Raw genomic sequence first — 57,671 nt, 5'->3', positions numbered from 1 at the left:
GATCGTAACGCGGCGAGCTCCGCCGCGGCCAACGCGGCCTCCGCGACCGGCACGTCCCGCACCGCTTCGACGTCGACGCCGATCGGCACGGCGGGGCAGAGTGCCACCGCCACGCGGCCACCGGAGTGGCTGACGGACGCGTGCAGCGGCCGTCGCGTGCCCAGAATCTGTGGTTTGCCATGTGGCCTGCCACAGTCCGGGCAGCGGCGATCGAGCTGGACCTCCGCCGGAGCCAGGCCCAGCTGCCGCGCCGCCATGGTGCGGAGCAGCCAGCAGGCCGTCACGAACTGCCGCCGTGCCGCCGGGCTGCGATACCTGCTCGCCCGGATGATCTCGGTGGCGCTGAGGTCGGCGCGGAGGGCCTCGGCGGGGAATTCCTGGGCATCGGCCCACCAAATGTGGCATTCGTCGTCGTCGAGCAGTTTCATGGGCATGGTGAGTCCCTGTTATTTATTGGAGCCGGCGCGCAGTGGAAATTTATTTGTTCAGTCCCACGTGGTGCCGTTGGACTTCACCAGCGAAACGAGGCGGAGCAGGAATTTGGCGCCCATTGTTTTCTCCTCTGGATTGTTCCGAAGCTTTTTCGGTTGCTTGCGTAATTTCATGGTGCCGGGGCCGGGCATCGGTATCCAGAGAAGTCGGGTTCACCTAGTTGCCGACGGGTGGCATGAAGCTGCCATCGGTTTTCGACGGGTATTCGGCGGCACGGCCGGAGATGCGCACGCGCCCGCGCCCCGGCGAGCGTCTATGCCATGGAACTGACCGTGGTGCGGGGCCAGGCGACCCCGGAAGAGCTGGAAGCGATCAAGACGGCCGTGGCCCGGTGCCTGGCCAGGAAGGCGGGCGCGCAGGCCGCGCGCTGGGCCGATCCCGCCAGGTCCCTGCGCGGGCCGCTGGCTGCCGGGGGCGAATGGCGGCTGAGCGGCTGGACCGGCTGACCTATCGGATCGTGCTCTTCCTCCGGCTCCCCGGCGGATAGCGCATTTTGCGATGTGTCCGCCTCCGTCTCGCCGCACATCCTGAGGAGGACGCACGGCCGTACTGACGTCAGGGAGGCCAACCTTGAGCGAGACAGCGACGTTATCCAAGCAAGTGACCGGCCCGGCGATCACCGCCCTGCCACGCAGGCGCTGGCTGCTCGTCGCGGTCAGCAGCCTGGCGGGGTTCGCCCTGACGGTGGTCTGGTCGGCCAGCTTCGTCGACAGCACCATCGGGGGCGCGGTGGCGGACGCCTTCCTCGGCGAGAACGCGGGCGAACAGCCCATCGTGGGCTTCGCTGCCGGGATCGTCTTCGCCTTCGTCAGCGGCCTCGCGGGCACGTTCACCGCGTGCAACATCGCCGTCTTCGGCGCGGTCGCCCCCATGGTGTCGACGGGAAACAGACCGGCGCGGACCCTGGCGCCGCTGGGCTGGCTGACGGCCGGCATGGTCGCGGTCTCGGCGGTCTACGGAGCGATCGTCGGCGCGGTGGGCACCGCGATGCCGCAGTTCTCCACCGCGCAGAACGCCGCCGGCACCCTGTCGCCGCGCAGCATCCAGTCGATGGTGGTCTTCGGGATCGTCGGCCTGGCCATGCTGTACCTGGGCCTGGCCGCGATCGGACTGGTGCCCGACCCGTTCGCCCGCGCACCCCGCGCGCGGCTGGTGTTCATGGGCACGCTGATCGGCGGCTTCCTCATCGGGCGGCCCTACCCCATGTTCCGCCACCTGTTCAGGGACGCCGCGGAGAGCGGCAACCCGCTGTACGGCGCGGCCGCGTTCGTCCTGCAGTCCCTCGGCAACATCGTCATCATGGCGGCGCTGTTCCTGATCATGGCCAGGTTCGCCGGGAGCAGGCTGCGGCGGTGGCTGCAGGCCAGGCCCGGCCGCGCCGCCGCGCTGACCGCCGTCACGCTGATCGTCGCGGGCGTGTTCACCGTCCTGTACTGGGACCTGCGGCTGCTGGCCCGCAGGGAGATCATCCCGTGGTACCCCGTCGCGCCGTGGTCCTGAGGAGACGACGATGTCAACCTTGATCGGCTCGCTGCGCAGGCTCGTCCTGGCCCCCTCCCTGGAGGAGGTGACGTTCGCCAGGCGCGGGTTCCCCTGCGCTCCCTCCCCGGCCACGGCACGCCTGGAGTCGATCCCGCAGGCCGTCGTCTGCGGCTTCGAATGGGGCATCGACGCGCACGACCAGTGGGACCTGGAGCGCAGGCTGGCCATGGTGGACACGGAGCTGCGCGGCTTCGCGTACGAGGGCGCGACCATGGCGTTCACCGTGCTGGACGCCATGGGCCGCGGGAAGCGGCGCCGCACCCGTGACCTCCTGCTCGGCCCCGGCCAGCCGCACATCTTCCTGGCCTACATCGGCATCGGCTTCGCCATGGCCCGCCTGCCGAGGCCGCTGTGGAAGAAGGTGCTGCCGGATCTCGGTGGCACGCCGTACCACCCCACCATGAGCTGGCTCGCCGTCGACGGATACGGCTTCGACCTGGCCTACTTCCACACGCGGCGATGGGTCGGCGAGCAACGGGTGCCCGATCCCTACCCGTGGCAGGGCAACGCCGCCTACTTCACCCGCGCGGTGGATCAGGGCATCGGGCGCGCGCTGTGGTTCATTCACGGCGCGAACGTCCCCGAGGTCTCCGCCGCGGTGCGGGGATTCGCCGCCCACCGGCAGCCCGACCTGTGGAGCGGCGTCGGCCTGGCCGCGACCTTCGCGGGCGGATGCGGGACCGGCGCGCTGACCGGGCTGCGCGAGGAGGCCGGCGAGCACCGCGCCGAGCTGGCCCAGGGCTCGGTCTTCGCGCTGAAGGCACGCCACTACGCCGGCCACGTGCCGGCCCACAGCGAGGCCGCGGTGGAGATCCTCACCGGGCTCTCCACGACCGGCGCCACCACGCTCGCGGACGAGGCCGCGGCCGGTGACTACGAAATCTGGCGCGGGCGGATACGCGCGTATTTCGCCGCCGACGCGGAAAACACATATCGCTGATCACCCCCTCGGCAAAACGGCGGGAATATGCACCCGGCCGTCCGTGAGGCTGCCCGGAAACTCCCTTGAGACGAGCAAATCCGGAGTTGTCCGGTTTCCCGGCCGCGTGGGTCAATGAGTGAAAAGTTATCTGACGAAAGCTGGAGGGCGGTTTGACCAGTGTGCTGAGGTCATTGCGACGAAAAATCCTGACACCGGATATCGAGGAGACCAGGCTCGTAAAGCGCGGCTTCTGGGTCAAGGACGCGGCCGCCAAGGAATTACTGGAGACGGTCGGCGAGGCGTTTCTGACCGGCTACGCGTACGCCGTGGAGGCGCGCCGCCCGGCTGAGGCGGAGGAGCGGCTTGAGCAGGTGCCCGCGAGGTTCCGGGGCTTCGCCTACGAGGGCGCGGGCATGGGCTTCGCCATCCTGGACTGCCTGACCTTCGGCGACCTGCGCAGAACGCGCGAGTTCCTGCGCGGGCGCGGGCTCCACCACAACTACATGATCTATGTGGGGATCGGCTGGGCCATGGCACGGCTGCCCCGCTTCCTGTGGCCGGCCGACGCCCGGCTCGATCCGCTGCTGCTGTGGCTCGTCCACGACGGCTACGGCTTCCACCAGGCGTACTTCCACACCCGCAAGTACGTGCACGAGCAGGCCCACGAGACCCGGTTCCGCTGGCCGGCCGGACAGGACCGCTACGCCGCCCGCGCCATCGACCAGGGCATCGGCCGCGCGCTGTGGTTCGTCGGCGGCACGGACGTGGAGCGGGTCACCTCGCTGATCGAGAGCTTCCCCGAGGCGCGCAGAGCCGACCTCTACAGCGGGACCGGCCTGGCCGCCACCTACGCGGGCGGCGCGGACGAAGCCGAGCTGCGCGAACTGCGCGAGCGGGCCGGCCGCCACGCGCCTCAGCTCGCCCAGGGCAGCATTTTCGCGGCCGAGGCCAGGATCCGCGCCGGCCTGCTGTTCCCGCACACCGAGCAGGCCGCCCAGGTGCTCTGCGGCACCAGTGCGCAGCTCGCGGCGGAGATCAGCCACGAGACCCGGCCCGACACACAGCGCGCGGCCGGCCACCAGGCCCGGCCCGGCACGAAGCTCGCGTCGGAGGCCGGCGAGACCGGCGCGGCGGCAGAGGGACGATCGCCCGCTTACGAGGTTTGGCGGCAGCGCATCGCCGACAGATTCCACTCCCTTGGAGGTGTTACCCCATGACGGCCGCATGGCTGCGCAGACAACTGGCCGGAATCGTCGCCCTGGCGCTCATGATCGCCATGTTCGTGACGAGCCGCCCGACCTTCGCGTCCGACTCGGACAAGGAGCGGCTGGCCGGCTCGTACGGCTTCACGCCGATGAGCATCGCGATGCCGGGCGGAGCCCCGCAGCAGACGATCCGCAAGGTGAACAAGGCCTACGAGCACATCAGCGCGTGGATCTCCTCGGTCGGCGCGGCGATCGCGATGAACGACCTCGACGGCAACGGCCGCGACGACGACCTGGTCATCGTCGACACCCGCACCGACCAGGTGGTCGTCACCCCGGTGCCGGGCACGGGCGGCAACCGGTACCAGCCGTTCGCGCTCACGTACGGCTCCCTGCCCATGAACGACGCGATGGCCCCCATGGGCGCCGTCCCTGCCGACTACAACCAGGACGGCCGGACCGACCTGCTGGTGTACTGGTGGGGCCGCACTCCCACCCTGCACCTGCAGCGCTCGACGGCGACCCGGATCGACGCCGCGGCGTTCGAGCCGGCCGAGCTCGTGCCCGGCTCAGCCGGCGCGTACCGGGGCGAGTTGTGGAACAGCAACGTCGCCACGGTCGCCGACTTCGACGGGGACGGCAGGCCGGACATCTTCGTCGGCAACTACTTCCCCGACGGCAGCCCGGTCCTCGACAGCAAGGCCGACGGCGGCGTGGAGATGAACGACTCGCTGTCCAACGCGGTCAACGGCGGCCGGGACTACTTCTTCCGCTGGACCGGAGGCACCTCCGGCGACCGGCCCACCGCGACGTTCACCAAGATCGACAATGCGCTGCCGGCCGACATCTCCACGGGCTGGGAGCTCGGCGCGACCTCGCTCGACCTCGACGGCGACGCGCTGCCCGAGCTGCTGCTGAACAACGACTTCGGCGTCGACAACCTGCTCCACAACACCTCCGCGCCAGGCAAGATCTCGTTCTCGCGGGTCGAGGGGGTGCGCAGCCCCGTCGTTCCCAAGTCCAAGACGCTCGGCAACGACTCCTTCAAGGGCATGGGGTCCGACGCGGGCGACCTCAACCACGACGGCGTCTTCGACTTCTTCGTCAGCAACATCACCACGCCCTTCGGGATCCAGGAGAGCAACTTCCAGTTCGTCTCCACCGTCAAGGACCAGGCCGACCTGCGCGCCCACTTCAAGCGCGGCGAGGCGCCGTGGCAGGACGTCAGCGCGGAGCAGCGCACCGCCTGGTCGGGCTGGGGCTGGGACCCCAAGATCGAGGACTTCGACAACGACGGCGAGGCGGAGATCGTGCAGGCGACCGGGTTCGTCAAGGGCGACGTCAACCGGTGGCCGCCGCTGCAGGAGCTGGCCGCGGCCAACGACGGCGTGACCCGTAACCCCAAGTCCTGGCCCAACGTCACCGAGGGCGGCGACATCGCGGGCAACCAGTGGCTGGCCTTCTTCGCCAAGGGCGGCGACGGGCGTTACGCCAACCTCTCCCAGGAGCTCGGCCTCGCCGTGCCGGTGCCCACGCGCGGCATCGCGACGGGTGACGCCAACGGGGACGGGCTGATCGACTTCGCCGTCGCCCGGCAGTTCGACGCGCCCATCTACTACCAGAACACCAGCAAGTCCACGGGGGCCTTCCTCGGCCTGCGGCTCACGTACGACGAGGCCGCCTCCGAGGGACCGCTGCCCGCGGCAGGCTCGCCCGCGATCGGCGCGGAGGTGCGCGTGACCACTCCCGACGGACGCACCCACCTCGGGCGCGTGGACGGCGGCAGCGGCCACTCCGGCAAGCGCGCGCACGCCGTGCACATCGGCCTGGGCCAGAACGTGACCGGTCCGGTGAAGGTGCACCTGACCTGGCGCGACCGCACCGGCCAGGCACGCCGGCAGGAGCTTCAGCTCAGCCCCGGCTGGCACGCCATCCAGCTCGGCTCGACCGCGAAGGAGAAGTGACGGACATGGCCGACAAGACTAGCAGCACCACGCCCCGCCACGATCCGAAGGTCGTCACGGCGCTGCGCAGGTTCGCCATCTCGATCACGGTCTTCAACCTCCTCGGCTACACCTGGTTCGGGTTCGAGCAGCCCTGGACGTGGCCCTTCGTGGCACTCGCCACCGCCTACACCGCCGAGATCGTGCTCGAGCTCATCGGCGCCCGCGCGGAGGGCCGCGCGCCGCGCTTCCGCGGCAACGGCTTCCGCGGGCTGGTGGAGTTCCTCTTCCCCGCGCACATCACCGCCATGGCGCTCAACATGCTGACCTACGTCAACGACCAGATCCTCGTCATGATGTTCGGCGTCACCGTGGCCGTCGGCGCCAAGTGGGTGCTCAGGGCGCCGGTGCGCGGCCGCCTGCGGCACTTCATGAACCCCTCCAACCTCGGCATCGCGGTGATCCTGCTGTTGTTCCCGTGGGCCAGCATCGCGCCGCCGTACCACTTCACCGAGAACGTGCACAACCCGATCGACTGGATCATCCCCGGCATCATCATCGTCGGCGGCACCATGCTCAACGGCAAGCTCACCAACCGGATGCCCCTGATCCTCGCCTGGGTCGGCGGGTTCGCCCTGCAGGCCGTGGTCCGCGGGATCGTCATCGACGACATCTCGATCCTCGGCGGCCTGTCCATGATGACCGGGGTGGCGTTCATCCTGTTCAGCAACTACATGATCACCGATCCCGGGACGACCCCGTCGAGACCGCTGTCCCAGGTGGCCTTCGGCGGCGGCGTCGCCCTGGTGTACGGCGTGCTCATGGGCATGAACATCCCGTACGGGATCTTCTTCGCCACCGCGATCGTCTGCCTCATCCGCGGCGGCTTCCTCTGGGCGCTGCACATCGTGGACAAGGCCAGGGCGCTCGACGCCGCGCGGGTGAGCGCGGCCGCGGCGGAGGCGGTCGCCCCGTCAGGGAAAGAGGTCGCGAAAGTATGACGAAGATCGCGATCGTCGGCATGGCCTGCCGCTATCCCGACGCCGCCTCGCCACGTGAGCTGTGGGAGAACGCCGTCGCCGGACGCCGGGCCTTCCGCCGGCTGCCCGACGTGCGCATGCGGCTCGCGGACTACTGGCATCCCGATCCCGCCACGCCCGACCGGTTCTACTCGCGGACGGCCGCCGTCATCGAGGGCTACACCTTCGACCGCGTGGCCCACCGGATCGCGGGCAGCACCTACCGGTCGACCGACCTGACCCACTGGCTGGCGCTGGACATGGCGGGCAGGGCCATGGCCGACGCCGGGTTCCCCGGGGCTGAAGGGCTGCCCAGGCAGAGCACGGGCGTCATCGTGGGCAACACCCTCACCGGGGAGTTCACCCGGGCGAAGGCACTGCGGCTGCGCTGGCCGTACGTGCGGCGCACGCTCGCGGCGGCGCTCAAGGAGCAGGGGTGGGACGACGACCGGCTGGCCTCGTTCCTGGCCGACTACGAGACGGCCTTCAAGAGCCCGTTCCCGCCCGTGGACGAGGACACCCTCGCCGGCGGGCTGTCCAACACGATCGCCGGGCGCATCTGCAACCACTACGACCTGCACGGCGGCGGCTACACCGTGGACGGCGCCTGCTCCTCCTCGCTGCTGTCGGTGGTGACGGCGGCCAAGGCGCTGACCGACGGAGACCTCGACGTCGCGATCGCCGGCGGCGTGGACCTGTCCATCGACCCGTTCGAGATGATCGGTTTCGCCAAGACCGGGGCCCTGGCCAAGGGCGATTTCCGGCTGTACGACCGGCACTCCAACGGCTTCTGGCCCGGCGAGGGCTGCGGGATCGTCGTGCTGATGCGGGAGGCCCACGCGCTGGCCGCGGGGCACCGGATCTACGCCACCATCGCCGGGTGGGGCGTCTCCTCCGACGGCGCGGGGAGCATGACACGTCCCGAGGTCAGCGGATACCGGCTGGCCCTGGAGCGCGCCTACCGGCGGGCGGGGTTCGGCGTCGGGACCGTGTCGCTCTTCGAAGGGCACGGCACCGGGACGGCGGTCGGCGACGAGACGGAGCTCACCGCGCTGTCCCAGACCCGGGCGGCCGCCGACCCGGCCGCGCCGCCCGCGGCCGTCGGCTCCGTCAAGGGCATGATCGGCCACGCCAAGGCCGCCGCCGGGGTGGCCGGCCTCATCAAGGCGGCCATGGCGCTGCACGAGCAGGTGCTTCCCCCCACCATCGGCTGTGTCGAGCCGCACCGGGTGCTCACCGAGGAGCACGCGCCGCTGCGCGTGCTGCGCGCCGCGGAGCCGTGGCCCGAGGGACGCCCGCTGCGGGCGGGCGTCACCGCCATGGGCTTCGGCGGCATCAACACGCACGTCGTGCTCGAGTCCGAGGCCACCCGGCGGCGGATGTCCAGCCGCACCAGGGCGCTGGCCGCCTCGCCACAGGACGCGGAGGTCTTTCTCTTCGACGCCGCGTCACAGGACGAGCTGCGGGCGTCGGTGGCGGAGCTGGCCGACTTCGTCCCCCAGGTGTCCTACGCGCAACTGACCGACCTGGCCGCCACCCTGAGCGACCGGCTGCGCGGCCTGCCGTACCGCGCGGCCGTGGTGGTCACCTCGCCGGAGGACGCCGAACGGCAGCTCAGGCGCGTGCTGGGCGCGCTGGAGTCGGAGGACACCAGGCTCGTCACCTCGGACGGCAGGGCATGGGCGGGCCGCGCCACGGCCCGGCCCAAGGTCGGCTACCTCTTCCCCGGGCAGGGCTCGGGGCGCGGGACCGGCGGAGGCATCCTGCGCAGGCGCCTGGCCTGCGTCGAGGAGCTCTACCGCGAGGCCGGGCTCCCGGCTGCCGGAGACATGGTGGCCACCTCGGTGGCCCAGCCACGCATCGTCACCGGATCGCTGGCGGGGCTGCGCGCGCTGTCCCTGCTCGGCCTCGAAGCCGACGTCGCCGTCGGCCACAGCCTCGGCGAGCTCTCCGCGCTGTGCTGGGCGGGCGCGATGGACGAGCAGACCCTCCTGCGGGTGGCCGCCAAACGCGGGCGCGCCATGGAGCGGGAGAGCGCCAGCGGCGCCATGGCGAGCCTGCGCACCGGCCCCGGCACGGCGTCGGAGCTGATCGGCGAGCTGCCCGTGGTGATCGCCGGATACAACTCGCCGACCCAGACCGTCGTCGCCGGGCCGGTGGAGGCGGTCGAGGAGGTCGGCCGCGCCGCCTCCCGCGCCGGGCTCACCTGGGCCCGGCTGAACGTCTCGCACGCCTTCCACTCCCCGCTGGTGGCGCCGGCCGCGCGGGCGCTGGCGGACGAGCTGGACGGCGAGCGGTTCCACCGCCTCGGCCGCCGGGTGGTGTCCACGGTCACCGGGAGCACGCTGGCGCCCGGCACCGACGTCGCCGCGCTGCTGCTCCGCCAGGTCAGCGACCCCGTGCTGTTCACGCAGGCCCTGCAGGAGGCGGCCGCGGGGCTGGACCTGCTCGTCGAGGTGGGCCCTGGCCGGGTGCTCAGCGGCCTCGCGGCCGAGCTGACCGACGTCCCGGCGATCGCGCTGGACACCGACGGCGAGTCGCTGACCGGGCTGCTCGGCGTGGTCGCCGCCGCCCACGTGGCCGGGGTGCCGGTCGCGCACGAGGAGCTCTTCCACGGCCGCCTCATCCGGCCGCTGGAGATCGGCGCGGAGTTCTCGTTCTTCGCCAGCCCCGCCGAGTCGGCCCCGCAGACCACGGTCAAGGAGGTGGCCGCGCCCGCGCGGCCCGAGCCCGACCAGGACCGCCCGCAGGCGGGCCCGTCCGGGGAGTCCACCACGGAACTGCTGCGCCGCCTGGCCGCCGAGCGCGCGGAGCTGCCCCTGGAGATGGTGACCGAGGACAGCAAGCCACTCGACGGCCTGCACCTGAGCTCGGTCACCGCGATGCACATCCTCGACCAGGCCACCCAGCACCTGGGCATACCGGCGGGGCAGGCGCTGCCCAACCTCGCCACCGCCACCCTGCGCGAGCTGGGCGAGGCGCTGGACAGGCTGGCGGCCGAGCCGCACGACCAGCGGGTCACGGGCGTGACGGGCGCGGCGACCTGGGTGCGGCCGTTCGCGGTCGACCTCGTCGAGCGGCCGCGGCCCCGGCGGGCCAGGCCCGAGGAGCCGGGACGGTGGCAGGTGTTCGCCCCGGCGGGTTCGGCGCTCGCGGCGCCGCTGCGGGAGGCCCTCGAACGGGAGAAGGCCGGATCCGGTGTGCTGGTGTGCCTGCCGCCGGAGTGCGCGGCGGAAGACCTGGAGCAGGCGCTGCTCGGCGCCAAGACCGCGATGGCGGCCGGGCCGGGCACCCGGTTCGTCCTGGTCCAGCACGGCCGCGGCGCGGCGGGGCTGGCCAAGACCCTCCACCTGGAGGCCGCCGGGCTCCGCACGACCATCGTGCACGTACCCGAGACCCCCGAGGTGATCGCCTGGGTGGCTGAGGAGGTGGCGGCCACCGCCGAATACGCCGAGGTGCACTACGACGCGGACGGCGTGCGGCGGGTGCCCGTCCTGCGCGCCCTGCCGGTGCGCCAGGCACGCGCGGAGGAGCCGCTCTCGTCCGAGGACGTGCTGCTGGTGACGGGCGGCGGCAAGGGCATCACCGCCGAGTGCGCGATCGCGATGGCCGGGCACGCCAAGCTCGCGCTGCTCGGCCGCTCGGATCCGGCCCAGGACCAGGAGCTCGCCGCCAATCTGCGGCGCATGGCCGAGTCCGGGCTCACCGTGCACTACGCCAGGGCCGACGTCACCGACCCCCAGCAGGTACGGCAGGCCGTCGCCGAGGCCGAGCAGGCGCTCGGACCGGTGACCGCGGTGCTGCACGGCGCCGGGCTCAACCAGCCCGCCGGCATCGGCAGCCTGGACCTACCCGACTTCCTGCGCACGTTCGCCCCCAAGGTCGACGGCCTGCGCAACGTGCTCGACGCGGTGGCGCCCGACCGGCTGCGCCTGCTGGTCACGCTCGGCAGCATCATCGGCCGCGCGGGCCTGCAGGGCGAGGCGCATTACGCGACCGCCAACGAATGGCTGGCCGAGCTCACCGCCGAGGCCGGCCGGCGTCACCCGGACTGGCGGTGCCTCTGCCTGGAGTGGTCGGTGTGGTCGGAGGTCGGCATGGGGGAGCGGTTGTCGGTCGTGGACCGGCTGGCCCAGCAGGGCATCACGCCGATCCCCGTCGAGCAGGGCGTGGAGATCATGCGCCGGCTCGTCACCGACCCGGACGCCCCCGGCACCGTGGTCATCACCGGCCGCGCGGAGGGTGTCCCCACGATCCAGCACGATCTGCCCGAGCTCCCCCTGCTGCGCTTCGTGGACAAGCCGCTGATCCATTACCACGGGGTGGAGCTGGTCAGCGAGGTCGAGCTGAACGCCGGGACCGACCTCTACCTGGCCGACCACCTGCTCGACGGAAACCTGCTGTTCCCCGCCGTGTTCGGCATGGAGGCGATGGCCCAGGTCGCCGGCGCGGCCATCGCCCGCGAGAGCGCGCCGGTCATCGAGCAGGCCGAGTTCCTGCGGCCGATCATCGTGCCGCAGGAGGCGAGCACCACGCTGCGCATCGCCGCGACCGTCATCGACGACGGCACGGTGGCCGTGACGATCCGCAGCGGCGAGACCGGCTTCGACGTGGACCACTTCAGGGCCGTGCTGCGCTTCGCCGCGGAGGGCCCCCAGGAGGGGCCGCCCGTCCAGATCGCCGACGGGCTGCCGCCGGTGGCGCTCGACCCGGACACCGACCTGTACGGCGAGGTGCTGTTCCAGGGCAGACGCTTCCAGCGGCTGCGCCGCTACCACCACGCGGCCGCCCGCCACGTGGACGCCGACCTGGCGGTGGAGGAGCACGGCTCGTGGTTCGCCGGCTTCCTGCCCGACCGGCTCGTGCTCGGCGACCCGGGCATGCGGGACGCGCTGATGCACGGCAACCAGGTCTGCGTGCCGAACGCCACGCTGCTGCCGACCGCCGTCGACAGGGTGCACCCGGGCGGCGCCCGGCTGGCCGGCGTGGGCGAGGTGCGCTACTGCGCCAGTGAGCGCAGCAGGGATGGCGACACCTACGTCTACGACATCGCGGTACGCACCAAGACCGGCGAGCTGGTCGAGCGCTGGGAAGGGCTGCGCCTGCAGGCCGTGCGGAAGAAGGACGGGCGCGGCCCCTGGGCGGCGCCGCTGCTCGGCCCCTACCTCGAACGCACGCTGGGCGACCTGGCCGGCGCACAAGTCGCGGTCGTCGTCGAACCGGGCGACGACGCGGCGGAGCTCGCCGGGGCACGCCTCACCGCAGGCGGCGCGAGGGCTCTCAGCGCGGCGAGCCCGGGGACTCTCAGCGCGGTGGGCGCGGGGACTCTCGCTTCGACCAGTGCGCAGGTGCCGGGCATGACGCTGCGCGTCGCGGCCGAGGGCACCGTCGCCTGCGAGATCGTACAGATCTCCGCCGACCCGCCCGGGCCGCACGCCGCGCTCGCCGAGCGGATCGCCACCGAGGCGGCGGAGGGGCAGGACACCGCCGCCGCCAGGATCCGCGCCGCCGAGGCATGCCTGCGGCGGGCCGGCCGCACGACGGACGCCCCGCCGGCCCTGCGCTCCGCCGCCCGCGACGGGTGGGTGGTGCTGGCCTCGGCGGGCTCGCTGATCGCGACGCTCGTGACCACCGTACGGGAGCTGCCGGAGCCCGTCGTGGTCGCGATCCTCACCGAAGGACGGTCATGACCATGGGAAAGTACTTCGAATATCTCCACACGGTGGGCTTCGAGGAGACCAACATCGTGGGGAACGTCTACTACGTCAACTACCTGCGCTGGCAGGGCAGATGCCGGGAGATGTTCCTGAAGGAGCGCGCGCCCGACGTGCTCGCCGAGTTGCAGGACGACCTCAAGCTGTTCACCCTGAAGGTCGACTGCGAGTTCTTCGCGGAGATCACCGCCTTCGACGAGCTGTCCATCAGGATGCGCCTGGTCGAGCTCGCCCAGACGCAGCTGGAGTTCGGCTTCGACTACATACGGGTCGGCCCGGACTCGAGCGAGACGCTCATCGCCCGCGGCAGGCAGCGGGTGGCCTGCATGCGCGGGCCCAACACCAGGACCACGCCCGCGAGGATCCCCGAGTCCCTGCTCAGGGCGCTTGAACCGTACGCGTCCTAGACGCGGATCCAGGAGGCAAGCGTGCACATCTCCGCATCAACACCGACGCTCGACGACGCCACCGACTCCAAGGCGCTGCGCACCGCGTTCGGCGCGTTCGCCACCGGTGTCACCGTGGTGACCACCGGTGGCGCCGTCCCCCACGCCATGACGGCCAACTCCTTCACCTCGGTATCGCTCAGCCCGCCGCTGCTCCTGGTCTGCGTCGCCAAGTCCGCGATGATGCACCGGCGCCTCGCAGAGAGCTCCTTCTTCGGCGTCTCCGTGCTCGCCGGCCACCAGGAGGCCGCGGCCAGGCACTTCGCCGACCGCTACCGCGCGCTGGGCGCGGCCCAGTTCGCCCAGGTCGACGTGGAGCTGGGGGAGCTCACCAGGGTGCCGCTCATCGCGGACGCCGCGGTGAGCTTCGAATGCGACCTGTGGCGTGCCTACGACGGCGGCGACCACACGATCTTCCTCGGCAAGGTGCTGTCGATGCGGCAGCGGCCCGGCAGCGACGGGCTGCTGGTGTACCGGGGCCGGTTCGCGGAGATCGATGCCGCCTCGTCCGAGGGGGTCACGGCATGAGCGTGGTCCAGGTCCCGCCCGCCACGCGGGCGGGCGGGGCGGCCAGACCGCCCGGACCACCCCTGTGGGCGGGCCCCGCCCTGTTCAGGCAACTGGTGACGGACCGGCTGGCGCTGCTGTCCGGGGCCACGGCGCGGTACGGCGACGCCGTACGGCTGACCATCGGCCCCAAGACCATCTATCTGTTCAACCACCCCGACCACGCCAAACACGTGCTGGCCGACAACCACGCCAACTATCGCAAGGGCATCGGCCTGGCCGAGGCCAGGCGGGTGCTCGGCGACGGGCTGCTGACCGGCCACGGCGAGGTGTGGCGGCGCCAGCGCAAGGCGATCCAGCCGCTGTTCCAGAACAAGCGGCTCGCCCGGCAGGACGCGATCGTCGCCGACGAGGCCGGGCGGCTGGTGGCCAGGCTGCGTGCGCACGCGGGCGCGGGACCGGTGGACGTGGCCGGCGAGATGACCACGCTCACCCTCGGCGTGCTGGGCAGGACACTGCTCGAGGCCGACCTCGGGGCGCACGCGTCGATCGCGCACGCCTTCGAAGGCGTCCAGGACCAGGCGATGTTCGAGATGGTCACGCTGGGGGCGGTCCCGCTGTGGCTGCCGCTGCCGCTGCACCTCCGCTTCCGCCGCGCCCGCAGGGAACTGCACAGGATCGTCGACTCGCTGGTGGCCGAGCGGGCCGCCCGCCCGACCGACGGCACCGACCTGCTGTCCCTGCTGATCACCGGCACCCGGCAGGACGCCGATCCGCGGGCCGCGCGCCAGCGCCTGCGCGCCGAACTGGTCACGATCCTGCTGGCCGGGCACGAGACCACGGCGAGCACCCTGTCATGGGCCTTCCACCTCCTCGACCGGCACCCCGGCGTGCGCGAGCGCCTGCACGCCGAGGCCGTCTCGGTGCTGGGCGAGCGACCGCCGACGTACGAGGACCTGCACCGGCTCACCTACACCACGATGGTGCTCGAGGAGGTCATGCGCCTCTACCCGCCGGTGTGGGCGCTGACCCGGGTGGCGGTGGACGGCGACGAGGTGGGCGGTTACCGGGTGCCCGCGGGGGCGGACGTCCTGATCAGCCCGTACACGCTGCACCGGCATCCGGGTCACTGGCCGGAGGCGGACCGGTTCCGCCCCGAGCGGTTCGCCCCCGACGCGCGGTCCGACCGCGCCAGATACGCCTACATTCCGTTCGGCGCCGGGCCGCGCTTCTGCGTCGGCAGCCACCTGGGGATGATGGAGGCCGTCTTCGTGCTGGCCATGGTCTCCCGCGAGCTGCGGCTGACCGGCCTGCCCGGTGGCCGGGCGATTCCCGAGGCGATGCTGTCGCTGCGCGTACGCGGCGGGCTGCCGATGACCGTCAGCGTGCTGAAGGGACGAGACGATTGAGCATCTTCGAGCTGGACATCACCCCTGAGGCCCTCGAGGAGGCCGTACGGGCACTGCCTCCCTCCATGGCCCGGCTCCGCGAGGACCTGGGCAGGCTGCGCAAGGAGATCGCCGATGGCCGCCCCCAGGGGGTGGAGCGGCAGCACGCGCTGGGCAAGCTCACCGCCAGGGAGCGGCTGGACATCCTCCTCGACGAGGGCTCATTCGTCGAGCTGGACATGCTGCGCCGGCACCGGGCGCAGGGGCTCGGCATGGACCGGCAGCGGCCGCACACCGACGGGGTCGTCACCGGGTCCGGCACGATCGAGGGCCGCCGCGTCTTCGTCTACGCGCAGGACTTCACCGTCTTCGGCGGCTCGCTCGGCGAGGCGCACGCCTTGAAGATCCAGAAGGTGATGGAGCTGGCGCTGTCCACCGGCTCGCCGTTCATCGGGCTGAACGACAGCGGCGGCGCCCGCATCCAGGAAGGCGTGCTGTCGCTCAACGGCTACGGTGGCATCTTCCAGCGCTTCGTCCAGGCCTCCGGAGTCATCCCGCAGATCAGCGTCGTGCTCGGCCCCTGCGCCGGGGGCGCGGCCTACTCGACGGCGCTGGCCGACTTCACCTTCATGGCCGGCGACACCGCGCAGCTGTACCTGACGGGGCCGGACGTGGTGGAGGCGGTGACCGGCGAGCGGGTGACCCACGCCGAGCTCGGCGGCGCGCAGGTGCACGGCAGCAGGTCGGGCGTGTCCACGTTCGTCTACGACGACGAGGAGAGCTGCCTGCTCGGCGTCCGCGACCTGCTGTCCATGCTGCCGAGCAACAATCTCGGCCGGCCGCCCGCGCTCCCGCCGCGGGGCGCGACCACCGACCTGCGCCCGCGCCTGGCCGAGATCGTGCCCGCCGAGCCCCACAAGCTGTACGACATGCGCCTGGTGCTGGCCGAACTCGTGGACGACGGCGACTTCCTCGAAGTGCACCATGGCTGGGCGCGCAATGTGATCTGCGCCCTGGCCAGGATCGACGGTGAAGTGGTCGGCGTGGTGGCCAACCAGCCCATGGTGCTCGCCGGGGTGCTCGACGCGTCGGCCGCCCAGAAGGCGGCGCGTTTCGTCAGGTTCTGTGATGCTTTCTCGATTCCCTTGGTGACGCTCGTCGACGTTCCCGGCTTCCTGCCCGGCAAGGACCAGGAGCACGCCGGGGTGATCCGGCACGGCGCGAAGCTGCTGTACGCGTACTGCGAGGCGAGCGTGCCGCGCATCTCGGTCGTCATCAGGAAGGCGTACGGCGGGGCGTACATCGTCATGGATTCGCGCTCCATCGGCACCGACCTGTCGCTGGCCTGGCCCACCAACGAGATCGCCGTGATGGGCGCGGAGGGCGCGGTGAACGTCATCCACCGCAGGCGGCTGGCCGCGGCGGCCGATCCCGTCGCCGAGCGGGCCGAGCTGCTCGAGCAGTACAAGCAGGAGCTCATCCATCCCACCTACACCGCCGAGCGCGGGCTCGTGGACGACGTGATCGACCCTGCCGAGACCAGGGCGGCCGTCGCCCGCGGGCTCGCCATGCTCCGCGACAAACGCAAGCACCCGGCTCCGCGCAAGCACGGGAACGTCCCGCTCTGAGAACGCCGGCCCCGCCCGCTCCACGGGCGGGGCTTTCGCGTGTCCCGGACCGGGGTGACAACATGCGGTAAGCCGCGTGCAGCTTCCTGCCGCCGCCGCGCCTGGATCGTGCCCTCCGCCGGTCGCACAGTGGAGTGCGTCAACACGATCAGTGCCGGGTGACCGCAGGCGGGCACCCGGCGGGGAGGAGGGCGGCACCGTGCTGATCCAGCTGACGATGCGCCAGGTGCGCGGGCTGGCGCTGCCCGGCTCGCCGGTGGACGGGATCCGCATCATGGCGCTCCTGCCCAGCGGCTGGCACAAGGACCTCGCGCAGGCGTCGGGGGACATCGTCATCCGGGTGCGTCCCGACGAGCCGATGAGCAGCGCGCAGGTCGGCGCTCGGGTGCGGGAGATTCTCGCCAACCCCGAGGTCGACCGCTGGGAGCTGGTGGGCTGCCAGCCTCAGGACGACTCGTGAGCTTCCCGCGCCGCGGCCACCCGAGGACTACGGGCGCCGCGCCGCGGCTTGACGTACAGGAACCAGAGGATGGCCGCCGCCGAGGCCAGCAGCAGCGCGGTGACCACCCACTCGTTGGAGCCGCCCGGTCCGTAGACCCGGTTGGCGGCCCCCACGTCCAGGGCGCGCGCCGGTTCGCCGGCCTGGTGCGTGGCGCGGTCGCTGCCGTACATCTCGATGCCGGACCTGACCACGGCGCCGTCGTCGGAGCGGAACTCGCCGATCCAGACGCACGACTCGTGCCCCGGGTGCTGGATGCAGGACAGTTCCCGGGGGACGAAGACGCCCGGCCTTCCGTCCGCTCGCGCGGCCCGCACCACCGTGCCGAGGTTCGGCGTCGCCAGGTAGACGAGCAGGCAGGCGAAGAGGGTCAGCGCCACGGTGAAGGCAGGGGAGCGCCTGCCGGTGGCCTTCATCAGCCCGCGGCGAGGGCGCAGGTGCACCGCATCTGGCCGGCTTCGGCCCGGCTCGGGCGCCGGTGCAGGATCATCGCCACCACCATGGGCGCGAAGACCAGCGCGTTGTAGAACAGGTGCAGCTCCATGCGGGGCAGGACGAGCTGGAGGATGCTGGTCGGCACGGGGCGGCCGAGCAGGTTGGCGCCGGTGAGGGCCTGCCCGAGCAGCAGCAGGTGCTCCAGGTGGTGCCAGACCTGGATGCCCAGCGAGATGTTCCACCACAGGCGTGCCCTGCCGACGAAGCCGCCTCTCAGCATGAGCAGGCCGACCAGCATCAGCAGCGCGTAGCCGTAGTGCATCCACTCGGAGGACACGAGCCAGGGGAAGGGCATGCCGAGCACGCCGCGCGCCTCCTTCAGCGGCCAGCCCAGGACGTAGACCTGGACGGCCTGCGCGATGTGCTCCGCCCAATGGGCGACGACGATGAAGAGGAACACCTCGAGCCCGGTCTTGTGGTGCCGGGTGTTGAGCCTTCGCGTCCATCCGTCCGAGTGCTGCGCGAGCGCGGCATCGACAGCCATACGTGAACCTCAATTCTCGGCTGGAGATCGTCTCACCAATGTCCATTCAAAGCCGGGGTGCCGCATCTCGGATAGTGCGGAGGCGGTTAGGGAGGGCCGCGTAATCGGGTTGCGGATGGCCGCGTGATCCCTTTACCTGGTCGGCGTGACCACGCCGAACACGGACGCCGCCGCGCCGATCGACTCGTACTTCGTCTGCGCCACCCCGCGCACCGGCAGCTCGCTCCTCCTCGGCCTGCTGGAGTCCACCGGGGTCGCCGGCCGGCCACAGGCGTACTTCCGCGAGCCGGACGAGCCGCTGTGGGCCGAACGCTGGGGGCTGCCCCGCACCGCCGGCTACGCCGACTATGTGCGGGCGGCGCGCGCCGCGGGGCGGACGGGGAACGGCGTGTTCGGCGCGAAGCTCATGTGGGGAACGCTGGACCTGGTGGTCGCCAAGCTCGGCGCGGCGTGGCCCGACCTCGCGGGACAGGACGTGCCGCTGCTGGAGCGCGCCTTCGGCCGTACGCGGTTCGTGTACCTGCGCCGCGACGACGTCCTGGCACAGGCCGTGTCCTGGCTGCGCGCCGAGCAGACCGGCTCCTGGTACGTCGGCGGCAACGGCGAGATCGGCGGCGCCACGGCGAGCGGACGTGAGCCCGGCTACGACCCGGACGGCATCCGGGCGCTGATCGAGCAGATCGAGGAGCACAACGCGGCCTGGGAAGCGTGGTTCGCCTCGCATGCGGTGCGGCCGTACACGGTGCGGTACGAGGACCTCGACGCGGACCTGACAGGCGTCACCCGGCGGATCCTCGGCTTCCTCGGGCTCGACCTGCCTGAAGGACGCACGATCGTGCCCCGGCACCGCCGCCAGGCCGACGAGCTCAACACCGCCTGGATCGAGCGCTACCGGCTCGACTCGGCCTGAGCGGCAGACCTCAGCCGAGCCAGCCGGGGACCACGAGCACGGCCCAGGCCGCCAGGGGACCCACCACGACGATCGCCGCCCCGTACGTCAGGAGCCTGCGGTAGAAGGCGTCCCGCTCCATGCCCCTGACGTTGGCCACCAGCAGCGCACCCGTCGTCGAGAACGGGCTGACGTCCACGATCGCCGAGGACACCGACAGCGCCGAGATCATCGCGACGGGGCCCAGGGTGCCCTGGTTCAGCAGGGGCACGGCCAGCGGCACCAGCGCGCCCAGGATGCCCACCGTCGAGGCGAACGCCGACACCACGCCTCCGACGTAACAGATGAGCAGGGCCACCAGCAGCGGGATGCCGATCGCCGCCACCGACGAGCCCACGTAGTCGACGGTGCCGATCTCCTGCAGCACGCCCACGTACGTGACGACACCGCAGATCAGCAGCACGGTCGGCCAGGCCACCTTCTCGACGGCGCCCTTGTTCGTCCTCGGGGAGGTGAGGGAGAGGACCACGGCGACGGTGACGGCGGTCAGGCCCACGTCGAGCTGGAACACCAGCACGGCCAGGCAGAGGGCGACGATGCCGGTGAGCGTCAGCGTCGAGGTGTCGGGTCCGAACATCAGCCCCTGCCTGCGGGCCGCCCGGTTGAGCTGGTCCTGGACGACGCCCGGCTGCACGCGGGCGGTCGTGCCGTCGATCTCCAGGATCCGGTTCATGTGGCGCGAGAAGTCGACGATCACCGCCGCCCCGACCGTCTGCCCGGCCAGGCTCGTGCCCGCCCCGCGCGGCAGCACCGGCACGCCCAGCTCGCCGCACGCCGCGACCAGCGCCTGGACGTCGCCGGCGTGCCGGGGGAAGGCGACGGCGAGCGGCTCGATGGCGTACATGCTGGCGTCGGAGGAGTACAGGTGCCGGGTGTACGGGTCGTCCCGCACGTCGCCTTCGATCAGCGGCGACAGCGTCCTGGCCAGGCTCACGCGCTCTCCTCCAGACAGGCCAGCGCCGCCCGTGTCCCGCCCTCCTTGATCGGCACCCCGGCCCCGCTCAGCCCCATCTCGACGCCGCTCAGCGTGCCCGCCAGCGTCAGGTCGTTGAAGTGGCCGAGATGCCCGATCCTGAACACGCGCCCGGCGAGCCGCCCCAGCCCGGTGCCGAGCGACATGTCATAGCGCTCCAGGATGAGCTGCCTGACCGCGTCGGCGTCGTGCCCGTCCGGCATCAGCACCGCCGTGAGCGAGCTGGAGTGCTCCCGCTCGTCGGCGCAGAGCACCTCCAGCCCCCACGCCCGCACGGCGCGCCGCGTCGCCTCGGCGTGCCGGTCGTGCCGGCGGAAGACCGCGTCGAGCCCCTCCTCCTCCAGCAGCATGATCAGTGCCTCGCGCAGCCCGTACAGCAGGTTGGTCGGCGGCGTGTACGGGAAGAAGCCCCCGCGGTTGGCCGCGATGATCGGCTCCCAGTCCCAGTACGAGCGGGGCAGCCGCCCCCGGTGCGCGAACGCCCTCGGGCTGACGGCGTTGAGCCCGATGCCCGGCGGCAGCATGAGCCCCTTCTGCGAGCAGCCGACGGTGACGTCCACACCCCATTCGTCGTGGCGGTAGTCCATCGAGCCCAGTGACGAGATCGTGTCCACCAGCAGCAGCGGGGAGTGCTCCGTCCGGTCGATGGCCGCGCGGATCTCCGGGACCCGGCTGCGCACCCCGGTCGAGGTCTCGTTGTGCACGACCATGACGGCGGCGTGCTCGGCGGAGAGGTGCCCGGCGATCGCGCCGGGGTCGGCGCCGTGCCGCCAGTCGCCGGGCACGAGGTCGACGACCAGCCCCAGGCGCGCGGCCATCTCACACCACAGCGTGGAGAAGTGCCCGGTCTCGAACGCCAGCACCCTGTCGCCGGGCGAGAGCGTGTTGACCAGCGCCGCCTCCCACGCGCCCGTCCCCGACGACGGGTAGACGATCACGTGGTGGCGGGTCTTGAAGACCGCCTTCAGCCGCTCCAGAACCGAGCCCGCGAGCCGGGCGAACTCTGGTCCGCGGTGGTCGATGGTGGGCTGGGCGATGGCGCGCAGCACCCGGTCGGGAACGTTGGTCGGTCCTGGGATCTGCAGGAAATGACGGCCCACGTCGTGATGCTCCTTGCGTGCCGTGTCACGGCACGATGTGCCGTGTTGCGGTTCATTAACATTAAGATCGGCCCGCAGAGGAGTCAATGGATGCAGAACGTGATCAACGCCCTCCGGGTGCTCGAGGAGGTCGCCGTCCGCCAGCCGGTCGGGGTCGGTGAGCTGGCGCGGGTGCTCGGCCTGCCCAAGAGCACGGTGCAGCGCTCGTTGCGGACGCTGCACGACGCCGGCTGGATCAGGCCCGCGGCGGGCGAGGTCACGCGCTGGCAGGTGACCAGCAAGGCGCTCCAGGTCGGCCGCCGGGCGGAGCTGGGACTGCGGGACGCGGCGATGCCGGTCATGGAGGAGCTGAGGCAGCGCACGGGGGAGACGATCCACCTGATGGTGCCGGAGGGCGACGCGGTCGTCCTGATCGAGCGCCTGGAGACCGACAAGCCGCTGCGCATCGTGCTCCCGCTCGGCATCCGGCTCCCGTTGCACGCCTCGGCCAACGGCAAGGCCGTGCTCGCGCACCGGCCGGGCCCGCCGGACGAGCTTGCGGCGTACACCGACACCACGATCACCGACCGCGAGGCGCTCCGCGCCGAGCTGGCGGCGATCCGCGCGCGGGGTTATGCGGACAATCGCGGCGAGTGGCGCTCCGACATCGCCGCCGTCGCCTCCGCCGTCCTGGGGCCGGACGGCCCGATCGCCGGCCTCAGTATTTCCACCCCGGCCAGCCGCATGCCGGAGGATCTCCGGGTCGAGTACGGCAAGCTCGTCCACCAGGCGGCCCGCACGTTGACGGAGTCCCTGACCTGACAGCGGCCGACCGGCAACTTGTCAGCTGAGCGCCCTGAAACTTTCTGGAAATTTAGCGCCAAATGCTGGCTCAATCCTGCGGTGATCAGCCGGAACATAGCACTTTGCACCCTCTTGACACGCCGAAACCCTGACCCATAAGTTGCCGCAATATTAACGGGAATTCTTCGAAAGTTTCGGCGTCATGCCGGCGATCAGCCGAAAGGGTGGCATGAGGGGCCAGGTACCAATCGACAAGTGGCGGGACGCGCGGCTGTCTCCCGCCGAGCGGGCCGAGGCGCTCATCCCGCTCATGACGCTGGAAGAGAAGATCGCCCAGCTCGTCGGCGTCTGGGTCGGCGCCGACGCCTCAGGCGGAGGCGTCGCCCCGCACCAGGAGGAGATGGCGGACGTCGAGTGGAGCGAGGTCATCGCCCACGGGCTCGGCCAGCTGACCCGCCCGTTCGGGAGCGCGCCGATCGATCCGGTCGCGGGCGCCCGCTCGCTGGCCGCCTCGCAGGAGCAGATCGTGGCGGCGAGCAGGTTCGGGATTCCGGCCCAGGTGCACGAGGAGTGCCTGACCGGCTTCGCCGCCTGGGGCGCGACCGTCTACCCGACGCCGCTGAGCTGGGGCGCGTCCTTCGACCCCGAGCTGGTCGAGGAGATGGCCGGGCGGATCGGCCGGTCCATGCGGGCCGCAGGGATCCACCAGGGCCTCTCGCCGGTCATCGACGTGACCCGCGACTACCGCTGGGGGCGCACCGAGGAGACCATCGGCGAGGACCCCTACCTGGTCGGCACGGTCGGCGCGGCCTACGTACGCGGGCTGGAGAGCGCGGGCATCGTCGCCACGCTGAAGCACTTCGCCGGCTACTCCGCCTCACGGGGCGGGCGCAACCACGCGCCCGTGCACATGGGGCGCAGGGAGCTGGCCGACGTGATCCTGCCGCCGTTCGAGATGGCCCTGCGTCTGGGCGGCCCCCGGTCGGTGATGAACTCCTACGCCGAGATCGACGGCGTTCCCGCGGCGGCGGACGAGGGCCTGCTGACCGGGCTGCTGCGGGAGGAGTGGGGATTCGCGGGCACGGTGGTGTCGGACTACTTCGCGATCCGGTTCCTGCAGAAGCTGCAGGGCGTCGCGGCGGACGGGGCGGAGGCGGCCGGCCTGGCCCTGCGCGCCGGGATCGACGTCGAGCTGCCCACGGTCGACACCTTCGGCGCCCCCCTGATCGAGGCGGTGAAGGCGGGGCAGGTCGATGAGGCGCTGATCGACCGCGCGCTGCGCCGGGTGCTGACGCAGAAGGCCGAGCTCGGGCTGCTCGACGAGGGCTGGCGGCCGCTGCCCGGCGAACCCGAGGACGTGCGCCTCGACGACGAGGAGAGCCAGGAGCTCGCCCTGCGCCTGGCGCGCGAGTCCGTCGTCCTGCTGCGCAACACCGGCGACATCCTGCCGCTCGCCCCGGGCCGGCGGGTGGCCCTCGTGGGCCCGGTGGCCGACGACCCGATGGCGATGCTCGGCTGCTACACCTTCCCCGCGCACGTGGGCCCGCATCCCGAGCACGGGCTCGGGATCGACATCCCGTCGCTGCGCGAGGCGCTCGGCACGCTCATCCCCGATCTGACGTACGAGCCGGGCTGCGGCATCACCGGCGACGACACCTCCGGCATCGCGGCGGCCGTCGCCGCGGCCGAGGAGAGCGACGTGTGCGTGGTCGCCGTCGGCGACCGGGCGGGGCTGTTCGGGCGCGGCACCTCCGGCGAGGGGTGCGACGCCACCGACCTGCGCCTGCCGGGCGTGCAGTCCGAGCTCGTCAGGGCCGTGCTCGCGACCGGCACCCCGGTGGTCCTGGTGCTGCTGGCCGGGCGGCCGTACGCGCTGGGGCCGGAGTTCGACACGGCCGCGGCCGTGGTCTTCGGCTTCTTCCCGGGCCAGCGGGGCGGCCAGGCGCTGGCGGAGGTGCTCACCGGCGCGGTGAACCCGTCCGGGCGGCTGCCGGTCAGCGTCCCGCGCGACGCCGGCGGCCTGCCTTCGACGTACCTGTCGCCGCCGCTCGGGCGCCGGACGCAGGTGTCGTCGGTGGACACGACGCCCGCGTACCCGTTCGGGCACGGGCTGAGCTACACCACGTTCGCGTGGGAGCCGCTCGACACGGACGCGGCCGAGTGGCCGGTGGACGGCGAGGTCACCGTCGGGGTGACGGTCCGCAACACCGGGTCGCGGTCCGGCACGGAGGTCGTGCAGCTGTACCTGCACGACCCGGTCGCGCAGACGACCAGGCCGGTGGTGCGGCTGGTCGGCTACGCCCGCGTCCCGCTGGAGGCCGGTCAGGCCGCGCGCGTGTCGTTCACGGTCCCTGCCGACGTCGCCTCGTTCACCGGGGTACGCGGCCGGCGCATCGTCGAGCCCGGCGACGTCGAGCTGCGCTTCGGGCGCTCCAGCGGTCAGTCTGCGGTGGTCGTGCCGCTGCGCCTGACCGGCGCCGAGCGCGAGGTCGGGTACGGCAGGCACCTGCTGGCCACGGCCCGTGTCACACGTGAGGGAGGGTGATGAGCACTACGCTGGACGACCCGCCGCAGGACGCGCGGCGGGCGCGGCCGGAGCCCCACCGGCGCAGGCAGGCGAAGCCGGGCACGTGGCGGCACGCGATCCGCCGCGACTGGCAGCTGTACTCGCTGGTGATCCTGCCGCTGCTGTTCTTCGCGATCTTCCGGTACGCCCCGATGCTCGGCAACGTGATCGCCTTCCGCAAGTTCGAGCCGGGCGGCAGCATCTTCGGCGAGACCTGGGTGGGCCTGCGGTACGTGAAGATGTTCCTCAACGACCCGTCGTTCTGGACCGTGTTCACCAACACGCTCGTCCTCGGGGCGCTCACCCTGCTGTTCTGCTTCCCGCTGCCGATCGCGCTGGCGCTGCTGCTCAACGAGGTGCGCAACCACCGGATCAAGCGGTTCCTGCAGTCGGTGTCCTACCTGCCGCACTTCCTGTCGATGGTCATCGTGGCCGCCATGGTCATGCAGATGCTGGCCATCGACGGGCCGATCAACCAGATCGTGAAGGCGTTCGGCGGGGAGGCCACCCCGTTCATCCAGAAGCCGGAGTGGTTCCGCACGATCTTCGTCTCGTCGGAGGTCTGGCAGACCGTCGGCTGGGGCACCATCCTCTACCTGGCCGCGCTGACGACCATCGACGGGCAGCTCTACGAGGCGGCCCGGATGGACGGCGCCGGACGGTGGCGGCAGATCTGGCACGTCACCCTGCCGGGCATCCGGCCGACGGCGATCACGCTGCTGATCCTCAACATCGGCACGTTCATGGCCGTGGGCTTCGAGAAGGTCCTGCTGCTGTACAACCCGCTGACGTACCCGACCGCCGACGTGATCTCCACGTACCTGTACCGCATGGGTGTGGAGTCCAGCAACCTCAGCTACGCCGCCGCGATCGGCCTGTTCGAGGCGCTGATCGGGGTGGTGCTGATCTCGTCGGCGAACCTGATCTCCCGTCGCACAGTAGGGACGAGCCTGTGGTGACGATCGACAACAGCCGTGGCTACCGCGTGTTCCAAGGGATCAACGCCGTCATCCTGACCGGCGTCGTGATCGTGACGTTGTACCCCTTCGTCAACATCATCGCCCGCTCGTTCAGCGAAGAGCGCTACATCGTCGGCGGGCAGGTCAACCTCATCCCGCGCGGGTTCAACATCGAGACCTACAAGCTCGTGGTGTCGGACCCGATGTTCTGGACGAACTACCGCAACACCGTGGTGTACACCGTCGTGGCCACCGCCATCGCGATGGTGCTCACCACGTGCTACGCGTACGTGCTGTCCAAGAAGCACCTCAAGGGCCGCACGTTCCTGGTCTGGGTGGCCGTCTTCACCATGATCTTCTCCGGCGGCCTGATCCCCCAGTACGTGCTGGTCAACGGCCTCGGGCTGACGGACTCCATCTGGGCCATCGTCCTGCCCAACGCGATCAGCGTCTTCAACCTCCTGGTCATGAAGGCGTTCTTCGAGGGCCTGCCGCAGGAGCTGGAGGAGGCCGCTGCCATCGACGGCCTCAACACCTACGGCGTGCTGTGGCGGATCGTGCTGCCGCTGTCGAAGGCGGTCATCGCCACGATGGTGCTGTTCTACGCCGTCTCGTTCTGGAACTCGTGGTTCACGGCGTTCCTGTACCTGAACGACTCGAAGTTGTTCCCGGTGACCATCTACCTGCGCAACCTCATCGCCGGCGCCACGGGTGCCGAGTCGGCCGGCGCGACGCTCAGCGAGGCTTCGGCGGCCGCGGCCAACATCCAGTCGGTGACGATCATGCTCACCGTCCTTCCCATCCTGGCGGTCTACCCCTTCGTGCAGCGGTACTTCGTCTCGGGCGTCATGCTCGGCGCGGTCAAGGGATAGCCATTGTCCATCCGAAAGGAACCCCCCATGCAGCACATCTCCCGGCGTCAGGCACTCATCGGGCTCGGTGCGCTCACCTTCGCCGTCGCCGGCTGCGGCTCGGACGAGGCCCCGAAGAAGGGCGCCGACGTGTCGGCGAACAAGGCGGGCGCGATGGCGAACTACGGCGTCAACCAGCAGTTCAAGGCCACCGAGCCGGTCTCGTTCGACGTGCTCTACAACAACCACCCGTTCTACCCGGACAAGAGCGACTGGCTGTTCTGGCAGGAGCTGACCAAGCGGACCAACGTGACGCTCAAGCCGGTGGAGGTGCCGCTCAGCGACTACGAGAAGAAGCGCGGTCTGCTGGTGGGCTCCGGCCAGGCTCCGCTCATCATCCCGAAGACCTACCACCCCGCGGAGGAGGCGTTCGTCTCCTCCGGCGCCATCCTGCCGGTCAGCGACTACTTCGACCTGATGCCCAACTTCAAGGACAAGGTCGCCAAGTGGAAGATGGAGCCGGAGCTGGACACGCTGCGCCAGGCCGACGGCCGCATCTACCTGCTGCCGGGTCTGCACGAGGAGATCTGGATCGACTACTCCCTGGCGGTGCGGACCGACATCCTGGAGAAGCACAAGCTGGAGATCCCGAAGACCTGGGACGATCTGTACACCGTGCTCAAGGCGCTGAAGAAGGAGTACCCGGACCTCTACCCGATGACCGACCGGTACGGCGTCCCCACGCCCGGCGGTAACTTGCTCAAGCTCGTCGCCCAGGCCTACGGCGCCAAGGGCGGCTGGCAGTACCAGCACGCGACCTTCGACACCGCGAGCGGCAAGTTCGTCTACACCGGCGCGATGCCGCAGTACAAGCAGGCGCTGGAGTACCTGAACAAGCTGGTGAAGGAGAAGCTGCTCGACCCGGAGAGCTTCACCCAGCAGGACGACCAGGCCAAGCAGAAGTTCAACTCCGGCAAGTCGTTCGTGATCAGCGCGAACGCGCAAGCGATCGTCAACGACTACCGCCCGACGCTGACCAAGCTCGTCCCCGGCGCCAAGGTCGCCAAGATCCCGGTGCCCATGGGTCCGATCGGCGAGTACAAGATCGACACCCGGCTCGAGAACGGCATCATGATCTCCAAGAAGGCGCTGGAGAACAAGAACTTCGTCGCCATGATGCAGTTCATCGACTGGCTCTGGTACTCCGACGCGGGCGAGGAGTTCGCCAAGTGGGGCGTCGAGGGCACGACGTACACCAAGGATGCCTCGGGTAACTACCAGCTGGCCAAGGACATCGACTTCGTCGGCCTCAACCCCGGGGCGCCCAAGCACCTGCAGAAGGACTTCGGCTTCTCCAACGGCGTCTTCGCCTACGGCGGCACCACCAAGCTGCTCAACTCGACCTTCTCCGAGGAGGAGGTGGCGTTCCAGAACGTGATGAACGCGCGCAAGCCGTACCCGATCGAGCCGCCGCACCCGTTCAACGACGAGGAGCGCGAGCAGGCCACGCTGTGGGAGACGCCGCTGAAGGACTTCGTCACCCAGCAGACGCTCAAGTTCGTGCTCGGCGAGCGCGACCTGAGCGAGTGGGACGCCTACGTCAAGGAGCTGGAGGGCAAGAACATGACCTCCTACATCAACCTCGTCAACACCGCCTACGAGCGGTTCAAGAAGGACCACGGCTGATGCAGGTTCCCCCGGAGGCCTCGGGGCGGCTGTCCGACGCCTGGCGCTTCTGCGTCGGCACCGGCCGCTTCGAGCTGGCGCTGCGCCGCGACTACCAGGATTCGCTGGCGCTGATCCAGCGGGAGATCGGCTTCCGGCACATCCGGGGGCACGGGCTGCTCAGCGACGGGGTGGGCGTCCACCAGCCGTACGAGTACGCGGGCGCGCGGCACGTGCGCCACTCGTTCACGTACGTCGACCAGGTGATCGACGCCTACCTCGAGCTCGGGATCCAGCCCTTCGTCGAGCTCGGCTTCATGCCCTCGGGGCTGGCCTCCGGCGGCCAGACCGTGTTCTGGTGGCACGGCAACGTCACCCCGCCCAGCTCCTGGCGGGAGTGGGCCGACCTGGTCAGGGCCACCGTCGCGCACCTGGTCGACCGGTACGGGCTCGACCGGGTGCGCACCTGGCCGATCGAGGTGTGGAACGAGCCCAACCTCAAGGACTTCTGGCAGGACGCCGACCAGGACGCCTACCACCGCCTGTACGAGGTGAGCGCGCACGCCGTCAAGGAGGTGGACGCCTCGCTCCAGGTCGGCGGCCCGGCCATCTCGCCCGGCTCCGACGAGTTCCTGGTGCGCTTCGCCGACTTCGTGGCCGAGCGCTCGCTGCCGATCGACTTCGTCAGCCGGCACGCGTACACCTCCGGTCCGGCCCAGCACGTGCCGTTCGGCGTCCACCAGACGCTGGCGCCCGCGGCGAAGCTGCTCGAGCAGTTCGCCACGCCGCGGCGCCAGCTCCAGGGCGGCCCGCTGGAAGGGCTGCCCGTGCACATCACGGAGTTCAACTCCTCCTACCGGCCGGACAACCCCGTCCACGACACGGCCTTCCACGCCGCCTACCTCGCCCCGGTGCTGGCCGCCGGGGGAGACCTGGTCGACTCCTTCTCCTACTGGACCTTCAGCGACATGTTCGAGGAGCAGGGGATCCCGACGTCGATCTTCCACGGCGGCTTCGGCCTGCTGACCCACCGCCAGATCAAGAAGCCCACCTATCACCTGTACGCCTTCATGGCGCGGATGGGCGACCAGGTCCTGGCCCGCGGGGACGACCACCTGGTCACCAGGGACTCCAGCGGCCGGGTCACCGTGCTGGCCTGGGCGCCCGTGGACGTGACCGGCGCGCCCCCAGTGGATGGGCATGGGGACGGGCACACCGTGCGGCTGTCCGTCCCGGTCGGGGACGCCGCCTCGGCGTTCGAGCTGCGCTCGTCGGTGAGCGAGGAGAAGGGCAACGCCTGGGCGGCCTGGTGCGAGATGGGCCGCCCCCGGTCGCCGAAGGCCCGGGAGCTCGACGTGCTGCGGGAGGCGGCCGAGCCGGTCCGCAGCCACCGCAGCCTGCCGGTCTCCGGCGGGTACGCGGACCTCGATCTCACGCTCGGCCGCCACGAGGTTACGCTGGTCGAGCTCACGCCGGTGGTGGACGAGACGCCGCCGTGGTGGAACGACGGGCGGCTGCTCGGCCTGGGCCGCCCGGATCGAGAGGAGAGCCGATGAGCGAGGTGACCGCTGCTCGGTCCGGGAGCGGCGGACCGGCGCACGAGGTGACGGCCGGGCGGCGGTTCGGCCAGGGACCGCTGTCGCGCGCCGCCACGCTGGTCTACAGCCTGCTGGTGGTCGAGGGCATGTTCCTGCTCGCGAGCGCGCCCGGCCTGCTCGCGCTCACCCTGCTCGGCGGCGACGCGAGCAACGTGCCGCTGGCCGCCGCCTGCGCGCTGCCGCTCGGCCCCGCGCTGTCCGCCGCCCTCTACGCGCTGCGCCACCGCAGCAGGGACCTGACGGACCTCCACCCGGCGGCGGCGTTCTGGCGCGGCTACAAGGCCAACGTGCGTGGCGTGCTGAAGATCTGGGTGCCCTGGCTGGCGGGCCTGGCGATCATCGGGACGAACCTGGCGAACTTCGCCGCCGCCGGCGTTCCGGGATGGTGGGCGGTGCTGCTGCTGGTCGTCGCGGTGGCGGCGATGTTGTGGGTCGCCAACGCCCTGCTGATCACGTCGCTGTTCGAGTTTCGGGCGGTGGACGTGGCGCGGCTGGCCACGTACTTCCTCATGCGCCACCCGAAGGCCGCGCTCGGCAACGCGGCCCTCTTCTTCGTGGCGGGCGGGCTCACGATGGTCGTCACCGAGCTGGTGCCGGCGCTGCTGGCCTCGGCGTTCGCCGCGGCGCTCCTGTGGAACAGCCGCCCGGTGACCGCCGAGGTCCGCGAGCGCTTCACCGCCTAGTTGCGTCGTTGTATCGCCCCGGGACCGGTCCCGGGAGCATGCCGTACCCTCAGCGGCATGCTGCCGGATGACACAGGAGAACCAGGCGTCCCTGGCGGGCGGACCCGGGCCGGCAACCGCCGGGCGAAGGCGGCGCCCGCCGGGCTTGCTGTGGCGATGGCGCTGTCGGCATGCCAGGGGTCGACGTCGGCGGTGCCGCCGTCCACGACGCCGACACCGATGCCGTCGCCCAGTGCAGTGATCAGCACAGCTGATGTGCCGCGCAGCAAGGGCATCGCCGTCACGCAGGAACAGCTGGCGAATTCCGATCCGTGCGGGCTGCTGGACACGCGATCACTCTCGAAGTTCGGCAAAGCCGACATCGAGCTCGCTTTCAGCTTCACCGAATGCGAGGCGCAGGTCGACGCCGTTGAGGGTCTGGCTGAGGTCGAGCTCGGCTTCGACTTCGGCTTGCCGCGGGAGTCCATGAAACCGACCGTCCGCGGCGGTGTCACCGTGTACGCCGACAGCGACGATCCCAACTGGTGTCAGCGCAGTGTCGTGGTGTCCCCTACGGCGACGGTCAATCTCGCCGTGGACTCCGGTGTGCCCGCCAAGGTTCGCTGCGCGATCGCGGACGCGGCGGCGAAGGCGATGGCGGCACGCCTGGCCAAGGGCTCGTTGAAGAGGGCCCAAGAGTCCCCGAACTCCCTCGCCTGGCAGGACGCATGCCGGCTGCTGGACCACAACGAGACGGCCCATGTCCCCGGCATCGACCGCACCCGGGTCCATCCGGCCTTCCGCGGACAGCATTGCACCTGGGGCGAGGAGACGGTCGACAAACCCAATGTGTTCGTCTCCTTCTCCCGGGACTTCCCGCTGAAGGTCAGGGGCACCCGCGATCGCGAGACAGTGATCGGGGGGCGCAGCGCGGTCCTTCGTCCCGAGGAAGCGGTCGACGGCCCGGATTACCGCACCATGGCCGGTTGCGGCGTCGACATCGCGCATCGGCCGCTGGATCGTCCCAGCGACCTACGGACTCTGGAGATCGTTCATGTGAGCGTCAGTTTCGACGGGCCGGAGAAGACCCGGTGCGACCTCGCCGTCGAGCTGGCCACCAAGGCGGTCAGCAGGCTCCCCAGCCCGTGAAAGTGCCCTGCATCCGTCGCCCGCGCGTGCAGCCACACTTCGTCGACGATGCCGGTGAAACAGGAGCCGGCCTAGGGGATGTGCCTTCCGTGCGCGTCGGGCACGCCTGACTTGCGGAAGAAGTAGGCGTTGACCTGGTCGCGCCACTCCTCGGCGCAGCGGAGCTGCTCGTCGAGGAGCTCACGCACCCGGGCGTACACGTCCGGGGCCACCGCGCCGGAGCCGGCGAGCTTCTCCCAGAGCAGCCGGGACTCGGCCACCTCCTCGGCGCCCGCGAAGTGGGTGTCGTAGATGTGCTGGATGACCGTCGAGCCGCTCTGCAGCACGTGCCCGTACGGGACGTGGTGGAAGAAGAGCAGCAGCTCGTCGGGGCACGTCTCGAGCGACTCGTAGATGTCCGACCACGGCTCCGGGTACTGGCCGGTGAAGCCGGTGCCGGTGGCGCGCGTGCGGTCCACGCCCACGCCGTCGCGGTCGGCGAAGTGGTACGTGCCCCACGGCGTGTACTCGTACCCGTCCACGTCCGGGCCGTAATGGTGGCCGGGACGCACCATGAAGCCGACGCCGAGCGGCGCGGTGTAGCGCTCGTACGTGCGCCACGACCCGTCCATCATGGCGTGCAGGGTGCGCCGCAGCGGCTCGCCGGGCCGCGCGAAGGTGAGGTCCATCCACTCGTCGAGGATGGCGGCAGGGTCGAGGCCCGGGTCCCAGGCGAGGCGGCCGAACGCGTACAGGTTGGCCTGCGCGAGCGGGTGGCCGGTCCAGAAGCGGTCATCGCCCACGTTGGAGACCGCGACCAGGTCGCCCGCCTCGGCGACGTCCTCGAACGCGAGGACCTCGCTCCACATCGGGGCCAGGTAGCAGACGTGCCGCTGCTGGCCGGTGTACTCCTGCGTCACCTGCAGCTCCACCGCCAGGCGGGTGCCCTGCATCTGCAGGATCACCGGGGAGACCGGCTCGCGTGGCTGGAAGTCCATGGGGCCGTGCTTGACCTGCAGGATCGCGTTGTCCAGGAACCGGCCGTCGAGCGGGGCGAAGTGGTCGTAGGCCGCGCGGGCGCGGTCGGTCGAGCGGTCGCGCCAGTCCTGCCGGTGGTTGTAGACGAAGGCCCGCCAGTGGACGACCCCGCCGAAGGGGGCCAGGGCCTCGGCGAGCATGTTCGCGCCGTCGGCGTGGGTGCGCCCGTACGCGAACGGGCCCGGCTGCCCCTCCGAGTCGGCTTTCACGACATATCCGCCGAAGTCAGGAATTGTCGCGTAGACGTGCTCGGTGGTCTCCGCCCACCACCGCCGGACCTCCTCCTCCAGCGGGTCGGCCGTGGCGAGGCCGCCGAGCTGAATGGGGGAGGCGAAGTTGACCGACAGGTGCACGCGGATCCCGTACGGGCGGAACTCGGCCGCGATGGCGGCCACCTCGCCGAGCCGGTCGGTCAGCAGGTGGGCCTCGGTGGCGTGCACGTTCACGTTGTTGATCGCGACCGCGTTGACGCCGGAGGCGGCCAGCAGCCGCGCGTAGGCCCGCACCCGGGTCAGGTCCGCGCGCAGCGCGCCGCCCGCCCAGAAGATCGACCCGCCCGCGTAGCCGCGCTCGACCTGGCCCATCACCGGGTGCACGTCGATGTTGTCCCAGTGGTCGAGCATGCGCCGCCGCATCGCGGGCCGGTGGTGCTCCACCGGCCGCTCGCCCTCGAACGCCGCCTCGCCCAGCCGTACGGCGTGGAAGAACCCGTAGAGCAGCCCGGCGGGATCGCCGCCGGCCACGGTCGTGACGCCGTCCCGCAGGGAGATCGCGTACCCGTCCGCGCCCTCGGCCTCGGACAGGGTGAGCACGAGGTCGGACGGTCCTGCGTCCGTGAGGCTGCCGCCGTACCGGGCGGCGGCCTGCGCGACCTCCTCCCGCACGGTGTCGGCGAGCGGCCCGTCCGCCTGCACGAGGGTGCGGCGGGAACCGATCGCCCTGAACGCCTCGGGCGGCAGCCACGCCGGATGGACGTCGGTCAGTTCGGGAATGCTCACGGGGCTCCTTCGGTACGGCACCGAGGGATGAATCTACCGAAACGGCCCCCGCCGCGAGCGGTCAGGGGCCGTGCGGTGCCGACAGGGTGGCGGAGATGTTGCCGACGCGGCCGAGCGGGTCGAACTCGACGAGCGCCTCGAAGCCGGGTCCCGTGAGGGTGAGCCGGTCGGGGCCGGAAGATACGCCGAGGCCGCGGCGTACGGCGTAGCTGTGCACCGCGCGCCGGTGGTCCGTCAGCAGCGGCAGGGTGAGCGCCTGCTGCAGGACGCGCATGATGCGGGCCGGCTCCGGGGCGGGCAGCTGGAACTCGGGGTGCTCGACGAGGAACGCGACCCGCGTGCCGCCGCCCGCGTCGCCGTTGTAGGCGGTCCAGTGGCCGCTCACGGCCTTGGCGGCCTCGGTGAGGATCGCCGCGGCGAAGGCGGGATCGGCGGGGGAGCCGGGCAGCGCGCCGAACGGGACCTCGGCGGAGGCCAGCTCCGCGATGCCGTACTGCTGCCCGAAGTCCCGCAGCGTCCCGGACAGTGCCGTCAGCGCCTCGGGGAAGCCGGACGGGTTGGCCCAGGCCCACAGCCACGAGTCCGGCCCCGGGGCGGCGGAGCCGAGCAGGTGGAAGCGGGTGCAGGTGATCGTGCGGCTCCCGGTGAACTCGAAGCGCTGCTCCTGCAGGTCCACGCTCCAGTTGTGCTCGCCGAGGACCTCCTCGAGGTGGAGCTGGTGCTCGAGCGAGAGGATCGCCGCGTCGTCAAGGAGGTTGGCAAGGGTGAGTGATTCCGGCATCCGGGCAGATTAGGGGGTTTCCGGGAATGCGTCTAATCGGGTGGCCGCCCGTCCCGGGGACGGGCGGCCGACCTTTCAGCGGACCCTCACCTGCGAGGCCGCCGTGCCTCCGCCGGGCGCCTCCCAGCCCGCCACCACCGCCGGGTGGGCGGCGAGGGCGCGCGTCAGGGGCACGGTCACGGTCGTGCTCCCCTTGCCGGAGACCGTGACGACGCGGCTGCCCGCAGTCCCCTGGTCATCCCGGACGAACACGTGCGCCTTCCCGGCCGCGTTCGCCCGCACCGTCACCTTCACCCCGTTCTGGCCGGCCGTGGCGGAGGTGACCCAGCCGCTCTCCGACTCCTTCGCCGCCGGACCGCCCGCGAGCGGCACATGCACCCGTACCGCCTGCTCCAGCGACTGCGGCGAGTCCAGGCTGGACAGGGCCGTGTCCGGGATCACCGGGTCGGGGACGGGCCGGTCGGCGGGCGGCCGGTAGCCGGTCAGCGTGGCGACGCCCCACCGGTACGGGTCGCCCTGCACGCCGCCCCACGTCGACCAGCCGATCCGGGTCTGGCCGGTCTTGTCCTGGGTGTCGGAGTCGTAAACCAGGATGTTCAGTCCCAAGTGGGCGGGGTCGACCGAGCCCGGCAGGACCGCCATCGGGATGGACATCTCCACCGTGTAGCCGCCCGGGGCGACCTTCGATGCCACCCGCATGCCCGGCGCGGTCTGCTCGCCCGGTCCCTGGCGGTTGTCGGCGTCCCGCTCGAAGCACGGCGGCCCCTCGGCCGTCACGGGCAGCACCGCCGCCTTGAACGTGGTCGAGGTGTTCTCGGACGTGCCGCGCGGGTCGAACGTGACCTCCACCGCGTCGGTACGCCAGTGCCGCTTGCAGTCGGCGGCCGCCAGCCGCGTGCCGAGCACGTCGTCCTTCACCTGGACCAGCAGGTAGAGGGTGTCGTCGTGCCAGGCGAGCTTGGCCGTGCCCGAGCAGTCGGCCGCCGACGAGCACGCGGTGCCCTCCCACAGGCGCGAGATGTCGAGGTCGGACCCCGGGTACTCGCCGTCGCCCGCCACGCCGTCCACGGTGGGCGAAGCCTGCGGGACGGAGGTCGCCGGGACCAGCTCGAGCGCCGGCTTGCTCACGACCGCGCCGTCCACGCTGATGGTGTACGCGTAGTCGCCGCCCTGGTTGGACGTCTTCAGCGAGGGGTCGGAGTTGGTGACGGTGAACGGCACCGTCGCCGAGGCCCCGGCCGCCAGGCCGGTGTAGGGCGCCTCCACGCGGTCCGCGGTGAACCCGGCGGGCAGGTCGACCCGCACGGTGCCGGACCTGGCCGCGTCGCTGACGTTCGTCACCACGACGCCGACCTGCCTGGAGCCGCCGGAGGGCAGCGTGAGCACGGGCGTGACGATGCCGCGCAGCTGCGGCACGCCGACCTCTGAGATCCACTTCTCGAACTGGGCGACCTGCGGGAGGAGCTGCTGCGTGGCCCGTACGGCGGGGCTGATCTCGACCTGACGGTCGGTGTACCCGCCGCCCTGCTCGGTGGTGAGCGTGGCCGAGACGCGCGCCCGCCCGCTGCCCTGGGCGGGCGTCACCGTGAACGTCGCCGTCCCCGTGCGTCCCGCGGCGAGCCTGCCCAGGTCGCCCGAGCCGCTGACCTGCCAGCCCTCGGGGAGGCCCAGCCTCACCGACGACCGGCCCAGCGGCTCGCGCGCGGGCGCGGTCGCGGTGACCTTGACGGTGAACGGCGTTCCAGGCCGCACGTCGAACGTGCTGGTGCTCAGGCCGAACGAGGTGCCGAGCGGGACCGTCCCCGAAGCCCTCGTCAGGGCCCCGTCGAGGATCGCCGTGGGCGCCGCGGCCGCCGCGCTGCCGGGCGCGGGGAACGGCACCCGCGAGTCCACCTGCGTGAAGAAGTCGCAGCCCAGCTGGTTGGGGTCCGACGGCACGTCGGGGAAGACGGCCCAGCCCTGGGAGGCGTACGTGCGCTGTGCCTCGCGCTCGACGGCCGCCCACGTCTTGCCCTGTGCCTGGGAGGCCCGTCCGCCCCACACGCCGTACACGTTCTGCGCGGGGTTGGCGGGACGGAAGGTCGAGGCGCAGGACGGGCCGGTCTGCGAGGTGCCGCGACCGCCGCCGAGCAGCAGCCGGGCGGGCGCGAACGGCTTGAGCCCCTCACGGGTGATCTGCTCGGGGAACACTTTGGGGTCGGCCGCCGCGTAGAACGCCTGCACGGCCAGCCGCGCCGCCTGCTGGTGGTTGCCGTGGTTGCCGGGAGAGGGCGCCGGGTCCATGGTCAGGATCACCTCGGGCCGGGTCTGCCGGACCACCCGCACGACCTTCTCCAGGGTGTCCGCGCCCCAGATCTGGTCGGTCAGCGATGCGCTCACCGTGTAGTAGAAGTCGACGTCGTCGAGGTTGAACACCTCGCGCACGCCCGCCTTGCCGACGGCCGAGCGCTCCTCGGCCTCGCGCAGCAGCCCGAGCGCCGGGCCCTCCTCGGGCCCGACCGCGTTGCCGCCGCCCTCGCCCCGGGTGACGGTGACGACGCCGGTGCGGACGTCGTGGTCTTCCTTCCACTGGCCGAGCGTGGACAGGCTGAACGCCTCGTCGTCGGGGTGCGCGCCGACGAACAGCGCGTCGAGGTCCACGGGCGAATCGGCGGAGGCTGCGGACGGTACGGCGGGTAAGACGGCGAGCGCGACCGTGGCGGCCAGCACCAGCGACAGGCGTTTACGCATGGAACCTCCGGAAAGAGCGGCTACTCGCGGACTGCCCCCTGGAGCAGCCCGCGGACGAAGTGGCGCTGAAGGAACAGGTAGAAGATCACCACCGGGGTCGCGACGATGACCGACCCGGCGGCGAGCAGGGTGAAGCCGGAGGTGTACTGGCCCTGGAAGAAGGCCAGGCCCAGCGGCGCGGTCCGCAGCGACTCGCTGGTCACCATGATCAGCGGGATGAGGAACTCGTTCCACGTCCACATGAAGATCAGCACGGTCAGCGTGACGACGGCGGGCCGGGCGGGCGGCACCAGCACCTGCCACAGGATGCGCCAGGTCGAGGCGCCGTCGATGCGGGCGGCCTCCACGATCGCGCGGCTGGAGGCGCGGAAGTACGCCCGCATCCAGAACGTGCCGAACGCCACCGACAGCGCCACCTGCGGCAGCGCCACCGACCAGAACGTGTCGATCATCCCGAGCGAGCGCAGGTCGAAGTAGAGCGGCACCGCGATGGCCTCGCTCGGCATCATGATCCCGAGCATGAACAGGTAGAACAGCACCGACTGGCCGCGGAAGCGCATGGTGCCGAACGCGTACCCGCTCATGATCGACAGCACCACGCTCACGACCACGACGAACGACGACACCGCCAGGCTGCTGCGCAGGTACGTGCCGAAGTGGCCGATCTCCCAGGCCGCCGTGAAGTTGCCCAGCCCGGACGTGCCGCCGCTGTCGGCGGGGCCGAGCGCGGCGGACAGGATCGTCACGATGGGGAAGAGCGCGAACGCGGCGAACACCGACAGGATGACGTAGTTGGCCACCCGCTCACCGCGCGAGATCACGAGACCCTCCTGTCCGCGAACCGGTTGATCCCGAACGAGATCACGAAGATGACCACCGTGAGCGTGACGCCGACGGCCGCCGCCGAGCCGATCTGGCTGAGCCCGAAGGCCCGGTGGTAGACCTCGTACGACGGCACCGACGTGGAGTCGCCTGGCCCGCCCCGCGTCGTGACGTACACCAGGTCGAACGTGCGCAGCGCGGCGATCACCGTCAGCGTCAGCGCGACCGCGATCTCCCCGCGCACTGACGGCAGCGTGACCGCGAAGAACTCCCTGACCGCGCCCGCGCCGTCCAGCCGCGCGGCCTCGTACAGCTCGCCGGGGATGCGGCTCATCCCGGCCAGCAGCAGCACGGTCACCAGGCCGGTCTCGAACCAGGTGCCGACCACGCCGACCGCCGGCAGCGCGAACGTGTAGTCGCCCAGCCAGCCCCTGGTCAGCGAGTCGAGCCCGAGCGCGCCGAGCAGCCCGTTGAGCGTGCCGTCCGGCGCGTAGACGCGCCGCCAGGCCACGGCCACCACGACCATGGCCACCACCTGCGGCAGGAACACGACCGTGCGGAAGAAGCCGAGGCCGCGCACCTTGGCGTGGTTGAGTATCGCGGCCAGCCCCAGCCCGATGACCAGCGGCCCGGCCGCGTAGAACACGATCAGCACCAGCGCGTGGCCGAACGCCGCCCGCAGCCCCTCGTCGGCGACGATCGCGACGTAGTTGTCCAGGCCGACCCAGCGGCCGAGCGACAGCCCGTCCCAGTCGTACAGCGACAGCTGCACCGCGCGCCCGATCGGGTAGAGCAGGAAGACCGCGTAGACGGCGAACGCCGGAAGCAGGTAGAGGTAGGCGACGCGGCGCGGCTCTCCGGGAGGCCGTGCCATGCTCACCCGTTGCTCTCGGCGAACGTCTTGTAGTCCTTCTCCAGCGTGGCCAGGAACTCCTGCGGGCTCTGCTTCTTGGCCAGCAGGTCCTGCAGCGCCGCGCCCAGCGTGTCGGCGAACGTCGGGGTCGCGTAGTCGAGGTACGGCACCAGCCCGTCCTTCGCCGTCACCGTGCCGAACGCGGTGAAGACGTCCTGCTGCGGCCCCGCCGGGACGCTCTGCTGCGCCGTGTCGGCGACGGGCAGGTTGCCGGTGGTGGTGAGCACCTTCATCGCGTCGGCGCTGGTGATGAAGTCGATGTACGCCGCCGCCGCGTCGGGGTGTGGGCTCTTGGCCGTGATCGCGAACGGCAGCCCGGTCCCGCCGGTCGCGACGGGCGGCGCGTCGGCCGTGGCGCCCGGCGGCAGCATGAAGCCCAGGTCCTTGCCCAAGGACTTCTGCAGGTCGGCGAGGAGCCAGGTGCCCGCGATCAGGAAGACGCCCTGGCCCTTGCCGAACGCCTGCCACGCCGGGTCGTAGCCCTGGCCGTTGAAGCCCTTGTTGAAGTAGCCCTTGTCGACCCAGCCGACGAGTTCCTCGGCGGCCTTGGTGTTCTCCGGCGTGTTCCACGAGGCGCCCTTGCGGCCGAAGGCCAGCGTGCTGATCTGGTCCTTCGGCACGCCGCGGCTCTGCACCGTGCCGAACACGTGGATGGCCGGCCACTTGTCGAGGTTGCCCAGCTGCATCGGCACCTCGCCGGCGGTCTTGGCCTTGGCCAGCGCGGCCTCGAACTCGGCCCACGTCTTCGGCGGCTGCAGGCCGAGCTTGGTCAGCTTGGCCTTGTTGTAGAAGACGCCGACGACCTCGCCGACCTGCGGCAGGCCGTACAGGTTGCCCTCGCCGAACACCTTGCCGTCGGCGCTGTAGCTCGAATAGCGCAGCACCGACTGCGGGTAGCGCTTCTTCCATCCGTACGCCTCGGCGTAGGCGTCCAGCGGGCGGAGCTGCCCGGCCTTGACGAAGGCGCCCATCGAGGAGCGCCCGTTGTTGGCCTCCACGACGTCGGGCGGCTCGTTGCCGCTCAACGCCAGGCGCAGGGTGGTGTTGAGGTCGTCGAAGGAGCGGCTCACCCGGTTGAGCTTGATGTTGGGGTATTTGGCCTGGAAGGCGTCGTTGAGTTGCTTCATCTGGGCGGCCTGACCGCCGCGTACCTCCTGGTCCCAGACCGTGAGCGTGACGTTGCCGAGGCTCGGGGCGTCGGTGCGTACCGTCGAGAGCGGGGTCGCGGCGGGGCCGGGCGGGGCGGAGGAGCCGGGGGCGCACGCGGCGAGGGCGAGGGAGCCGGCGGCGAGCACGGCGAGCGCCCGGAGTGGGGGGTTCATGGTGTTACTCCTTCTGCGCAGGCACGCGGGGCGTGCCGGGGTCCTCGTCCTCGGGCCGGTCCGGCCGGGCCGCGGAGGGCTGAGGGCCGACGTCGGCGTACCGGGCGATGGTGGCGGCGGCGCGGCGCACGGCGCCCACCGGGAGGGCGGGCACCAGCTTGTCGAGGAAGGCGTAGCGGCGGGCCAGCGAGCTGCCGTAGGCGCCGGCGTGGTCGGCCGAGTCGCGCACCTCGTGCCACCAGTCGGCGATGTCGCCCCAGCCGGGCGCGGCCAGCGAGCCGCCGAACTGCTGCACCGCCAGCGCCGCGCAGAGCTGCGCGAACGCCAGCCGGTCGGCCAGCGGCCAGCGGCACAGCGTGCCGAGCACGAAGCCCGCGCCGAAGACGTCGCCCGCGCCGGTCGGGTCGAGCGCCGTCACCCGCGGAGCGGGCACGAACGCCTCCTCGCCCGACGCGGAGTCGATGGCCATGGCGCCGTTGGCGCCGTCGGTCACCACCGCGACGGGCACCTTGTCGGCGATCGCGTAGAGGGCGTCGCGCGGGGTGTCGGCGCCGGTGTAGGCCATCGCCTCGACCGCGTTGGGCATGAACGCGTGGCAGAGCGCGAGCTGGTCGAGCAGGGACCGCGACCACAGTCCCGAGGGATCCCAGCCCACGTCGGCGAAGATGAGGGCGCCGTCGCGGCGGGCCAGCTCCGCCCAGTTGGACGGACTGTCGGGGGAGTCGAGCGGGTCCTCGGTGGAGAGCGGCACGATCACCGCCTTGGAACGGGGCGGCGTGCCGATCATCTCGGACGCCGCCATGGGAGCCGGGTGGCCGTGCGTCACCATGCTGCGGTCGCGCTCGACCGCCATGGAGACGGTCACCGGCGAGTGCCAGTGCTCGAAGCGCCGCGATCTGGACAGGTCGACCGACTCCTGCTCCTCCAGCGTGCGCCAGCAGAAGTCGCCGTAGTCGTCGTCGCCGAACGCGGCCGCGAGCGAGGTGCGCAGCCCCAGCCGGCTGGTCGCGATGGCGAGGTTGGCGATGCCGCCGGGGCACGAACCCATGCCCTCGGCCCAGATCTCGGTGCCGGCCGCGGGCATCGCGGGCAGGCCGGTGAAGATGATGTCAAGAAAGACCGTGCCCGCCAGGAAGACGTCGAACTGCGGCCCTTCTGGGGTGCGCTCGTCGGCGAGAGGGTCGTAGGCCTGCATGGACACGGGATGAATCCTCCCCGACACGAATCGAGATGTGCGCAATCTTGCACGTTTGCTCGCACACTTCAAGTCTTCCCTGGGAGTTTCTGGTCAAAGATGCATACTCCTGCGCGAATCTGACTGATATGCTCGCGCTGTGCTTCAGCGCCTCAGGCATGCCGAGATCATGCGCCGGGTCCGACTATCAGGCGCCACCAGCGTTCGCGATCTCGCCAGCCAGCTCGGCGTCAGCCCGTCCACCATCCGCAGGGACCTCGAGGTGCTCGACCGCGACGGCACGCTGCGGCGCGTCCGCGGCGGTGCCTTGGCAAGCGTTGACACCGACGCCGACCGGCCGTTCGCCGAGGTGGCGGCCGTGGACGAGCAGGACAAGGAGGCGGTGGCGGTCCGCGCCGCGGAGCTGGTGAACGACGGCGAGGTGGTCCTGCTCGACATCGGCACGACGACCATGCGCCTGGCCCGCCGGCTGCGCGGGCGCCGCGTCACCGTGGTCACCTCCAGCCTCGCCGTGCTCGACGTGCTGCGCTCCGACCCCGAGGTCGAGCTGCTGCTGCTCGGCGGCATGGTGCGCCGGCCGTACCACTCGCTGGTCGGGGTGCTGACCGAGGCGGCGCTCAGCCAGGTGGTCGCCGACCGCGTGTTCCTGGGCGTCAGCGGCGTGCGGCCGGACGGGCAGCTCGTGGACACCACGCTGGCCGAGGTGCCGCTGAAGCGCGCCATGATCGCCTCGGCGGGGCAGGTGGTGCTGCTCGTCGACCGGCACAAGTTCCCCGGCACCGGCGCGCTGCGGGTGTGCGGTCCTGAGGACATCGACGTGATCGTGACGAACGAGGGTGCCGACGAGGTGACGTTGCGCAACTGCGCGGCGGCGGGCGCCGAGGTGATGCTGGCATGAAGGGGTTTGCATGAAACTGGCCGTTCTCGGGGGCGGCGGCTTCCGTGTGCCGCTCGTGTACGGCGCGCTCCTGCGCGACACCGCCAAGCCGCGCGTGGAGCAGGTGGTGCTGCACGACGTGTCGCAGGACCGTCTCGAGGCCATCCGTCACGTGCTGCGCCAGCTCGCCGCCGGACACGACGATCCGCCGGAGATCCAGATCACCACCGATCTGGACACCGCGCTGCGCGACGCCGCTTTCGTCTTCTCCGCCATCAGGGTCGGCGGCCTGGCGGGCCGCACGGCCGACGAGCGGGTCGCCCTTGACCTGGGCCTGCTCGGCCAGGAGACGACCGGTCCCGGCGGCATCTCCTACGGCCTGCGCACCATCCCGGTGGCGGTGCACGTGGCGCAGCGGGTCGCCGCGCTCGCGCCCCGGGCGTGGGTCATCAACTTCACCAACCCCGCGGGCATGATCACCGAGGCCATGCGGCACGTGCTCGGCGACCGCGTGATCGGCATCTGCGACTCGCCGATCGGGCTGATCAGGCGGGCCGCCGCCGCGCTCGGGCTCGACCCCGCGCGCGTGTCGCCCGACTACGTGGGGCTCAACCACCTCGGCTGGCTGCGCGGCCTCGTCCACGACGGGCGCGACGTGCTGCCGGAGCTGCTTGCGGACGAGGCCGCGCTGCGGCAGGTGGAGGAGGCGCGCATCTTCGGCGCCGACTGGGTGCGCACGCTGGGCGCGCTGCCCAACGAGTACCTGTACTACTACTACTTCACCCGGGAGTCGGTCGCCGCGATCTCCGGGCAGACGCGCGGCGAGTCCCTGGTGCGGCAGCAGGACGACTTCTACGCGGCCGTGCGGGCGCGGCCCGGCGAGGCGCTCGCCGAGTGGGTCAGGACACGCAGGCTGCGCGACGAGTCGTACATGGCCGAGGCCCGTGACGCCACCGAGGCCGGCGAGCGCGCCGCCGCCGACCTTGAGGCGGGCGGGTACGAGGGCATCGCGCTGGCCCTCATGGCCGCCATCGCCCGCGGCGAGCCCACCTCCATGATCCTCAACGTGCGCAACGGCGCCGCCGTGCCCGGGCTGCCCGCGGACGCGGTCGTCGAGATCCCGTGCGCGGTGGACGGCTCGGGCGTCCGCCCCCTGGCCACCCGTGCCCTGCCGGGCCGCTTCCTGGGCCTGATGCAGCAGGTCAAGGCGGTGGAGCAGGCCGCCATCGAGGCCGCCATGACCGGCTCGGCCCGCCTGGCGGTCGAGGCGTTCGCCCTGCATCCCCTGGTCGACTCGGTGACGACGGCTCGCCGGCTGCTCGACGGCTACCGGGCCCGCATCCCGGAGCTCGCCGCCGTCATCCCCGGTTCCTCCGGGATGTGACCGGCGACGCGTTCTCGCGCCCGAGCATTGGTCGGAGATCCGAACGCACGTCCACCCGGGGCGCCATTCCTGACACGGTGGAGCCGGCAAACGGCCTCCGGAGCCGGGTGCGAAGGTTCGAGTCCTGCAGGGGGCACGTAGCAGATCTGCGCTGCGGGCACTCTCCTCATTCGAGGACAAAGAGTGCCCGTTCGTATGTTGTGGCGTGTGCTTCGTCGGGCTTGTCCGGTCGGTCTCCTGTCGTGTGCGGTCAGCGATCGTCGCGGTTGTCATACCCGCTTGCGATGTTGCTCCGTGACTCGCGGGGCTCCTCGAGGGTGACAATTCTGTTACCAGTCTTTCGCTCACTGTGACGAGATGGTCGATCGTGTCGCCGTCCAGCGTGACGCGGATGGTGGCGACGTTGGTGCGGGCGTCGTAGCGGATCTCCAGATTGAAGACTTCGAACAGTTCGCGTTGGAGCTCTTCGGGGGCGTTCGCGAGCTTGCCGGTCAGGGTCGGGAGCCGGTCTAGCAGGTCCTCGGCGTGCTCCTGTTCCGGCGGGTTGGCTTCGAGTTCGGTCAGTTGCTTGAGTTTGGCGACGCGCTCGGCCTCCAACTCCAGGAAGCGGCTGTTGAGTTTCTGAGCCAGGACGGGATTCAAGTCCGACTCCTCGAACTGCCGGGTCAGTCGGTCGATCCTTGCGCCTATGTCGGTGAGAGTCCGACTCAACGCGTGCCGGGACTCGTTCCAGTCCGCCAGCGCCCGCTGGTCGGTCTTCGGTAGTTCGACTGCGAGGAGTTGGCGGCGGTGCGGTCCGAACAGGCGGCGCGCGAAGAGATTATGAACCGCTGCGAGAAGGTGATCCTCGCGGACTCGTACGACATTGGGGTGATCTTCCGGGACGGCGCGCTCCTTTCGGTTCTGGCCGGGTTGGCATGCCATGTAGACCGTCTGGGCGGCGTGGCGTAGGTCGCACTTGCCGAACATGCGGGTGCCGCAGATCTCGCAGACGACGAAGGACCGCAGGACATAGGTCCGTTTGGTCTTGGGGTGCTTATTGATCGTGGAGCCGCTGCGCGAGCGGGCACGTTGCTTGGCGACGGCTTGAGCGGCGTCGTACATCTCGCGGGTGACGAGCGGCTCGTGGGTAGGGTGATCTGACCAGACCCAGGCGCTCGGTGGGTTGGCCTTGCCGCGGCCCTTTCCCTTGCGGCTCGTGGTGGCCTTGCGGTTCCACACCATGTAGCCGGTGTACTTGGGGTTGTTCAGGATCTCGACGACGGCGGGGCGTCCCCAGGCCGGCTTGCCAGTGCGGTAGTTGGGATTCAAAGACCGTCCTGGGGGATAGCGGTCCAGGTCGGCATTGAGCCGGTCGACGATGTCGTTGTAGCTGAGACGTTCGGTGACCCGCCACACGAAGATCTGGGTGACAACCGGTCCTTTGACCGGATCGGGGATCAGGCGTGTCTTGTGCTTGCCCTCGGCGGCCTTGGCGGGCACTGGATGAGGCACTCTGTCGGCGAGGTAGCCGTAGGGCGGATGGCCGACGTTCCAGCCTTGCTTGGTGTGCGTCCGCAGGCCGTCCCAGGAGGACTCCAGCATCTGGATGGCGTACCACTCCGCGATGCCTTGCTTGACTCGTCTGGTGAGGATCGCGGTGGCGCGCTTGCCGTTCAGCGTGATGGGCTCGTCGGAGGCGAACAACGCCACGCCAGCCTGCTCCAGATCGTATTCGATCTTGGTGCCGAAGAAGGTGCGGCGTGCGACTCGTTCTATTGACTCGCAGATCACCGCATCGAAGCGCCGGTCATGGCGAGCTGACTCCGCGAGTAGATCGGCGATACCGCCGTCGCGGGGGATAGGAATGGAGAACTTCTCGTGCGCGGTGCTATGCCCGCGCTGATCGAGATTCTTCCGGCCGGACTCGATGTCGTAGAAGTGCGCCACGATCAGCGCGCCGTGGGGCAATGCGGCGCGGCAGTTGTCGAGTTGGCGGGGGAGAGAAAGCGTTGGGTCTTGCATGTCGTCGGTGGAGGTGCGGCCCAACCAGGCCACGCGTAGTCCGAGGAAGGGATCCTGGACCGGAAGCGCCGTTTGGTACGGGCGCGGGGTCACGGAGACCTGCTCGTATCCGGCCCAGGATTCCATTCGTCTACCTCCAATCGTCTCCGCCCGCCCAGAGCAGGAGCTTGCGGAGAATCTCCATCTGTGCCGCCCGTAGGGCGGCGGCTTCCTCGCCGAAGACCGTGACGATCTCCACGCGGATCTCCGGTGGCTCTAGCAAGCGCGGGCCAGCTGGATCGTAGGTGGCGATCGGGATTTGGGGAGGTCCTATGGAGGGCAGATGTGGCGTCGTCGCCACCGGTTCCTTCCCTCCAGGGAGGACCGATCCAGGTTCATCGGCCAGCGGCGTTCTCGAGATGTTGTCCTGTCGCTCCTGACCATGCCGGGTGGAGCCGACGGGCGTCATGCCATCTCCTGCGACCACATTCGCGCGTCAAGCAAGGGAAGAGCATGTGCCGCGCTCCAGTCAACGGCCGTGAGCTCGCCGAGATTGAGTACGGCCGCAAATAGGGTCTGTAGAACCTGGGTGACGTGCAGGTCGTTGTCGGTGCAGCCGGCCAGCTGGGCCCCGTAGTTCTCCATGACGGTCAGATCGAGGCCGCCATAGCCAGTGCACTTGAATCCGATCCAGGGGTTGAGGAGAGGGCTCATTTCGCCCTGCCGCAGTTTCGGGGAGCGCCTGCCGTGATCTCCCATAGGACGGGGGCGACGCCGTCAGCGCAGTGGGATGCTCGGGGGCGGCTGGGGGTGTTCCGACCGGAACTGGCGGCATGGTCAGCGACGCGGCATAGTCCAGCAGCGTGCAGGCTAGTGCCAGGTTCGTCGGCGCGAGTGTAGATGATCAGCCTGCGGTAGCCCATCGCTTTAGCGGCGCGCCAGGCGGCGCCGAGGAGGGCGGAGCAGGCGTTGGGTGTGCCGTCGGTGGCCAAACGAGTGATCTCGATGGTGCGGCCGTCATCGAAGACGCGTGATACCGGCCGTCCTGCGGTGACGACGCCGACGAGGGTGCCGTCTTCGGTGCTGACACCGATGGCGAACTTGGCGCCTCGCGGTGGCAACAGGTGACGATGGGACCAGGCGATGAACGCGCGGGCTGTCCGGAGAGCGATTGGCACGATGGTCAGTCGGCCTGTGTTGTCGGCGCTGCCTCTCGCGACAGTAGGCGGGTGGGGCGGGTCGCCGCCGCCAAGGTAGGTCGGTCGAGGAGCGGGCGTGGACTGGCTGAGTCCGGTGCGGACGTTCTCGCGAACGTCGTCGAGGACGTGCTCGGCTGGATGGGAAAGCGTCGTGGTGTTGGTGGCGGGTGGGGCGGTGATGAGCTTGGTCATCGCCGGTTGGGGCGGGCCTCAGATCCGCAGCGCTCCCAATGAACGGGTAACGCGCCCCCACTCCAACAATCGCCTCTGGCGAAACTCTGGCGTAGCTTCGGCGATCCTTCGTCTGCCTGTACCGGCTGCCCGGTCCAGGCGTAATCACTCGATGTAGTACTCGCCTGCCGTAAGGCAGTACGGGCGCTTCCGCCGATGAGCAACGTCCTCTGGCGATCTCCTGGCGCAGCTCAGTCACAGCGAAGAGGACCAAGATGATCTCTGGCGAATCGATGCGGACCCGCTTCGGCCAAAGGTCGCTGATTTCTGCTGCCTGAGAGCCGCCAGAGGTAGCTCCTACACCGGGTTGCGAGACCGAAATTCCTCTCGCAGTGGAGCAACCCGATGAGTACCGACCTTCGCGAGACGCCCCTCACGGACCGCTCACCGCTCGATGTCGCCGAGCACGTCTTCCAACTCGTCGCGTGTGCTCCTGGCGGCCTGACGCTCGATGGCAAGGAGCTCTCCCACGAGTTGCCCAGGCGTCAGATCCTGCTGACGGAGCTTCGTGATCTCCTGACCTCGCGCACGCTGTGCAACACCACCCGCGACGTGGTGTGGCGCGAGCTGGTGATCCGGGCCCGTCGGGACGGCCCGCAGTGGCTGGTGGGGGCTGTCGGGACAGCGGTGCCTGCCTTGCGGCGCATCTGTGGCCGGCTGTGCCTCTATCCCGTCGCCGGGGATCCCGCGGATATCGATACCGAGGTCCTGACGGCCTTCATCGCTGCCGTGAAGGACATCGATCTCGATCTGCCCAACGTCCTACCGCGCATGTGTGCGGCTGCCCGGCGAGCCGGCGAACGGGCCCGGCAAAACGCCGAGGCCGAGGCCGCACGACCCATCTCAGTGCACGCATCCAAGAGGCCTGCCGCGCCGTGGGGGCATCCGGATCTGGTCTTGGGCGATGCCGTTGCCAAAGGCGTCATCAGTGAGCTCGACGCCGAGCTGATCGGGTTGACACGGCTGGAAGGCCGCACGTTGGCCGAGGCCGCTGCCGCACCCGGGCTGACCTGTGAGGCGGCCAAGAAGCGCCGGCAACGGTGTGAGCCGGTCCTCGTCGCCGCCGTTCTGGCCGGAGACGTCGAGTCGGCCCTGTCCCCAACGATCGCATCCGCCGCCCCTAGAAGGACGGAGGACACTCCTGAGACTTCCGCGCGGAGCCGGATCACCTCAGATCCGGAACCCATCACCTCTGAACAGAAGGGAGGCCGGGGCAGCCTCACCGGCTCCGCGCGGAACCCCAATCGAACACGGCAACGTCGTCGCTGGCGATGTCTGGTCCGCAGCGTGCTGGTGATGGCAATGGTTGCCATCACCCTTGTCGCAGCGGCAGACGCGGCGCTGGCCGACTCCCCGAAGACGCCGCGCCCGACCGAGGTGCCGACGGATCTCAACACGGTCTTCGACAACCTGCGGAACTGGCTCATCGGCCTGCTCGCCACGCTGGCGACGCTCATGCTCACGATCGGCGGGCTTCGCTACCTGGTGGCAGGCGGCGATCCCGGCGAGATCCAGAAGGCCAAAGCGGCACTCAAGGCTGCCGCGTTCGGCTACGGGCTTGCCGTGCTGGCCCCGCTGTTCGTCAGCGTGCTCAAGCGCATCGTGGGCGGCGGGTGACCAGCCATGACGTCACCTCACTCGGTCAGGATCACGGTTCGCCTCCTGTTTGTTGCCGCCGTTGCCGCTGTGGCACTCGCCGGTGCCGCCGACACCGCCTGGGCGAACCCGACACCTTCCCCCAGCCCGGAGCCGCTGCCATCGCCTCCGCAGGTCAACTTCGGCTTTAGCGACTGGATCATCAAGCAGATCAACGGCTGGTTCGCCAACCTGGCCGCATCCGCCATCAAGCCGCTGCTCGACGCACTCGCCGTGACACTGCTGGCCACGCCCGACGTCTCCGACTCCGGCCGGGTCCTGGACCTGTGGAAGGCCACCGCGGCCATGGCGGACTCGGCCTTGGTCCTGCTCGCCACGATAGGCGCGATGACCGCGATGGCACATCAAAGCGTTCAGACGCGGTACGCGGTCAAGGAGGTACTGCCGAGGCTGGCGCTGGCCATCCTGGCGTCCAACACGAGTTTCCTGATCTGCGGGAAGATCATTCAGGTCGGTAATGCCCTGTCCAAGGCGCTCCTTGGGCAGGACTTCGACGCCGAGCGGGCGGCAGCGCAGATCCGGATGCTCATCCTGCCGCCCGGCAACATGCAGATCTTCTACACCCTTCTCGAGCTCGTCGCGATCATCTTGCTGATCTTGCTGCTGATCAGCTTCGTGATGCGATCCGCTCTGGTGCTGCTGCTAGTGGTGGCCGCGCCCCTGGCCCTGGCCTGCCATGCACTCCCACACACCGATGGGCTGGCCCGTTTCTGGTGGCGAGTCTTCACCGGCCTGCTGGTCATTCAGGTTGCTCAGTCACTCACGCTCGTTCTCGCCGTCCGGATCTTCTTCAACCAGGACGGCAGATTCCTGCTCGGTGTCGCTCCCTCAGGGCAACTCGTCAACCTCATCCTGGCCATTTGCCTGCTGATCATTCTGGTCCGGATCCCGTCCTGGATCTCCCGGCGGATCTTGGTCCAGACCTCCGGGTCAACGATCACGCGGATCATCAAGTACGCCGTGATGTCCAAGCTCACGATGCCGGTCCTGAAAGCCATGCACCTCGGCAAGGGCGGCAGCGGCGGCAAGAGCCGGATCGGCAAGGCGGCAACACGGGCACTAGCAGGAAAGGTCGTCGCCGGCACAATCGGTGGACCCGCCGGCACTGCCGCGGCAACGGCGCTGACTGCCGTTTCCGCCGCCCGCGGTGGGTCGGGTCCGGCCAAACACGCCCCAACGTGGGCACGGCGCCCCGTACGAGCTTCGAATTGGCAAGCCGCACCGATCAAGCACGCTCCTGCCGGACCTGCCATTCAAGGCAGGTACCAGCCCACGCCGAGCCCCAAGCCGCCGGAACGCCCCAGCACCCCTGTCTACGGCTATCCGCGCACGACGTACTACGCCAACGGCCCGGCGGGGCTCGGCCAGATGATGACCCTCAGGAATCGGGCGGAGTCCAGCCCGAGCCGGGCGATCGAGCCGCCGAAGGGTCAGCGGCCGGTCCCGCCCATCGTCTCGCCTAACGCGCCGATTCCCGGCCAGGTGGAGTGGCCGGAGAACCGCGGTCGTACCCCCACTCCGCCGCGCCGCCGCCCGCGCAGGCCGCGAGGAGGTGACAGCCAATGAGTTGGGAGGAGTCGATCGCTCGGATCCCGGCCGATGTGGAGCAGCCGGACAAGATCCTCGGATCGTTGACCGCCCGGCAGCTGGCCATCCTGCTCGGCGCCGGTGCCGCGCTCTATGGCACCTACGTCGCAGTCGGCGATCGCGTGCCGCTCGTGGTCTGTGCCGCAGTGGCCTTGCCCGTGGCAATTACCGCGATCCTCCTGGCCGTCGGGCAACGCGACGGCATCTCCCTCGATCGCTACGTGCTGGCGGCCATCCGGCACCAGCGCTCCTCCAAATACCTGGTCACATCCCCTGAGGACATCCCCATGCCACCCAGCTGGATAGCGGCCAAGCCGCAACGGCCGCCTGCTCCGCTCAAACTTCCCGCCCGCGGTGTCGCAGGCGATGGCCTGGTCGATCTCGGACCGGACGGAGTCGCCGCCGTGGCCGAGGTCTCCACTGTCAGCTTCGCCCTACGCACGCCTGATGAGCAGGACGCTCTGGTCGCGGTCTTCGGTCGCTGGCTCAACTCTCTGTCAGGACCCGCCCAGATTCTCGTTCGAGCCGAACGCGTCGACCTGACAGAGACCGTTGCGACGCTACAGGACAACGCCCGGCAACTGCCCCATCCCGCGCTCGCCTCCGCCGCGCTTGAACACGCCGCCTTCCTGCAGGAGCTGTCCGCCCGTCATGACCTGCTGCGCCGCCAGGTCCTCCTGATCATTCGCGAGCCCGCTGTCGGCGCCAACGGCCGGGATGTGGCCGCCGCGCGAGCGCTGCGCCGCCTGGACGAGGCATCAAGGGTGCTCAACTCCTGCGGCCTCACCGCCCGACTCCTGGACGGCCGCGCCATCGCCGCGCTGCTGGCCTCTTGCTTCGACCCCTCAGCCCCTCCTCTGCCCGACGACGACATCGCTCTGCCCGGCGAGGTCATCACGACAGGAGGCACCTGGTGAAGATCCGCCGCCCATCAACCGGGTTCGGTCCACATGCTGTGGAAGTCGAAGCCCGCCACGTCACGATCGGCGAAAGCCTGTGCGCCACCCTGGCGATCACCGGCTACCCGCGCGAGGTCGCCCCCGGATGGCTGGAACCGCTGCTCACCTACCCGGGCCGACTCGACGTCTCTCTGCACATCGAACCCGTCCCCTCCCTCGTCGCCGCCGACCGATTGCGCAAGCAACTGGCCCGGCTGGAGTCCGGCCTCCGCTCCGATCACGAGCACGGCCGACTCCTGGACCCGGGTGCCGAGGCCGCCGCCGAAGACGCCCAAGAGCTGGCCTCTCGCATCGCCCGCGGCCAGGCCAAGCTCTTCCGCGCCTCGATCTACCTCACCGTGCACGCCACCTCCGCCGACGAGCTTGACGACGCCTGCGCCCAAGTCAGGGCGCTGGCCGCCTCTCTGCTCCTGGACGCCCGTCAGGTGACCTTCCGCCAACTGCAGGGCTGGGTGTCCTCGCTCCCGCTCGCCTACGACAACCTCGCCATGTGCCGCACGTTCGACACTCCGGCTCTCGCGGCGGCGTTCCCTTTCACCAGCCCTGACCTCACCACTGAGCTCGGCTCGACCGCTGTGCTGTACGGCGCCAACATCGCCAGCGCCTCCCTGGTGGCCTGGGACCGGTTCGCCCAGGACAACCACAACTCCGTCACCCTGGCCCGCTCCGGCAGCGGCACGAGCTACCTCACCAAGCTCGAGGTGCTTCGCTCGCTGTACGCGGGCATCGAGGTGGCCGTCATCGATCCCGAGGACGAGTACGCCCGGCTCGCCCATGCGGTGGGTGGCGCGTACGTCCACCTTGGCGCGCCCAAAGTCCGCCTCAACCCGTTCGACCTACCACCGAAGAACCAACGCGGAGACGATCCCCTAACTCGGCGGGCGCTGTTCCTGCACACGCTGATCGCAGTCATGCTCGGCGAACCGCTCGGCAACGCCGGCAAAGCGGCACTCGACCGGGCCATCCTTGCCACCTACCGGCAGGCAGGCATTACCACCTCATCCCGGACTTGGAATCGCCGGCCACCGCTCCTGCGCGACCTGGCCGCGGCCCTCGCCCAAGATCCCGATCCGAAGGCCAAGGAACTGGCCGCCGGGCTCGCGCCGTACGTTTCCGGCAGCCACCATCAGCTCTTCGACGGCCCCACAACAACCTGCCCCGACTCTCACGTGATCGTCTTCTCCCTGCGTGACCTGCCGGAGGAGCTCAAGGCGGTCGGCACGCTCTTGACGCTGGACGCGATCTGGCGCCGCGTCTCCGACCCGTACAACCGGCGTCCCCGCCTGGTAGTCGTCGACGAGGCCTGGCTGCTGATGAAGATCCCCGAGGGAGCGCAGTTCCTCCTGCGCATGGCCAAATCCGCCCGTAAGCACTGGGCCGGCTTGTCCGTGGTGACCCAAGACGCCGCCGACCTGCTCGGCTCCGAGCTTGGCCAGGCCATCGTCGCCAACTCCACCACCCAGATCCTGCTCCGCCAGGCACCACAGGCGATCGACAAGGTCGCCGAGGCGTTCCGCCTCTCTGATGGCGAACGGCAGCTGCTTCTGTCCGCGGAAAGGGGAACCGGCCTGCTCACAGCCGGCGCGAGCGGTCAGCGCCGCCCGCTCCAAATGATCTCCAGCCCGCGAGAACACGAGCTCGTCACCTCGTCACCCCAGGAGCTGGCCGAACTCGATGACGAGGAGATCGACCTATGATCTACGACCTCCTCAAGGATCCCGACGCCGTCCTGAACCGGGCGCTCGACTGGCTGACCATCCATGGCTGGCACATCGTCGCCGTCCTGTTCGCCGTCGAGGTACTCGCCGTCCTGCTGCGTGCCTGCGCCGTACGCCTGCGCCATCACCGCCTCGTACGGGGTGCGCGATGTGTCGAGATCCTCGCACCGCCAGTGGCGAACATGCCGGGAGCCGAAGCACTCTGGGGCAACCTCGTCGGACTGCTCAGGCCGTCATGGAAGCGGCTGCTGTTCGGACAGCCGCATCTCGCGTTCGAGTACACCTTCGGCACGAGTGGTGTGAAGATCGCCCTGTGGGTGCCCGGCTCGATCCCGCAACACCTCGTCGAGCACGCGATCGAAGCGGCCTGGCCCTCCTCCCGCACGACCATCCACGAGGCGGCCCCGCCCGTTCCCACTGATGGGTACGCAAGCGGCGGCCAACTCGTCCTGGCCCGAGCCGAGCGGCTACCGATCCGGCACGACCACAACACGGACCCGCTGCGCGCCCTCATCGGCGCGGCGGTCGGGATGCCGGGATGGCAGCACGCCTGCGTGCAAATTCTCGCCCGACCGGCGACCGGTCATCGACTCATCAGTGCCGGGGGCGGCGCCGCAGCTCGACTGCTGAGGCATCTCCTCGACCTCGTCAACCCTGGACCGCGCCACCTGCCCCAGTCTGCCGGCGACCGGGTGAGTCGCCTGGAGGAGGCAGCCGAAGCACGGGCGATCAAGGAAAAAGCTCATCAATCCCGCTATGAGGTCGCCATCCGCTACGTCGTCCAGGCGGATGCGCCCACCTCCATCGACCCAGCCTCGGCGAAGGTCGCCCGCAAGAACGCCATCCGCGGGCGCGCTCACGCACTTGCCTCCGCGTTCGCCCTCTTCAGCGGGCACAACAGGCTGGAGCGCCGACGGCTGTTCCTGCCTTCAAGCCGCCTCGCCTCACGCCGGATGAGCCGTGGCTATCTGCTGTCAGTGTCCGAGCTGTCCGCGATCGCCCACCTCCCCCTCGACATCGCGGTGCCGGGCCTTCAACGAGCAGGAGCCAACACCGTCCCGCCCTCACCGACAATCGCCCGCGGCGGACCGTCCGCCAAGGTGCTCGGCTTCTCCGACGCCGGCCACGATCGTCCCGTCGCGTTGCGGGTCGCCGACTCCTTTCACCACGTCCACGTGATGGGCCCCAACGGCACCGGTAAGTCCACCCTCCTGGCTCAGATGATCCTCTCCGACATCGAAGTAGGCCGCGGCGTGGTGGTCATCGAGGCCAAGGGCGACCTCGTACGGGACCTGCTCGGACTGATCCCAGAGAACAAAGCCGACAAGGTCGTCCTGGTCGACCCGGACGACAGGCATCCCAGGCCCTCCCTGAACGTCCTGGGCGGCCCGGACCTGGCCATGGGCGTGGACAACCTGGTCGGCATCTTCCACCAGATCTACGCCGACTACTGGGGACCCCGGACCGACGACATCCTGCGCGGCTGCGCCCTCACCCTCGCCCGCAACAGCGGCACCCTCGCCGACATCCCCACCCTGCTCTCCGACGCCGCCTTCCGCCGACAGCAGACCGCCACCATCGGCGACCCGCTGCTGCGCGGCTTCTGGAGCTGGTTCTCCGCCTTGTCCGAGCCGGCCCAGGCCAACGTCACCGCCCCCATCATGAACAAGCTGCGGGCCTTCCTCCTACGGCCGTTCGTCCGCGACGTGCTCGGCTCCACCAGTTCAACGTTCGACCTGGGAGAAGTGCTCGACGGCGGAATCTTGCTCGTCCGCCTCCCCAAAGGCGTCCTCGGCGACGACTCTGCCCGCCTGCTCGGCTCGATGGTCCTCGCCCAGGTCTGGCAGGCCGCTTCCCGACGCGCCAAATTCGGCCACTCACGCAGCCCGGCCGCGCTCTACGTCGACGAGTGCCACAACTTCCTCACCTTGCCGCACGCGCTGGCCGACATGCTCGCCGAAGCCCGCGCATACCGGATATCACTCACTCTCGCCCACCAGCACCTGGCCCAGCTTCCCCGCCAGCTTCGCCAGGCCGTCTCATCCGACGCCCGCAACAAGATCTACTTCTCGCTCTCGCCTCAGGATGCCAACGAGGTGGAGCACCACTTCACGCCCTACCTGACCGCCCACGACCTGGCCAACCTCGACGCCTTCCAAGCCGCCGCCCGCCTGGTCGTCCGCTCGGCCGAAACCCCGCCGTTCACCCTGAGCACCAGACCCCTGCCCGAACCCTCCCACGACGTCGCCAAGCGCATCCGCGCCGCCGCGGCACAGGCGCACGGCCGTACAGCAGCCACCGCCACCCCCAAGCCGGACGCCCGGCGCACCTTCTGAAAGGAGAACCACCATGTCCACGATCCGCTACACCCCCCGCATGCTCGGCGAGCTGGCGATCCGGCTCACCCAGCGCGACCGCACCCTGATCCGCCTGCTCCACGACTTCCGGGTTCTGACCTCGCCGCAGGTCAGCGAGATGTTCTTCGACACCGACGACGCTGCCCGGCGACGGCTGCTGGCGCTGACTCGCATGGGCATTCTCGAGCGCTTCCGCCCCAACCTCCCGCCGGCCATGGGCACAGCGCCGTACCACTACGTCATCGGCGAAACGGCCGCTGCGGTACTCGCCTCCGAGGACGGCGTCGACCTGTCCGACTTCGGCTACCGCCGCGACCGGGTCCTCAGCATCGTCTACAGCCAGAGGCTTGCCCACACCGTCGGCACCAACGGCATCGCCGCCAGCCTGTACGGCTTCGCCCGCCGCCATCCCGACACCGAGCTGACCACCTGGTGGCCCGAACGCCGCTGCTCCGCCGAGTGGGGATCCATAGTGCGCCCGGACGCCTACGGCCGCTGGAACGAAGGACCCTACAACATCGAATTCTTCCTCGAGTACGACACCGGCACCGAACCATTGGACCGCGTGGCTCACAAGCTGGACGGCTACGCCAAGCTCACCGAGTCCAGCCGGATCGTCACGCCTGTCCTCTTCTGGGTCCAGGGCGAGCGCCGGGAAGCCAATCTCCGCAAGAAGCTCAAGCACCACCCCGGCAACATGTTCGTCCCCGTCGCCACGGGCCATGCCGTCACGGTCGACGGCACGGTGGACGACGGGCCCGCGGGCGCTCGCTGGTTGCCCACCGACGTGGATGGCCCGCGCTGCAGGCTGGCGGAGCTCGCCAAACACTGGCCCGGGCTCGGAGCCCAGGCGGCCCCCGAGCCGTCCGGGGAGGCGGCCGAATGATCCTCGAGGCCAGGCTCGCCAAAGCCATCGCCGCAGGAGGCGGGTTGGTCTCCGGCGCCGCCATCATCGCCGGAATGGTCGGTGGAGGCCAGTACGCCACAACCCAAGCCGCCCCCGCACAACTCGCCTCAGCCGTCTGCGCCTACACCGACAAACCCTCAACCCCCAAGATCAGCGCGGCCCCCGAGCAACTCCGCCTGACACCGCATCAGGCAGCCAACGCGCGCGTCATCGTCAACACGGCCAACGAACTTGGGCTACCACGCCGTGCCGCTGTGATCGGCATCGCCACCGCCCTGCAGGAATCCTCGCTCGACAACAGCACCGTGGGCGATCACGGACGCGCCTTCGGCATCTTCCAGCAACACCCCGAGTACGGCTGGGGCACCCGAGCTCAGGTCTCCACCCCTCGCCATGCCACCCGGACGTTCTTCGACCGCCTGACCAAAATCAAGAACTGGACGGCCAAGCCCCTCACCGTCGTGGCCCAGGCCATCCAACGATCGGCCTTTCCGAACGCCTACGCCAAGCATGAATCCCGCGCGGAAGGCCTCGTCACCGCCCTGACAGAGCCCAACGCCAACCAGAACGCTCGCGACACGCTGGAGCTGTCCCCGGCGGATACCAAGGCTGTGCGTGCCAGCCTCGAACTGGCGACGTCGCTCGGGGTTACCCGCGCCGCCGTTGTGGCCGATGTCGAGATGGCGCTCCAGGCGGGGGCCCTTCGCAGCGCTCCCAAAGACGTCAAGTCGAGGGCGGACACTGCCCGGCTGGCCGAGAAGATCGTTCGCACCGTTGCCGGCCAGCTCTGCAAGGAGCTGTCCCAGAAGATCGGACAAGTCCTGGACCAGGAGACCCTCGCTGCGATCCGGACGTCCGGCCGCGGCACGGTAGCCCTCACTGCCGCTCTCAAGATGATCGGAGTCCCCTACTCCTGGGGCGGCGGCGGCCCGAAGGGACCGAGCTACGGCATCGGCCACGGTGCGGGAACCAGGGGCTTCGACTGCTCGGGCCTGGCCGAGTACGCCTGGGCCAAGGCCGGCGTCCGCATCGGTGGGCACACCTCCACGCAATGGCGCTCGGGCGTCCGCGTACCCCGTTCCCAACTCGAGCCAGGGGATCTGGTCTTCTTCGCCACCAACCCCAAGAACCCGTCCACCATCCATCCCGTGGTCCTGAACATCGATGGCAAGCGCTACGTACACGCCCCAACCACCGGTAGCAAGGTTCAGGTGGGGCAATGGACAGTGAGCCGAGAAGCCGAATTCGCCGGAGCCGTACGCCCCGGATGATCCCGGCGTACGCTAGAGGCGACCGCTCTCACCTTTTGACCAATCGGTATGAGTAGGTCTGCGGAAGGGCCCCGCAGCTGGCGCGGGCCCTTCCGTTCTTAGAGTCCAGGCTCCATACGCGGATCTGCTTGGCCGCGTCCAAGATCGTGGTGTATGAGAATGAGACCACTCTGCGATCTGTGCCTATTTAAGCAGCAATAGCATCAATCGTCACATTAGTGTCAT

The 57,671-nt window shown here is 70.3% G+C and carries 48 protein-coding genes and 1 pseudogene (1 of these 49 running past the window's edge); 33 read left to right on the top strand and 16 right to left on the bottom strand.

The annotated features are described in order from the left end of the window. Positions 1-434: the 5' portion of a 4'-phosphopantetheinyl transferase family protein gene (locus tag ACIBVN_RS34390; protein WP_397143619.1), read on the bottom strand. The gene continues 316 nt to the left of window position 1, outside the view; only the first 434 of its 750 coding nucleotides appear in the window; the start codon lies at positions 432-434; its stop codon lies off the left edge, out of view. A gap of 318 nt (positions 435-752) precedes the next feature. On the opposite strand from ACIBVN_RS34390, the gene ACIBVN_RS34385 reads away from it, so the two are divergent. From ACIBVN_RS34385 to ACIBVN_RS34330, 12 genes are all read left to right on the top strand, one after another. Further along, the gene (locus tag ACIBVN_RS34385; RefSeq protein WP_397143617.1) at positions 753-938 is read left to right on the top strand and encodes an acyl-CoA carboxylase subunit epsilon; all 186 of its coding nucleotides are present in this window, start codon (positions 753-755) and stop codon (positions 936-938) included. 124 nt (positions 939-1,062) lie between these two features. Further along, entirely contained in the window at positions 1,063-1,992 is a 930-nt protein-coding gene (locus ACIBVN_RS34380; RefSeq protein ID WP_397143615.1) for a hypothetical protein, read from the top strand. A gap of 10 nt (positions 1,993-2,002) precedes the next feature. Beyond that, a complete protein-coding gene (locus ACIBVN_RS34375; protein ID WP_397143613.1) occupies positions 2,003-2,974 on the top strand; it encodes a DUF1702 family protein in 972 nt (323 codons plus the stop codon). A gap of 173 nt (positions 2,975-3,147) precedes the next feature. Next, the gene (locus ACIBVN_RS34370; protein WP_397143611.1) at positions 3,148-4,173 is read left to right on the top strand and encodes a DUF1702 family protein; all 1,026 of its coding nucleotides are present in this window, start codon (positions 3,148-3,150) and stop codon (positions 4,171-4,173) included. After that, positions 4,170-6,125 (top strand): CRTAC1 family protein, encoded by a 1,956-nt coding sequence (locus ACIBVN_RS34365; protein WP_397143609.1) that lies wholly within the window; start codon positions 4,170-4,172, stop codon positions 6,123-6,125. The genes ACIBVN_RS34370 and ACIBVN_RS34365 overlap by 4 nt, the downstream gene beginning before the upstream one ends. A gap of 5 nt (positions 6,126-6,130) precedes the next feature. Then, positions 6,131-7,105, top strand: coding sequence for an enediyne biosynthesis protein (locus tag ACIBVN_RS34360; RefSeq protein WP_397143607.1), 975 nt, complete (start codon positions 6,131-6,133; stop codon positions 7,103-7,105). Beyond that, the gene (locus tag ACIBVN_RS34355; protein WP_397143605.1) at positions 7,102-12,813 is read left to right on the top strand and encodes a type I polyketide synthase; all 5,712 of its coding nucleotides are present in this window, start codon (positions 7,102-7,104) and stop codon (positions 12,811-12,813) included. Before ACIBVN_RS34360 ends, ACIBVN_RS34355 begins: the two co-directional genes overlap by 4 nt. Beyond that, on the top strand, positions 12,810-13,244 hold the full coding sequence (locus ACIBVN_RS34350) for an acyl-CoA thioesterase (protein WP_349453622.1): 435 nt from the start codon (positions 12,810-12,812) through the stop codon (positions 13,242-13,244). The genes ACIBVN_RS34355 and ACIBVN_RS34350 overlap by 4 nt, the downstream gene beginning before the upstream one ends. A 21-nt stretch (positions 13,245-13,265) precedes the next feature. Then, the gene (locus ACIBVN_RS34345; RefSeq protein ID WP_397143603.1) at positions 13,266-13,811 is read left to right on the top strand and encodes a flavin reductase family protein; all 546 of its coding nucleotides are present in this window, start codon (positions 13,266-13,268) and stop codon (positions 13,809-13,811) included. Next, positions 13,808-15,199 carry a cytochrome P450 gene (locus ACIBVN_RS34340; RefSeq protein WP_397143601.1) on the top strand — a complete coding sequence of 464 codons (1,392 nt, stop codon included), beginning with the start codon at positions 13,808-13,810 and terminating at the stop codon, positions 15,197-15,199. Before ACIBVN_RS34345 ends, ACIBVN_RS34340 begins: the two co-directional genes overlap by 4 nt. 65 nt (positions 15,200-15,264) lie before the next feature. Then, positions 15,265-16,806, top strand: coding sequence for an acyl-CoA carboxylase subunit beta (locus ACIBVN_RS34335; protein WP_397143781.1), 1,542 nt, complete (start codon positions 15,265-15,267; stop codon positions 16,804-16,806). A 199-nt stretch (positions 16,807-17,005) separates the two neighbouring features. After that, positions 17,006-17,266: a hypothetical protein gene (locus ACIBVN_RS34330; protein WP_397143599.1), complete on the top strand. Its 261-nt coding sequence runs from the start codon at positions 17,006-17,008 to the stop codon at positions 17,264-17,266. Here the strand turns inward: ACIBVN_RS34330 and ACIBVN_RS34325 are convergent. Continuing rightward, complete coding sequence (locus ACIBVN_RS34325; RefSeq protein ID WP_397143597.1) at positions 17,251-17,721, bottom strand: hypothetical protein; 471 nt, start codon at positions 17,719-17,721, stop codon at positions 17,251-17,253. The genes ACIBVN_RS34330 and ACIBVN_RS34325 overlap by 16 nt on opposite strands. Continuing rightward, complete coding sequence (locus ACIBVN_RS34320; protein ID WP_397143595.1) at positions 17,721-18,284, bottom strand: hypothetical protein; 564 nt, start codon at positions 18,282-18,284, stop codon at positions 17,721-17,723. Before ACIBVN_RS34320 ends, ACIBVN_RS34325 begins: the two co-directional genes overlap by 1 nt. A 145-nt stretch (positions 18,285-18,429) precedes the next feature. Here ACIBVN_RS34320 and ACIBVN_RS34315 point away from each other — a divergent pair, with 145 nt between their 5' ends. Next, positions 18,430-19,194 (top strand): Stf0 family sulfotransferase, encoded by a 765-nt coding sequence (locus ACIBVN_RS34315; RefSeq protein WP_397143593.1) that lies wholly within the window; start codon positions 18,430-18,432, stop codon positions 19,192-19,194. Positions 19,195-19,204: 10 nt separating this feature from the next. On the opposite strand, the gene ACIBVN_RS34310 is transcribed toward ACIBVN_RS34315, so the two are convergent. Beyond that, complete coding sequence (locus tag ACIBVN_RS34310) at positions 19,205-20,167, bottom strand: SLC13 family permease (RefSeq protein ID WP_397143591.1); 963 nt, start codon at positions 20,165-20,167, stop codon at positions 19,205-19,207. Beyond that, positions 20,164-21,306: a pyridoxal-phosphate-dependent aminotransferase family protein gene (locus ACIBVN_RS34305; RefSeq protein ID WP_397143589.1), complete on the bottom strand. Its 1,143-nt coding sequence runs from the start codon at positions 21,304-21,306 to the stop codon at positions 20,164-20,166. Before ACIBVN_RS34305 ends, ACIBVN_RS34310 begins: the two co-directional genes overlap by 4 nt. Positions 21,307-21,396: 90 nt before the next feature. Between ACIBVN_RS34305 and ACIBVN_RS34300 the strand changes: the two genes are divergently transcribed. The 8 genes from ACIBVN_RS34300 to ACIBVN_RS34265 all read left to right on the top strand — a co-directional run bounded on the left by ACIBVN_RS34300 (position 21,397) and on the right by ACIBVN_RS34265 (position 31,539). Beyond that, entirely contained in the window at positions 21,397-22,107 is a 711-nt protein-coding gene (locus tag ACIBVN_RS34300; RefSeq protein WP_397143587.1) for an IclR family transcriptional regulator, read from the top strand. A 211-nt stretch (positions 22,108-22,318) separates the two neighbouring features. After that, on the top strand, positions 22,319-24,634 hold the full coding sequence (locus ACIBVN_RS34295; RefSeq protein WP_397143585.1) for a glycoside hydrolase family 3 N-terminal domain-containing protein: 2,316 nt from the start codon (positions 22,319-22,321) through the stop codon (positions 24,632-24,634). Next, entirely contained in the window at positions 24,634-25,614 is a 981-nt protein-coding gene (locus tag ACIBVN_RS34290; RefSeq protein WP_397143583.1) for an ABC transporter permease, read from the top strand. Before ACIBVN_RS34295 ends, ACIBVN_RS34290 begins: the two co-directional genes overlap by 1 nt. Beyond that, positions 25,611-26,486: a carbohydrate ABC transporter permease gene (locus tag ACIBVN_RS34285; protein ID WP_397143581.1), complete on the top strand. Its 876-nt coding sequence runs from the start codon at positions 25,611-25,613 to the stop codon at positions 26,484-26,486. The genes ACIBVN_RS34290 and ACIBVN_RS34285 overlap by 4 nt, the downstream gene beginning before the upstream one ends. 27 nt (positions 26,487-26,513) lie before the next feature. Further along, positions 26,514-28,151: an extracellular solute-binding protein gene (locus ACIBVN_RS34280; RefSeq protein ID WP_397143579.1), complete on the top strand. Its 1,638-nt coding sequence runs from the start codon at positions 26,514-26,516 to the stop codon at positions 28,149-28,151. Then, entirely contained in the window at positions 28,151-29,686 is a 1,536-nt protein-coding gene (locus ACIBVN_RS34275; protein WP_397143577.1) for a hypothetical protein, read from the top strand. Before ACIBVN_RS34280 ends, ACIBVN_RS34275 begins: the two co-directional genes overlap by 1 nt. Beyond that, positions 29,683-30,411: a hypothetical protein gene (locus ACIBVN_RS34270; RefSeq protein ID WP_397143575.1), complete on the top strand. Its 729-nt coding sequence runs from the start codon at positions 29,683-29,685 to the stop codon at positions 30,409-30,411. The genes ACIBVN_RS34275 and ACIBVN_RS34270 overlap by 4 nt, the downstream gene beginning before the upstream one ends. A gap of 156 nt (positions 30,412-30,567) precedes the next feature. Next, the gene (locus ACIBVN_RS34265; RefSeq protein ID WP_397143573.1) at positions 30,568-31,539 is read left to right on the top strand and encodes a hypothetical protein; all 972 of its coding nucleotides are present in this window, start codon (positions 30,568-30,570) and stop codon (positions 31,537-31,539) included. Between the two features lie 71 nt (positions 31,540-31,610). On the opposite strand, the gene ACIBVN_RS34260 is transcribed toward ACIBVN_RS34265, so the two are convergent. The 7 genes from ACIBVN_RS34260 to ACIBVN_RS34230 form a co-directional block, all read right to left on the bottom strand. Next, positions 31,611-33,554 (bottom strand): alpha-glucuronidase, encoded by a 1,944-nt coding sequence (locus tag ACIBVN_RS34260; RefSeq protein WP_397143571.1) that lies wholly within the window; start codon positions 33,552-33,554, stop codon positions 31,611-31,613. A 61-nt stretch (positions 33,555-33,615) separates the two neighbouring features. Beyond that, positions 33,616-34,335 carry a DUF6882 domain-containing protein gene (locus ACIBVN_RS34255; RefSeq protein ID WP_397143569.1) on the bottom strand — a complete coding sequence of 240 codons (720 nt, stop codon included), beginning with the start codon at positions 34,333-34,335 and terminating at the stop codon, positions 33,616-33,618. Positions 34,336-34,410: 75 nt separating this feature from the next. Next, entirely contained in the window at positions 34,411-37,065 is a 2,655-nt protein-coding gene (locus ACIBVN_RS34250) for a sugar-binding protein (protein WP_397143567.1), read from the bottom strand. Positions 37,066-37,085: 20 nt separating this feature from the next. Then, on the bottom strand, positions 37,086-37,886 hold the full coding sequence (locus ACIBVN_RS34245; protein WP_397143565.1) for a carbohydrate ABC transporter permease: 801 nt from the start codon (positions 37,884-37,886) through the stop codon (positions 37,086-37,088). Further along, positions 37,883-38,761 (bottom strand): carbohydrate ABC transporter permease, encoded by an 879-nt coding sequence (locus ACIBVN_RS34240; protein ID WP_397143563.1) that lies wholly within the window; start codon positions 38,759-38,761, stop codon positions 37,883-37,885. The genes ACIBVN_RS34245 and ACIBVN_RS34240 overlap by 4 nt, the downstream gene beginning before the upstream one ends. Before the next feature lie 2 nt (positions 38,762-38,763). Beyond that, positions 38,764-40,122 carry an extracellular solute-binding protein gene (locus ACIBVN_RS34235; RefSeq protein WP_397143561.1) on the bottom strand — a complete coding sequence of 453 codons (1,359 nt, stop codon included), beginning with the start codon at positions 40,120-40,122 and terminating at the stop codon, positions 38,764-38,766. Positions 40,123-40,126: 4 nt separating this feature from the next. Beyond that, a complete protein-coding gene (locus ACIBVN_RS34230) occupies positions 40,127-41,317 on the bottom strand; it encodes a carbohydrate kinase family protein (protein WP_397143779.1) in 1,191 nt (396 codons plus the stop codon). 139 nt (positions 41,318-41,456) lie between these two features. On the opposite strand from ACIBVN_RS34230, the gene ACIBVN_RS34225 reads away from it, so the two are divergent. From ACIBVN_RS34225 to ACIBVN_RS34210, 4 genes are all read left to right on the top strand, one after another. After that, complete coding sequence (locus ACIBVN_RS34225; RefSeq protein ID WP_397143559.1) at positions 41,457-42,215, top strand: DeoR/GlpR family DNA-binding transcription regulator; 759 nt, start codon at positions 41,457-41,459, stop codon at positions 42,213-42,215. Positions 42,216-42,225: 10 nt separating this feature from the next. Further along, positions 42,226-43,578, top strand: coding sequence for a 6-phospho-beta-glucosidase (locus ACIBVN_RS34220; RefSeq protein ID WP_397143557.1), 1,353 nt, complete (start codon positions 42,226-42,228; stop codon positions 43,576-43,578). Between the two features lie 357 nt (positions 43,579-43,935). Further along, positions 43,936-44,091: a hypothetical protein gene (locus tag ACIBVN_RS34215; protein WP_397143555.1), complete on the top strand. Its 156-nt coding sequence runs from the start codon at positions 43,936-43,938 to the stop codon at positions 44,089-44,091. Positions 44,092-44,367: 276 nt separating this feature from the next. Continuing rightward, entirely contained in the window at positions 44,368-44,529 is a 162-nt protein-coding gene (locus ACIBVN_RS34210) for a hypothetical protein (RefSeq protein WP_397143553.1), read from the top strand. Positions 44,530-44,658: 129 nt separating this feature from the next. Here ACIBVN_RS34210 and ACIBVN_RS34205 read toward each other — a convergent pair. After that, positions 44,659-45,162 (bottom strand): annotated as a pseudogene (locus ACIBVN_RS34205) (recombinase family protein); the annotation flags it as partial. Between ACIBVN_RS34205 and ACIBVN_RS34200 the strand changes: the two are divergent. Beyond that, positions 45,100-45,339, top strand: a complete 240-nt coding sequence (locus ACIBVN_RS34200) for a hypothetical protein (protein WP_397143551.1) — start codon at positions 45,100-45,102, stop codon at positions 45,337-45,339. The pseudogene ACIBVN_RS34205 and the gene ACIBVN_RS34200 overlap by 63 nt on opposite strands. A gap of 373 nt (positions 45,340-45,712) precedes the next feature. On the opposite strand, the gene ACIBVN_RS34195 is transcribed toward ACIBVN_RS34200, so the two are convergent. From ACIBVN_RS34195 to ACIBVN_RS34185, 3 genes are read right to left on the bottom strand one after another with little or no spacing between them, the layout of a single operon-like run. Beyond that, positions 45,713-46,030 carry a hypothetical protein gene (locus ACIBVN_RS34195; RefSeq protein WP_397143549.1) on the bottom strand — a complete coding sequence of 106 codons (318 nt, stop codon included), beginning with the start codon at positions 46,028-46,030 and terminating at the stop codon, positions 45,713-45,715. Beyond that, complete coding sequence (locus tag ACIBVN_RS34190) at positions 46,027-46,275, bottom strand: hypothetical protein (RefSeq protein WP_397143547.1); 249 nt, start codon at positions 46,273-46,275, stop codon at positions 46,027-46,029. The genes ACIBVN_RS34195 and ACIBVN_RS34190 overlap by 4 nt, the downstream gene beginning before the upstream one ends. Further along, complete coding sequence (locus ACIBVN_RS34185) at positions 46,272-46,952, bottom strand: XF1762 family protein (RefSeq protein WP_397143545.1); 681 nt, start codon at positions 46,950-46,952, stop codon at positions 46,272-46,274. Before ACIBVN_RS34185 ends, ACIBVN_RS34190 begins: the two co-directional genes overlap by 4 nt. Before the next feature lie 384 nt (positions 46,953-47,336). Between ACIBVN_RS34185 and ACIBVN_RS34180 the strand changes: the two genes are divergently transcribed. The 7 genes from ACIBVN_RS34180 to ACIBVN_RS34150 all read left to right on the top strand — a co-directional run bounded on the left by ACIBVN_RS34180 (position 47,337) and on the right by ACIBVN_RS34150 (position 57,446). Continuing rightward, positions 47,337-48,608 (top strand): hypothetical protein, encoded by a 1,272-nt coding sequence (locus tag ACIBVN_RS34180; RefSeq protein WP_397143543.1) that lies wholly within the window; start codon positions 47,337-47,339, stop codon positions 48,606-48,608. 69 nt (positions 48,609-48,677) lie between these two features. Beyond that, positions 48,678-50,213: a conjugal transfer protein TrbL family protein gene (locus ACIBVN_RS34175; protein WP_397143541.1), complete on the top strand. Its 1,536-nt coding sequence runs from the start codon at positions 48,678-48,680 to the stop codon at positions 50,211-50,213. Next, the gene (locus tag ACIBVN_RS34170) at positions 50,210-51,151 is read left to right on the top strand and encodes a PrgI family protein (RefSeq protein WP_397143539.1); all 942 of its coding nucleotides are present in this window, start codon (positions 50,210-50,212) and stop codon (positions 51,149-51,151) included. The genes ACIBVN_RS34175 and ACIBVN_RS34170 overlap by 4 nt, the downstream gene beginning before the upstream one ends. A 38-nt stretch (positions 51,152-51,189) precedes the next feature. Then, positions 51,190-52,890, top strand: coding sequence for a VirB4 family type IV secretion system protein (locus tag ACIBVN_RS34165; RefSeq protein WP_397143537.1), 1,701 nt, complete (start codon positions 51,190-51,192; stop codon positions 52,888-52,890). Next, entirely contained in the window at positions 52,887-55,247 is a 2,361-nt protein-coding gene (locus tag ACIBVN_RS34160; RefSeq protein WP_397143535.1) for a type IV secretory system conjugative DNA transfer family protein, read from the top strand. Before ACIBVN_RS34165 ends, ACIBVN_RS34160 begins: the two co-directional genes overlap by 4 nt. Before the next feature lie 13 nt (positions 55,248-55,260). Further along, positions 55,261-56,154 carry a replication-relaxation family protein gene (locus tag ACIBVN_RS34155; protein ID WP_397143533.1) on the top strand — a complete coding sequence of 298 codons (894 nt, stop codon included), beginning with the start codon at positions 55,261-55,263 and terminating at the stop codon, positions 56,152-56,154. Then, positions 56,151-57,446, top strand: a complete 1,296-nt coding sequence (locus ACIBVN_RS34150; protein ID WP_397143531.1) for a C40 family peptidase — start codon at positions 56,151-56,153, stop codon at positions 57,444-57,446. The genes ACIBVN_RS34155 and ACIBVN_RS34150 overlap by 4 nt, the downstream gene beginning before the upstream one ends. The last annotated feature ends 225 nt before the right edge of the window (positions 57,447-57,671 follow it).

The organism is Nonomuraea sp. NPDC049400 (assembly GCF_044466425.1).
Lineage (GTDB): Bacteria > Actinomycetota > Actinomycetes > Streptosporangiales > Streptosporangiaceae > Nonomuraea.
Note: the sequence above shows the minus strand (reverse complement) of the source record. Positions and strands in the feature narration are given on the sequence as shown.

Coding starts and splice junctions, on each gene's coding strand:
- ACIBVN_RS34190 (WP_397143547.1), bottom strand. CDS start 46,275: ATGAGCCCTCTCCTCAACCCCTGGATCGGATTCAAGTGCACTGGCTAT.
- ACIBVN_RS34280 (WP_397143579.1), top strand. CDS start 26,514: ATGCAGCACATCTCCCGGCGTCAGGCACTCATCGGGCTCGGTGCGCTC.
- ACIBVN_RS34275 (WP_397143577.1), top strand. CDS start 28,151: ATGCAGGTTCCCCCGGAGGCCTCGGGGCGGCTGTCCGACGCCTGGCGC.
- ACIBVN_RS34150 (WP_397143531.1), top strand. CDS start 56,151: ATGATCCTCGAGGCCAGGCTCGCCAAAGCCATCGCCGCAGGAGGCGGG.
- ACIBVN_RS34355 (WP_397143605.1), top strand. CDS start 7,102: ATGACGAAGATCGCGATCGTCGGCATGGCCTGCCGCTATCCCGACGCC.
- ACIBVN_RS34235 (WP_397143561.1), bottom strand. CDS start 40,122: ATGAACCCCCCACTCCGGGCGCTCGCCGTGCTCGCCGCCGGCTCCCTC.
- ACIBVN_RS34215 (WP_397143555.1), top strand. CDS start 43,936: ATGGTCGATCGTGTCGCCGTCCAGCGTGACGCGGATGGTGGCGACGTT.
- ACIBVN_RS34375 (WP_397143613.1), top strand. CDS start 2,003: ATGTCAACCTTGATCGGCTCGCTGCGCAGGCTCGTCCTGGCCCCCTCC.
- ACIBVN_RS34365 (WP_397143609.1), top strand. CDS start 4,170: ATGACGGCCGCATGGCTGCGCAGACAACTGGCCGGAATCGTCGCCCTG.
- ACIBVN_RS34200 (WP_397143551.1), top strand. CDS start 45,100: ATGGCCGACGTTCCAGCCTTGCTTGGTGTGCGTCCGCAGGCCGTCCCA.
- ACIBVN_RS34230 (WP_397143779.1), bottom strand. CDS start 41,317: ATGCAGGCCTACGACCCTCTCGCCGACGAGCGCACCCCAGAAGGGCCG.
- ACIBVN_RS34265 (WP_397143573.1), top strand. CDS start 30,568: ATGGCGCTGTCGGCATGCCAGGGGTCGACGTCGGCGGTGCCGCCGTCC.
- ACIBVN_RS34160 (WP_397143535.1), top strand. CDS start 52,887: ATGATCTACGACCTCCTCAAGGATCCCGACGCCGTCCTGAACCGGGCG.
- ACIBVN_RS34195 (WP_397143549.1), bottom strand. CDS start 46,030: ATGACGCCCGTCGGCTCCACCCGGCATGGTCAGGAGCGACAGGACAAC.
- ACIBVN_RS34360 (WP_397143607.1), top strand. CDS start 6,131: ATGGCCGACAAGACTAGCAGCACCACGCCCCGCCACGATCCGAAGGTC.
- ACIBVN_RS34220 (WP_397143557.1), top strand. CDS start 42,226: ATGAAACTGGCCGTTCTCGGGGGCGGCGGCTTCCGTGTGCCGCTCGTG.
- ACIBVN_RS34320 (WP_397143595.1), bottom strand. CDS start 18,284: ATGGCTGTCGATGCCGCGCTCGCGCAGCACTCGGACGGATGGACGCGA.
- ACIBVN_RS34385 (WP_397143617.1), top strand. CDS start 753: ATGGAACTGACCGTGGTGCGGGGCCAGGCGACCCCGGAAGAGCTGGAA.
- ACIBVN_RS34340 (WP_397143601.1), top strand. CDS start 13,808: ATGAGCGTGGTCCAGGTCCCGCCCGCCACGCGGGCGGGCGGGGCGGCC.
- ACIBVN_RS34350 (WP_349453622.1), top strand. CDS start 12,810: ATGACCATGGGAAAGTACTTCGAATATCTCCACACGGTGGGCTTCGAG.
- ACIBVN_RS34240 (WP_397143563.1), bottom strand. CDS start 38,761: ATGGCACGGCCTCCCGGAGAGCCGCGCCGCGTCGCCTACCTCTACCTG.
- ACIBVN_RS34170 (WP_397143539.1), top strand. CDS start 50,210: ATGAGTTGGGAGGAGTCGATCGCTCGGATCCCGGCCGATGTGGAGCAG.
- ACIBVN_RS34300 (WP_397143587.1), top strand. CDS start 21,397: ATGCAGAACGTGATCAACGCCCTCCGGGTGCTCGAGGAGGTCGCCGTC.
- ACIBVN_RS34325 (WP_397143597.1), bottom strand. CDS start 17,721: ATGAAGGCCACCGGCAGGCGCTCCCCTGCCTTCACCGTGGCGCTGACC.
- ACIBVN_RS34295 (WP_397143585.1), top strand. CDS start 22,319: ATGAGGGGCCAGGTACCAATCGACAAGTGGCGGGACGCGCGGCTGTCT.
- ACIBVN_RS34155 (WP_397143533.1), top strand. CDS start 55,261: ATGTCCACGATCCGCTACACCCCCCGCATGCTCGGCGAGCTGGCGATC.
- ACIBVN_RS34185 (WP_397143545.1), bottom strand. CDS start 46,952: ATGACCAAGCTCATCACCGCCCCACCCGCCACCAACACCACGACGCTT.
- ACIBVN_RS34290 (WP_397143583.1), top strand. CDS start 24,634: ATGAGCACTACGCTGGACGACCCGCCGCAGGACGCGCGGCGGGCGCGG.
- ACIBVN_RS34255 (WP_397143569.1), bottom strand. CDS start 34,335: ATGCCGGAATCACTCACCCTTGCCAACCTCCTTGACGACGCGGCGATC.
- ACIBVN_RS34335 (WP_397143781.1), top strand. CDS start 15,265: ATGGCCCGGCTCCGCGAGGACCTGGGCAGGCTGCGCAAGGAGATCGCC.
- ACIBVN_RS34270 (WP_397143575.1), top strand. CDS start 29,683: ATGAGCGAGGTGACCGCTGCTCGGTCCGGGAGCGGCGGACCGGCGCAC.
- ACIBVN_RS34180 (WP_397143543.1), top strand. CDS start 47,337: ATGAGTACCGACCTTCGCGAGACGCCCCTCACGGACCGCTCACCGCTC.
- ACIBVN_RS34250 (WP_397143567.1), bottom strand. CDS start 37,065: ATGCGTAAACGCCTGTCGCTGGTGCTGGCCGCCACGGTCGCGCTCGCC.